Here is a 40773-nt window from a genome sequence, read left to right as displayed (position 1 = left end):
CTTCTTTTACTACTTGTAATTTAAAGTCGTTGGAGTAAACTTGTCGTTTCATTTTCAATCAACCCCTTTGATTCTTAGTGTAACGAAGTTACTTTTCGTTGTCCAAGATCGCTAAGGGGCTTTAGAGCAAGACATTAGATGAATTTTCACTAGAAGAACAGCCGTCATTAAAGCAACAACAATTTAACCAATTAGTAGACTTGGCTTGGCTCGATCAGTTGTATAACCTTATTCTCTTAGGACCTACCGGTGTAGGTAAAACAACACTGGCCATTGGATTAGGGATAAAAGCTATTTACGAGGGATACAAAGTAACTTTTATATCAATGGGAGAACTGGTTCATGTGTTGAAAACAGAAGAAATAACACGGAAATCACAGTTGCGCTTAAAACGGATAAGAAACTCAAATTTAGTGATAATAGACGATCTTATGTTTATGGCGATGGATCAACGAGAAGCCAATTTATTTTTCCATTTTATAAATGAACTGTATAATCAGTCATCAATTATATTAACTTCTAACAAAGGCCCAAGTGATTGGGGTGAGCTATTGGGAGATCCGGCAATTACTGCAGCAATATTAGATAGAATTATTCACCGAGCTGAAGTTATTCAACTATCAGGAGACAGCCTTCGATTAAAGAATCGAAGTACGATATTTAAGAAAGAGACTGTTCAAAATTAATGAGCAAAAAGTGTTCAATTTAACTTGACGGTTACAGGTATATTGTGATGTTTAAACATTGCATGCAAAAAATACTAAAATGAATAAATATATAAGCTAAAAACAGACCACATGATGAATCGAATCCATCTGTGGCCTGTTTTCTATAAAATTATTCAGCTTGCAGGGCTTGTTTTACCGATTCTTTAAGCGGAGTTGGTGTTCCGATTAGATTTTGCAAATCGTTTGTCGTTTTGGAGGTCTCCCCTTCAGATACTGCATGATAAATAACAGCAGATAATTCAGCTATTGGTTCTGACAATCCGATGTTTACAAGATAATCCTTTGTTTCATCATAAGAAACAGTACGATGTACAACATGTTTGCCTGAAAAGTCAGAGAGAACTTGTGCAAGCTCATCGAAGCTCCAAGGTTCTGGATGTACAAGATTGTACGTTTTGTTTTCATGACCTTCCTCCGTAAGAGCTGTTGCAGCAGCGAAAGCTAGATCGTTACGATTTACAGCATTTAGTACTCCTGTTCCTGTATTCGTTATGAGTTCTCCACTCTCTATTGCACCGCCAAGTGCTGGGTTAACAAATACTTCCGTATAGAGGGCATTACGTAAGAAAGTATAAGGTATGCCCGTTGTACGAATGGCATATTCTGTAGCCATATGAACAAGTGCAAGTGGTAATTTAGACTCCTCAGCAAAAGCATACCCCGTATAAGCAATTTGTTTGACACCTGCATCTCTTGCTGCTTGCACAACAGTAGCATGCTGACGAACACGAAGCGTATCATCGACGTCTGGGCTTGAGATAAATAGTACTTTTGATGCTCCATCAAACGATTTTTTCATGGATTCCAAATCCATATAATCCCCATAACGGACTTCCACTCCAACTTTCTCTAATTCTGAAGCCTTTTCTATATTACGAACACTTGCAATTATTTGATTTGCAGGTACTTTTTTAAGTAAGTGTTGAATAACAAGATTTCCTAATAAACCAGTTGCACCAGTTACAACGATTGACATCAATATTTCCTTCCCTTCTTAAAATGATTTCAAGAGGTAATAGTATAACCACACTGGTTACAACAAATTCAAAAAAGGTTGTACTTATAACCATGATGGTTACAACTCATATAAAAAAATTTAGCTTTCTATAGAGTCATTTTTTTGCATATTTCGGCTACCAATTGCTGAAGTGACACTTGAGCTAGTTCTTGTTCTAAAGCTGACTGGGCTTGAAGCATCTTTGTTCTGAAAACGGATTCAATATTAGCACCCACCGGACATTCAGGATTGGGATGTTCATGGAAATGAAAGAGATCATCCTTCTCGACAACTTCTACTGCTCGATACACATCTAGTAACGTAATTTCATCCTGCTCTTTTGTTAAGTACGCTCCGCCAGTTCCCGGTCGTACATGGACTATTCCAGCTTTTTTCAGCTTACCAATAATTCTACGAATAATAACCGGATTAGTCTTGACACTTTCACCAATAAACTCCGATGTACATGGTGATGGACTTAATGCTATAAGAGACAGAATATGAACAGCAATAGAAAAACGACTGCTAATTTTTTTCATACATTTCACCTCTTGATGTAACCAGTGTAGTTCTATCGAAAATGAAAGTCAAGGCAGCAAACTTTTGTTTTTCCAAGAACAAAAGCGCAAGCGCCCTGATCAGCCTCGACAGGTAAATGTTCTTCAGTCATGAAAGACGCTCTTACTTCCACAAGGATGTGGTGACTTCTGCGTTTCACTTTCGTCGCCAAAAACGCCACGTCCTGTGGCATTGGCGACATCAGTACGTCCTGTGCGTCGACGTGTGCGTCTTTAGCAGAAGGGTCCTAAAGGATGTTCGACTAAGAACGTCACGTCCTGTGACAACGTCAAACTGGCTTGCACAGGATGTGCTGACTTTTGCGTTGCGAACACGATGTTCGCGATTCTAGCAAAAGTTCCTTAAACCGTCTTGGGCCTCCGAGAGGCTCGGCGCTGAAGCTAGACGCAGATCAAACAATACGGAGATAGTTATCCACAACTTGTAAAAACATAATTTCCTAAACAATGAAAAAAGCGCTATCCTTATTATAGATAAGCGCCTATTTCTTTAGTAAGACATATTTAATCTTTGTTACTTTTTAAAAAATATCGATTTTAGATGCTGCTTCTTTTGCCTGTTCGCAGGCTGTTTCGACATTCTCTCCTTTGGTTAGAACAACGGCCATACGGCGGCCTATTTTTGTATCTGGCTTCCCAAATAAGCGCATTTGCGTGTTTGGCACAGCTAAAGCTTGTTCGATTCCAGAAATTTGATAATCATTGCTTTCCATCGATGCTTTGATCGCATGGCTTGCTCCTGGTGATACGAGCTGAACGTCGTCTACTGGTAACCCTAAAATCGCCCGGACATGAAGAGCAAATTCAGAAAGTTCCTGGGTAACTAAGGTTACCATTCCGGTATCATGAGGGCGCGGGGACACTTCGCTAAAGTACACACCATCTGCAGTAATAAATATTTCTACACCGAAGACACCGAAACCACCGATCTCATCCGTAACTTTTTTGGCCATTTCCTCTGCTTCTCTTAACTGTTCCGTACTCATCGCATGCGGCTGCCAAGATTGAATGTAATCACCGTCCTGCTGGACATGGCCGATAGGCGGACAGAAAACGGTTCCCGTCATAGAACGTACCGTCAGAAGCGTGATTTCCGAATCGAAATCAATAAGTTCCTCGACAATGACCCGGTTCATGTTACCGCGCCCACTATTTATCGCTGCTTCCCAGGAGTTCTCAATATCTTCTTCTGTACGGCAAAGACTTTGGCCTTTTCCTGAGGAACTCATAAGTGGTTTAATGACACAAGGCATACTGATTATGTTTACTGCTTCTTTCAATTCCTCTAAAGAGTTCGCAAACTCGTATTTCGCTGTCCGGAGTCCTAGTTTCTCACTTGCCAATCGTCTAATACCTTCGCGATCCATGGTTAATTGGGTCGCATAAGCGGTCGGGATGACATTATAGCCTTCCTGCTCCAGTTCTATCAGTGTTGCTGTGGCAATTGCCTCTATTTCAGGGACGATAAAATCAGGTTTTTCCAGCTCTATAACCTCTCGAAGCTTCCCGCCATCAAGCATATCCGCCACATGAAAACGATGGGCAACTTGCATCGCAGGTGCGCCTTCATACCGGTCGACAGCAATAGTTTCAATCCCTAATCGCTGCGCCTCAATCGCCACTTCCTTTCCCAATTCTCCTGATCCTAACAGCATCAGTTTTTTCGAATGTCTTTGATTCGGTGCTCCATACATGCTGCAACCTCCTGAACATTTTCATTTATGGCTATTTTAACTCTTTTTGAGAGATAAAGACAAGGAAATAAGAGCTATTTTACGAATAAATTTATAAAAAACCGCAAAAACGTTCGTAAAATCACCAATTAAAAAGGACGCCTTATTAAATAAGTACGTCCTTGAATAAACTTTTATCCTCTTTTAAATATTTAGATGTCCTTCTATTAATATTATACAATCGTCTCTTCCGTTCAACATATGAAATAAAATCTCAATAACATTCATTTTCGTTTTGTTGAAGCACTCTTATACAAAAGATTCAATGTCTAATTTATTAATAAAGTCTTCAACGGCTTGAGCAACTTCAATGTCTTCATTAACAGAACCTCCACTTACACCTACTGCTCCAACTAAATTATTATTAACATATAAAGGTATGCCTCCGCCGAAGATAACTACTTTGCCATTATTGGTAGAGTTTATACCGAACAACTCCCCGTTGTTTTTACTATTTTCTGATAATTGTGATGTTGACATTTTCAAAGCTGCTGATGTCCAGGCTTTATTTTGAGATATGTCAACACTGGCCAATAATGCCCCATCCATTCTATGAGAAGCAATAAAGTTGGCTTCGTCATTAACAATGGTGATGACCATAGGAACACCAATAGATTTAGCCTTCTCTTCTCCTTGTTCCATTGCTTTTTTTGCGGTATTAAGGTCTATTCGTTCCACTCGTTTACCTCCTTGTTATTTCAGAACCAAGCCTTTCACTAATCGAGCAGCATTTTGCCCCATTTTCCTTCCATCATTCGCTTTACCAGTTAAATATGGTCTTTCATAAGGCAGCTTTTCATGATGAACCATTACATTCCCTTCTTTGCTCACACCTATCCCAACTTTATATATCGATAAGGAAGCAGCAGTATAAGATAAATGGATGGAGTTCCGTTCCTCTTTTCTTACCTGATAAGGAATCCCCTCTTCTTCCAAACCTGTACAAATATCTTTAATGATTGAATGTTCAGGTTCTAAACCAGTTAAAATAAATAAATAATTATTATCATCCGTCATACCGGGACTTCCCCCCGGCTTGAAGATAAAATAAGTCCTGTAGCTACTGCATTCCTTGGCCCCTCCGTACCACGAATGTTTCCAAACCCTGCAACAATTCCATATTTAAACAGTTCCTCTGTAATCATTTGAGGGATTTCAAAATCTAATGCTGATCCACCCAGCATAACGACATAAGATAAATGTTTCAGATTGTTTGTCGGGCTGACCCTTTTTAGAGCTCGAATTGTATTTGTAACGAATACTCTTTTTTTTGCACTCCTGCGAACTTCCCGTACTTTTTCAATGGATGTTATAGAAGCATTTGTTATAGGGGTTAGTTCATTTCCTTCTCTAATGACAACTCGCCCAAAAGTATGAGGTGGATAGGGGGCTTTAGAAAAATGAATGGTCCCATCTTCTAATTGCATATGAAATAGACTCATCACTTTACCTAGAGGAAATTTCTTTATCCTCTCCGCCAATTCCTTATCACCCAAGTCTAATTCGGAGTTGATTAGCATAGTAACCATATCCCCCGCACCAGCTAGATGGGTTGAAGTAATACTTCCATTATTGTGGACAAGGGCTGCATCTGTTGAACCACCACCCATGTCAAGTATTGCAATCGATTTTCCGGTTCCTGGAGTTGTCAAAGCGCCGCGTATCGCCATCTCTGCTTCAATTCCACCCACTTCAACATGCAGTGCCAATTTTTCTTCTAACTCTTTGGCAACTCTCTCAACAGGCAGCTGATCCGTTTTGACCATAGAGGCAAGAGCAACACCGCTTTCCATCGTCACCTCACCTGCCAAAGCCCCTTTAACCGAAGTTGGGATCACTGCATCTACTGCAAGAAAATCAGAGATTTGTATGTTATCTACTCTTTGACTTGTTAAATTGGCTAACTCTTGTCGTAATCCATTCAACATCCCTCCTACATTTGTCCCTTTCTCCCCCTTTAGATCTACTAGATCCTCCAATTGCTCATACTTCTCCATGATTGTACTTGCTCCGTCTGTCACATCTGCCTCCACCGATTGACGCGGACCTATGAGAATCAGCTTACCGGCTTTAATTTTCCGGTCTACCACCTCACCTGCTGGAGTTCGAATCACTACTGCAGAGCGATTCCCAACTACTGCCTTGGCAATGGGAGATATTTTTGTCGTCTCTTCAGCAGATAACTGAAAAACAGTTGCAAGACTATATGGGTTACTTAAACTACGGACAGAATAACCCGGTTGGGCTACTTCTACGGCAGCTATCTTTCCCAATGGAACTTTTTCAATTAACGCAACTTCGTCTACGATAGGGATCTTATTTATTAAACGGTTATAAATTAAAACTCCGTCATCGTTTTGGACAATCGCTCCTTTTATAGAAATATCCTCATTAAAAGATTTATTAATACACATGGATGCCCACTCAAAATCGATGTTTTTAGAAATGATGACTACATAGTCCTTCCTTTTATCCAACTCATCAAAAAGAGATTCTACTAAAACAGTTTCACCGACCCCTAATCCAGATCCTCCAGGAGTATCAGGATTATGACCAATCATGGAAGATTCAGTAATAATCGTTTCACTAATCATATCCATTGCTAAATCTCCAATCACCGGGACCGCATCATTAATTCGTATTTTATCAATTTGCTCTAATTTCAGGTTTGCATGTGCTGCCGCCTTATTTAACGCAAATTGAATACCCTTCACATTTTCTATGGTTCCTTTAATACCTGTTGTTTTTGTTAAATACTGGGAAAGGAATTCTGTATGTTCATTGCTAACTCTTGCTATGGAAACTTCAGTTGTGGAGTTACCGATGTCTACCCCAGCCAATATTAATTCGTGTTTCATCATTGGACCTCTTCAGTCTTTCGTAACAGATCCCTTCTTTCATAAACGCTGGCTGCCTCTTGAACTAATTTGGCATTTTCAAAAGCCTCATACTTCTCCTCAAGTTCCCTGGCAATAGAAAGTAATTCATCTTTAGTCGAAACATTAGGACGAAGGGCATTATAGATTTCTAAAATACGATCATCTGAAATATTAATTAACTCAGCAGCTCTTCTAAAGTTTTTTGCTAGTTGATTTCTTCCCTCGCTTTCTGCAATTTCTGCCTGCATTAAAAGTGTGTTGGATCCTATTCTCAGGTCTTCGGCTTGCACTTCTCCGTTGATCGCTCTTTCAAGCGTCAAACTGTTATATGATTTTCCCGTAGGTGTTTCCAGTAAGTCCTGTCTTATTGATCCAAGGGGATATTGATTTTTTGTTAATTTAGCCATTACCCACACTCACCTCACCTTTTTCTTAAATAGAAAATTCAGCAAAAACGTCCATAGGTTTTATTTTTTTATCTGTAGAATTGCTTTCCTTCAAATATAATAATGCTGACACGGCTTGATATTTGGGACGGGCCATTGGATCGTTTACAACAGGCACAGGATCTGGACTATCATTAGATGCATAAATGGCAGCGTTTCTTCCAATAGATCGATAGGTTTCAAGATTCATGACTGGGGCTTGTGGAAACAATTCAAGATTACTCAACGGAGCCAAATCGCGTTGATGGATCACAGCCGTTCCTCTTGATTGAATAGCTATTCCAATACCTGACCCACTTAGTTTTGCAGCAGTTGAGCCCATAAATGCCAAATCTGCTGTATGCATAGTGCGAATAATACGATATTTACCACCCTGCTCTTCAATGCCAGCCAGTACCTGACGCAACACTTCCGAAAGCTCTACATTTACTATCGTTTGATTCATAGTTTTTGCAAATTCTGGACTTATTGCAACCACTACTTCATGGGGATCCGTTCCTTTCCTTGCTTGTCCTCCTTCTGTCAGCTTCATTTGTATAAAAGAAGGTTTTGGTTTTGTCTCCATTTAAAAACCCCTCACTTTAGATCGTCTTTACTTATTTCCTGACGAATGTTTTTAATTTCTTCCCATCTTTCCCCACTAAGCCGATAACCCGTCCCAGGACCCGTATAATCATTTTCATCATTGATGGCACTTACTGTTTCATTCTCTTCATTTATAATAGCCGAAGTTTGCAAGTAATCTCCTGCAACTCTTTGCTTAAGCATATTAAAAATTCTCTCAGCAATCTCTTCATATCCATGTTTAACTAACGCCAGAGCAGCCTCCAAACCTGTAATCCCTTCATTAAGAATACGTTCAGTCGCTTTAAGATCCTCCACCACATTCCTTGGCGGCATATCATTGCTGTCGTTACCATAAGTGGCAGCTTCAACCTCTTCATCGGTTATCACCGGAAAACCGAGTTCTTCAAAAACAGCTTGTAAGGCTTTAGCGGCCCGATACCGATACTTAATCACTTCCTCTTCATTTACTGGTTTTAATCCACCATCAACTTTCATGTCTCTTTGAATGACTAAGAAGTCATCAACATCGGCGGAATCCATATTAGATCCGGCAAACATGTCCTCATAGTTTGGAACAGCACTGAATCCGGAAAATATAAAATCAGTTCCAGGCAGTAACTGGCACAGCATTTTTGCACTTCTTCTGATTTCAGAATGTGAAAACGTTTGGTCATTCCCAGAAGCTACTTCAAGGTCAAACATAGTGGTTGTAAGATTTTCAGCTAAAACTGCCCGGATTCCACTTGGAACAGAGGCAGGAATTCCAATACAGCTTATAGAACCGTTTTGCAGACCTTGGACGCCTGCACCTTTTGCCATCATGACACATCGGGTTTCTAAGTAAAGCATCGATTTCCCTTCCGTCCCTGCCAGCTGTACTTCAGAGCCAGTTCCGGAAGTGAACCGCATTTTTGCCCCGCGAGAAGCATACGCAGACGCCAAGAATGCCTTGGACCACGGCGTATCGTCTCCATCCATAAAAGTAGATTCTGTACCGTAAATGGAAATAGTTTCCGCGTATGATGTAAGCCCTAACATGGCAAGCCGAAGTTCAGTAGCTTCCTCTAAAGCATCTTGTGTTAAAACCCCTCCTTTAGCTGTTTGTGAACCAATTAACAGCGCTAAAGCGTTAAAAGGGGCGTAACGAACTACGCCAACGGTTGTTTCTTGTTCATCAAATCCAAGAAGTGCCGCTTCTGCAGCGTCAGCTGCCATAAGAACGGGATTGTCCCGAACATTCGTTACATGGCATTGGTTAGAAGGAGTTTTTCTAGCCCGCATTTTTTGAAGGGCCATCATAAGTTCAACTACATTAAGATGATTTAATACTTCAACAACTTTAGCAGGTGACATCCCTTTTGAAATCTCAATAATTTCTTTGCGTGGGACATTAATATCAACAAGTTTACGTGCAATATCTAAACTGTCCATTTTCATAATACTTTCAGCTTTTTTAGGATCAATCGTATGATCTGCGATAAATTGATCCAGCATATCAAATTCTTCTCTTTTTTTTCCATCGAGCTCTATAATTTTACCTTCCCTTACTTTTACTGAAGGAGAGGGATCATTTGGACTCGACATAGCCACAAAACCTACTTCAGGCCACTCTTTAACAAAACCATCATTATTCACAGGTCTTTTTTCGAGAATTTCAAATCTTTTCGATCGACGGGTTGATTCTTCTGCTTTTATAGACATCATAAACCCTCCCTATTCAACATGTTAGAAATGAAAACCAGCTGGCCGGCTTTGGAAGATTATCTTGCAAATGCCGTGCCAACAAATAAGATTATTCCCCTAAGTATGAATGTTGTGCGAATATTCAAACCAATAAGGTAAAAGATCTAATACTTTGAGTGTTTTTAAAACTGTTCCAAGTGTTCAAAAAGAATAACCTTTATGGAACACTTGGAACACAAGGTAATGAAATTTTAATCATAATAACTTGACCCTAGATATCAATATTAATAGAATGACTTTAACAATAGTCTTAATATTGTGTCATTCAAGGAGGTCGGGTATATTGTATTTAAATGGAGATGATGATAACCTTCTTACAATTTCATGGAAGCGCAGCAAAAAATTTGGAGTGGACCCACTTTATGTAGAAAATAATCTCCTGACCGGTGGAGAAATTAAGGATCGAAAAGAACGCCTTCACAACCTATTTCAAGCCTGCTCCTCGATTTTGGAACAGCTTTACCTTCAATTAAAAGACTCATTATTTATGCTTCTTGTTGCCGATAAAGACGGTTATATCATTTTTAATAGAGGAGATTCTCTTTTTATCGACCGTGCCAAAAAAGTATGGTTAGATACCGGAGCGAATTGGAGCGAAAAGGTCAAAGGAACCAATGCCATAGGAACGGCAATAATAGAACAAAAGCCAGTTAGTATTATTGGCAAACAACATTTTTGCAAAGAAAATCAATTTTTAACTTGTTATGCTGCTCCTCTTTACTCACCAACAGGTGATTTGTTAGGTGTCATTAATGTAAGCGGTGACATTCAGCTGCACCACCCCCATACTTTGGGCATGGTTATGGCAGCAGCACAGGCTTGCCAATCCCGTATCCTGCTTCTGGACTCAGAAAAAGAATTAACGTTGTATCTTCGTGAAACAGATACGATTGCAAATAAATCTCACCAACCTCTGATTTCTATTGATCCCAATGGAACAATTACTAGAGTGAACTTTGAAGGGGCACAATTTCTTGAAAAACCGATAGATCAATGCATCGGCCAGCCATTGTCAAAGTGGATTAGTAAAGATGATATGGATAGTATCCTGACAAATAATGAACATAGTCTAGCAAAAATCAGAATGAATTCAGGACTAAAACCTTCTGAAACAAAAATATTAGAAGTTCAACCGATTCAAGATGGACGAAAAAAAATATTTCGCTCTATTTTGAGCTTAAATCCGAAGCATCCCTATGATAACCCCAAAACATTTGAAAAAAACAAAAAGGTATGGGACTGCCCAAAAGCTAAAAAAGTTCTTCAACTTTCTCGTAATGTTGCCCGTACTAGTGCAAACATATTGATACAAGGAGAAACAGGGACAGGAAAAGAAATTATAGCACGGGAAATACACCAGGCCAGCGAAAGACAAGGACCATTAATTGCTATTAACTGTGGTGCAATTCCAGAAGAATTAATAGAATCAGAATTGTTCGGTTACGAAAAAGGAGCTTTTACAGGAGCGAAACAAAATGGGAATATTGGAAAATTTGAAGCTGCAAACAAGGGAACATTATTTCTAGATGAAATCGGCGATATGCCTTTACTCTTACAAACATCTTTACTCCGTGTATTAGAAGAAAAGCGGGTCACGCCCATTGGTTCTCATCAATCCAAACCTATCGATGTACGGATAATAGCTGCTACCAATCGAGATCTCATTCATGAGATCAATAAAAACCAATTTCGAAGCGACCTTTATTACCGTTTATGTGAATTCGAATTAACTCTACCTTCTCTCCGTGAACGAACGGACCTTTTTTATCTTGCGGAACATTTTCTTAACGAGCTGTCTCCTGAAATTAATGTGGATTCGATTGTACTTGACCATCGTGCCCAAAAAAAGATGGCTGATTATTATTTCCCCGGTAATATCAGGGAATTACGGCATGTTCTTCGTCAAGCAGCCTATCACGCGTTTTTTTCACGAAATTCAACTCTTATTACAGACACTGATTTTAATTTTCGTTTTCAAAATAAATGCAGTGATTACCAAGATGCCGAAAATGGGAAGAATGAAGAAGAAAAAATTGCACAAATAATACAAGAATCAAAAGGAAATATGTCCCAAGCAGCCCGTTTACTTGGCATAGGAAGAACTACCCTGTACCGTAAAATCCACCAATCTTCCTACCTGAAAAACATAAGAAAACAGTTTAAAAGCATTTAGAAATAACGTTTCACAAATAGCCATGTTTAGGTCATTTTAATTCACAGGGAGAGCTCCTTGGTGTTCCTGATTTAGAAGTTGATGATTGATCATCAGACACTCTGTATTATACCAAGGGGACTCTTTTTTCAACACCCTCATCTTCCCCTTCCAGGAATAGTCCTTTTTTCTTCTAAAACCTCAGCAGTTAAGTATTCAGTATCTTTGGAAGGTTGTTTTCGAGTTGTCAACGTTGTCATGGAAACTCCTATTAACGCTAATATACCTCCAACAATAGAGATGGTTGCTGGGACTTCCCCAAGCCATAACCAGGCAATGAAAATCGCTAAAGCAGGGGTTAAATAAAGGGAACTGGTTGCTTCAGAAGCCCCATGTTTGGAAGTAGCGTATGCAATCATAAAATACGGGATAATCGTTGGAAATAAGCCTAAATATACGACAGTAAGCGTACTTTCCAGCGAAGCTTGTTGGACAGCTGACCATAACCCGGGAGAAAACAAAAGCATAAAAAGAGTACCAGCCAGGATCGTATAGGTGGTAAATGGCAAAAAGCCATATTTACGCAGATACGAGGTCTGAAATACAAAGTATATACTTTCCCCAAACGCTCCTATCATTATAAGAATTGCTCCGAACTTAAACCCAAATTCTCCACCTGCATCAAAAGAAATAAGCGCTACCCCAAGGAAAGCAGTGATAGAACCAAACCATCCTAACGAATGAAAATGTTCTTTTAAGAAAATACCTGCTAATATGGAAGATAATATAGGGGTTATCGATACTATTAAGCTAGCTGTCCCTGCATCGACTGTTTTCTCTCCAACGCTTAAAAATGTATGATAGACAGAAAAACCAAATAAACCAAGTAGTAAGATAACAGGAATATCTTTTATTTCTGGCAGTCTCATTTTGACAATAACGGCAAATACCAATAATCCTAGAGAACCAATAAGCATCCGCAGTAGCGCAAGATGGAGAGGTCCATATGATTCTAGTCCAACTCGAATACCTGGAAAAGCAGTTGCCCATAAAAGGACAGCTAAGCTATATGCAAACAAAACTTTATATCGCAACTTCATTCTTCCTTTCACCATAAATATTGATTTATAATTTATGGTAAAGAAGCGAGCTGCAAATAGCTCCAACCAATTCTTATCTTTTTGAACCAACCAATGACAGGAGTAAATGATCTTGAATAAAAAAACACAAAAATTAAAACACATTATGGTTCAAGAAAATATAAAAGAAAAAATCAAAAATGGAGAATGGCCTCCTGGGAGCCGTTTACCCTCCCAACGAGCCTTAGCTGGCGCGTATAATGTTAACCGCAGCACTGTGATTACTGCTCTGGACGAATTAAAAGCTCAGGGATTACTGGAAGGGAAAATGGGGAGCTCTATTACTGTTAGGCAAAATGCCTGGGAAACACTAACTACCAGTACACCAGAATGGAAAGAACAGGTACGCTGGTCTGTACATCCATCTAATGACCCGCTGGTTCAAAAAATAAACCAAGCAGAAACGGATCCATCCTTTTTGCCGCTCAGCAAAGGGGAAATCGGGCCTGAGTTTCATCCAGCAACAGCTCTCAAGGACGTTTTTACCAAAGCTGGAAATGCTATTGATTATTTTGGGTATGGAGATGGAAGAGGAAATTATTCTCTGCGCAAAGCCTTAAGCCATTATCTGGCTAACCGCGGAATTTCGGCCACGCCGGACTCCATTCTCATTGTTTCCGGTTCGTTGCAGGCGCTTCAGCTGATTTCCTTAGGCGTCCTCCAGCCCGGTTCAACTGTGTTTTTAGAGCAGCCATCCTACATATATTCCGTTCCTGTCTTCCGTTCAACAGGAATGAAGCTTCAGGGAATACCCATAGACCAGTCAGGTATTCAAACCAAACTTCTCCGGGAGCAGCCCTGGAAAAAAAATAAATCTATTTTATATACTAATCCGACCTTTCATAATCCAACGGGAACTACTATGACGCTAGATAGAAGAAAAGATTTATTGCGGATTTGCAATGAATTTCACCTGCCTGTCATAGAAGATGATATATATCATGACCTTTGGCTTGATTCCCCTCCTCCCCCTGCTCTAAAGGCTTTAGATACACAGGGGCACATTTTATATGTAGGCAGTTTTTCGAAAACGATTGATCCTGGACTTCGAATTGGTTGGATGGTCGGTCCTGAAGCCGTGGTAGAACGGCTGGCAGACATTCGAATGCAAATGGATTACGGCACAAGTGCTGTGTCACAATTGGTGGCTGAGCATCTGTTGAATTCAGGCGCATACGATGAACACATGGAGCAAACCCGCCGGAAACTCATTCAAAAAAGAGACTATTTACTGCAGCTTTTACATTCTTATTTAAAGGATGTGGCCTCCTGGGAGGTCCCTAAAGGCGGTTTTTTCATCTATGTGCATTTTAACGCCATCCCGTCAAAGAAGTTGTTTTCTGCCGCTTTCAAAAAAGGAATACTTATTAATCCAGGGTCTATTTATCAAGATAGAACAGGTACTTCGGTTCGCTTCTCCTTTGCTTACCCAAGCTATACTCAGATGGAACAAGGGATAAAGATCTTAAAAGACATTGTAAAATCTTGAATCTCCCAATAGAAAAGCATGATCCTTGTTAACCTCCTCATTTGGTACATAGGATCATGCTTTGTTGTATTTACACAAGATAGGCGCAGTTTGCTTCTACAAACGTATTGTCAAAACTATTAAAAAAAGCAAATTTACTGTCAAAACCTCCACTTTGTCTGTATACGAAGATTACTTCTTATTGGCTTTGCTATTTTTAGAAAACAAGTAAAACTACAAAACAAGACAATTGTTGCGATCATTCAAGGATAAAGCCTGATAAATATTCTGTAATGTTTGTCAGTTCTTCACTTGGTTTAATTTGAAATTTAACGTGATCATCGGTTTCTGCCAAAGCATAAAGAGTCATGTCAGGACTTTCTACTTCCACCGTGTATAGAAGGGCTAGCTGGTTTACAGTATCCCCGCCATCCTATCAACCAAGGAGGCGTGTTGAAATAAGCGCGCCCAATTTTTACCATGCTATTGTTTTTTCAACACCGGTATCCATATCTCCCTTCTAAAGGCCGGGGAGGTGAAACCCATTTTTTCATTCCAATCATTTACCCACACATCAGCTCTAATCCAGGCTTCAAGTCGGTTTAACCTCTTAGATTTAGCTAGTTCTGCTCTATTTAAAAGCTCCTGGCCAATTCCTTGCTTTCGATAATCAGGATAGATGGCAAGGTGCCAAATCATGCCTCCAAGTCCTGTCCCTCTTGAACAAACGGTACCTTCTTTATCTTTATATTCAACATCCAGTAATCCAACGATTTGACGTGAAGTACTGCCAAAAGTTCGAACTCTCCTAAAATTAGCCTTAATAGATTATTTCTCCTTCGAGTTCTTCTTTAATAAATCGCAAATATCGGTTAATAAACTCATTCGGCCGACTCTGGATAGGCTTCATATCCAAACGCAAAGGTATTTTGCCTGCCATGTAAAATAATCGAAGCGCGGTACCTGCTCTTACATTGTTTTCATGAAGGCCATCCTCCCTATAACCACGTTTTAAGAAAGGCCACCAAACTTTTGATTTTCCTGAAGCAATAAGATGAATTCTTGGGACTCCGATATCGAATTCCTTACAGCTAAAACCACATTCATCGAAGTCTAGTAAATACCATTGATTGTCCATTTCTAGAATATTGCCAAAATGTACATCTCCATGGACAAATAGAGTTGGCCCTAGTTTCACCTTTTTCATAAATCTATCCAGCCTGTCTGCAATGGTGACTGCAAACTCTTTTTCGGTTTTCGATAAAAAAGAAGCTTTTGTTAATTGTTGGAGCGATTGGGCTAAAACCTCTTTTTGCCGGTAATATGGTCTTTGATATCCCGGCCAATCCGTACTGGAATTTTTGAGCACCTGCTCCGAGCCTTCATGAAGACGAGACATGATTTCCCCTAATGTTTCGTAATTAGAACCATCAGGTTGAGATATTTCACTTCCATCAATATATTGAAATGTTACAAAGTAATGATTTGTATTTTCATCGAGGCGAAAAGAAGTAACAAGGCTGCCATTTTTATTTGGAAGTACTTCAGGTACATTTATAAATTTCAACATGGCATTCATCCAGCTGATTTCCCCATGGATTTCTCTTAAGGAAAACCTGTTGCGATAATGTCGAATAACAAGCTTCTGATTAGGAGTATGTACGACATAGGTGCGATTTTCTCCAGCATGTAATAAAGAAAAAGCAGCATTGGATTCTAAGCCATAAGATTCCTTGATAAAACGCTGCCACTCTACTCTCACATTTTCATCTCCCTAAGTGTCCAGTTACTTGCATTTCTATAAAAGTTTTGCCATGTAATACTCATCAATGAAACTACCCTTAATCAAAAGAGAACGCTTTTTCAAGCCTTCTATCTCAAAACCGTGATTTTTGTATAAAGAAACAGCTGCTTCATTATGGGTAATGGTTGTTAACTCGATACGCTTCACCCCTGTTTCTACTGCCCATTTTTCCATACTGCGAAGTAATGTTGTCCCTATTCCTTTGCCAGAATAATCTCTTAATATGCCTAGAACAATGCTTGCACAATGCTTATTCTTGTTTACTTTTCCTCCAATCACCATTCCATAGCCGACCAAGTTATGTTCCATTTCGGCTATGAGGATATTCGAGTTAACAGCTTCTAAGAAGGAACTAATTAATTTTTCTGTTGTTCTGCGGTTTGTTACTCTTTCTCCTGCTCCATAAAGCATAAAATCGGTTTCTCCATCGACTTGTTTTAAGAGAGATTGAAACTCATTACAATCTTCTATTCTTATTGATCTAATAAATAATTCATTCATGAAGTACCATCTGCCTTTTTAATTATTTCTTAGAATAAATCTTCTTTAAATGGATAATAATTACCTTTTCTTTTGTTGACATACTATACTTCAATATTTTTAATTTCCTTTTTTAACCTGAAAAAGACGCAATTCTTTTTTTAGATTGCGCCCGTTTATTGGAATTAGCGTTTCTCTTGCTTTATGTTCATCTTCTATTTTCACTGAAAGCTTGGAAAAGAAAAAACTACTTGTATGGTCTTGAAATATCCCAGACAACGTCTTCTACATTTTTGTTTCTAAATGCTGCCGTGCCTTTAGGAGTCTTTACTTTTACTTTCCTGTTCACTCGATCTTTCCCCTATTTTTTTCGGTTGTGTGCATGCTGGAATAACTGTTGCAATTATCTTTCATACATTGCTAGCTTCTCTTGGCGAAAACGAGCGGATTATTTTATTACGAAGGTACTCGGCTTTTCTTAGCTCTTTCGTACTTAAATAATCAGCAGAGGTGAATGTTCCCTGGGAAGCCACCTTTTCTCACCTCCTAGAACCATACTTTATTTGACTGCATTGTATCTTTGTTCCCTTCTGCATCATATGCCCGTAAGAGGTAGTTTAGGCAAACTAAATAATAAGTTTTACTGTAAAGTAACCTGACCTGTTTTCCATGTCCTAATCCAACAATAATAAATTTTTTTCAGAGCTGAAAGATATGTCTCATTAAACTCCATGTAGTATCATATAAATAGAAAGAAGGCTATAAAGAAAATCGCAACCCTTGATTACAGGTTTGCGCCCGTTAACTTCATAATTGATTGTTATATAGACGTTTTAAATACAAAACTTACTTTGTCATAAGCCATTCTATTTTCGTAAAAACGATGGGCATCTGTTCGCTGTAATCCTGATGATAATGCTACACTTTCATAGTTATTTTCTTTTTGCCATTTGTGAACATATGTAAGCAGTTTTTCCCCATATCCTTGAGAACGCACCGTGTAATCTGTGACTAAATCACACACCCATACAAACCTTCCATAGTAAAGCGTGATCATCGGTTTAAAACCAGTTACTGCAACGATCTGATCTTCATCAACTAACGCAAACATTTGGTATCTATCTTTCTCTTTTGCATCTATCACTAATTTAAGATATGTATTTTCATCAAGATGAGTTCGCAACTGCCTCAGAATTGGAAATGCTTCAAGTATTTCGTCTGGTGATTGAAGTTCTTTAATTTCTAAAGTATTCATGAAATTATCCCCTTTTCGATGTGTGTATAAAGCTTACGTATCCCGAATACCCCAAGAAGTATTTAGAGGATGTTATTCATTTAAAATCAAATAATCCCCGCATCACTTCCAGGTATAGGGGGAGTTCTTCCGGCCGTTGATCTTCAGAGAAACCGGGACTTCATCAAAACCTCGGTGACGCTGCGCTGCCATAAACAACAGCGAATTAAATAGGATTCCTGGTGATCAAAGGTGAACTGCTCCAGATCTTGAAGCGCTTGCGAAGAGGCTTTCAAGTATAAGAAATTCCAATCAAACCCACTTTTGGAAAAAACTTCAAATAAACGTGTTTGAAGCTTATTTGGCATGCGCAATTTTAACATGACTTTTTCAACTTTTTAGCCCTGCCTATTGGCCTCCTATCAGCAGGTATTATAGAAGAACGGTGTTTAACATATCCCCCTTTTGCTATGGTTTGAAGCACAAGCAATCACTTCCTGTTATCTTTATGGCTCGAATCCTGGCTGGCTAACATAAATTTGATTTTCCGGAAAGATTCCTATAAATCTCTTATATACTTTTTTAATAGCTTGCGGTCCATGCCATTCTTCAAAACCAAGTTCGGCATATTTTTTTTCAATTCCTAGGTTTTTTGTCCGTTTGCCTCCACTGCCATCGCCCATAAAGAAGTCATCAATACATATCCGACTGACGAATGGCTTCAATTTTTCAGGAAAATATTCCCCACTCGGTAATATGGGCGCTATCGCTACTTGGGTCGGTATTCCCGACTCTGCTAATTTTTGCAACGTATTAAAGCGTGCCTGAATTGGAGGTGCCTCTGGAGTAAAATGTTTACGTATCATTTCCGAGTCCGTTTCAATTGTCATACTTACCCGGACTCTGTCTTTTAATTGCTGCAATAAATCGATATCCCGACCTACAAGCGGGCTTCTTGTTTGTACTAATAAGAAGTGGGGAGGATTATCCACCATTACCTCTAGTAACAATCGCGTTACTTTTTCCTTATGCTCAACGGGCTGATATGGATCCGTGCTGGAGGACATAAAAATGGTTACATTTCCCTTAGCTTTAGCGCGACGGAGCTCCTTCTTTAGTAAATTCGCAGCTCCGTTTTTAACATCAACCCAGTTCCCCCATTCCCCCTCTCGATAGAGGGATACAGGCATTTGGCGCACATAACAATATGAACACCCAAATGAACAACCTGTATAAGGATTTAGTGAATGGGTATATCCGGAAAGAAAGCCTTTACCTTTATTAAGAATGGTTTTTGGGTTTTTGTAGAACAACTTACTTTTCATGCCGGAACCTCTCTTCCATTCATACGGCTATTATTATCACTCACTGCCCTTGATCACACTGTCTTTCAAGTTCCATAAGCTGTGTCTTCGGCCACTATAGCCGGTTAACGATCCATCCTTTCCTACTATACCACGGTACAGTGATTAAAAGCCGATAATTTATCTAACATTTGTCGATAGAAACGTGGATAATTGGCTTTCTTACCTGTTTCGCTATCGACAAATAACCCATCCATCGCAAAATCCAATCCAACAACGTTTTGAATATCTTTGGTTTTAATAATCTCCTTTTCATATTCTGTAAGAAGAAAAATATAGTTTTTTCCTGATGAAGTCATCGAAATGGTACAAGATTTTATAGTACATTTAGAAGGGATTTCTCGATGTTGTTTCATCTTTACCGTTTTAATTTGATTTGATCATCCAACATAACAATATTTCCGTTCACGACATTCGTTGTATATCTTGGAAACTTAGCGTTCCCTTTGAAATAAGCCATGTACGCTTTATCTAAATTTAGTTAAGCATTTGCCAAAGCCAAAGAGTCTACCTCTTTTAACCATGGGAACTCTTTTTTATATTTGGCAGGAGTAGGATGTTTCATCTTTTTCAAAGCCTCTTTATCGTCTTTCAGGGTTTCATAGGTTTCTTTTCGTTCTGCTAATATTTTGTTATAGACAAAACGAACGCAACCAAAGGTTCTGTGGGATACAGTCGTATATGCTTTGTTTTGTTTAGACATATCAAATCATTTCACTTTATCCCTTGATTTTCTATATATTTTTTCACCACTTCAATTGGTGAACCACCAGTGGTCAACAAGCAAAAACTTCTTGACCAAAACATTTCTTTCCATAATTTTTTACGAACGTGGGGAAAATCCTTTTTGATAAGCCTTGAACTTGCACTTTTGTATGCGTTGATAAACTTTGATAATTCACTGTTAGGATGAGCTTTGAACAAAATATGAACATGGTCTATATCATGGTTCCACTCTACCAATGTAATATTGTATTTTTCACCCAACGACACAAACTTTTCTTTTGCAAAATCAGAAATTATATCGTCAATAACTTTTCTTCGGTATTTTACAACGAATACAAGATGGTAGTACAACAAGAATACTGAATGATTATTTCTATCTAATTTCATTGTTATATCAATCTTTATATCTTATAAGACTGATTATAACATATTGGAGAAGAGAAAAAGAAAAGTCTTTGGGCTACCGCCCAACCGAAATTCATCTCCCCCTTACCGTTGGGCTATCGCCCTTCACATTCATGAAGAGGGAGACTTCTTTCGGAAAAACGTTAAAATTTATTTAGAATCGTGAAAAATGATCCCAAGACCGTACCGTTCTCCAGAAGTAACTGTACTTACTCCATGACGAACCGTATTTTTGTAATATCCTTTTTTACCAAGAACAGGTCTATGATTAGTAGGAAAGATAAGCGCACTCCCTTGATCCAGAGTAATCACATGCCCCCTACTCTGGGCACGAGGAATTTGTTCCACTAATAGGGTTTCACCGCCCGTATAGTCTTTATCTCGTTGATTTAATAAAAATACTACTTGAAACGGGAAAAATACGTCTCCATATAAATCTTGGTGCAAGCAGTTAAACCCATTTTTTTCATACTTTAGAATTAAGGGTGTTGGTCTAGTTTGTTCATACTCTTCACATGTTTTCAAAAAATTTTGAAGGTTTTTCGGGAACTGTTCTGGTTTCTTTAAATAACCCAACCATCGATTTGCTGTTTTTGCCAACTCCGGATAAAAGGATTCTCTTAAACTTTGGATGATTTCAGGTAATGGATAGGAAAAATATTTGTACTCTCCATTCCCAAAGCGATATCTTTTCATATTAATTGTGGTTCTGTATGACTCTTCCTTGCTATATAGTTCCATGAAGGCCTCACATTCATCTTTTGTTAAAATGGAGGGAAGCTTTGCAAATCCTTGCTCATCTAATTCGTTTTGAATGGAATCCCAATTTAGGCTTTTTACACGTGTTTGTATAGCTTGCACCATTTTTATATCCTCCAAATTAGCATGGTTTGATACTGCTCTTATTTTAAACTTTACTCCACTTGCAAAAGAAAAGGACTCCCACCATTAACTCCTTATTCTGCAATGGCACCCGTTACTTTAATAAGAAGATTTTCCAACTTCAGGGAATGAAAAAAGGCTGCAAAACAGCCTTTTCTCATTTAAACTGTGATAAGTGAGTTAAAATTTCTTCTGATACTAATAAAGGATTATCAATCATAGAATAGTGGCTGCATTCTGGTAATACTTTAAAAATTGAGTTAGGTACGGTTTCCTGCAATCGTAGACCCCAGTAAGGAGGTAAATATCTATCATATTGGCCATATAAAAACGTGGCAGGCATTTGTAGCTCCTTCAACTTAGGGACGACTTCCTCCGTCTGGTGATGTTCTAAGGCAAGTGATGCTTCCTGTAACTCTTTACCACCGTTAGGATGGTTAAACGGAGTAAGAAAAGCTGCCAACACTTCTGGAGTGAGAAGTTTTTGATGAAGTATACCTTCCCTTAACATTCTTTCAATAAAATAGATGGAAGGCTCAAACTCTGGTGCGGTTGGATACCTTAAAGAGACAACTTTTGGTAATGGCCAATTACTGAGGGTAACCCCATCAATAACAACAAAACTAGAGATTCTTTCAGTGTAATTTGCTGCTAGTATTTGGGCAACTCCCCCACCCAAATCATGCCCAACGACGTGTACTCGTTGTATTCCAAGTGAATCAATAAGAGCCATAACATGCTGGGCTTGCATTGGCAATGTTAAGTTTTCATGAGTTGATCGATCAGATTCCCCATACCCTAACATATCTGGAACTATAACCCTATAATGTTGGGCGAGTTGGGGAATAACGTGAATCCATAAAAAGGAATTGGTAGGAATACCATGCAATAATATAATTGATTCGCTTCCAATACCGGCACTCCTATAAAACATATTAAAGTTCCCTATTTGTACTTTTTCCTCTAAGATTTCCATGCCTGAACACCCCAAAATATAATCAATAACTAACGGTTCTATTATTTGTTCCTAGAACATTTTTTATTCAAACAGATAAGCTAACATAGTAGTACAGCCTAAGTAATGTAGAAGCACGATATTTTTATAATGGTCAAATGAATGAGGATCCTACATTTATCCTGCTTCTTCCTTTCTTTATGAAACAAACAGATTATGTAATAATGGAATAGTTAAACGTAGTTTGTTTGTAGAATGAATCCATAAAGTAAAAAAAAACAGCATAACAACATGAGAGGAGATTGGTCATGATTTTAGCTTTGATTTTGGCTACGATTATTTGTATTATTGCAGCTGTTATTACGTTTAAGCTGACCCAAGTAGAAGACAAAAATTATAGTAGTGATTCAAGCCTTGCCAACATGATGAATATTTATTTAATCTGGCTTCCCGGAGGACTCATTGTAATTGGAATCATTGGACTTATCTGGTTTTTTATTTAAGTATTAAAGAAATTGATAAGGGAATAGCTTGTTCTGAAACAGGGTTGAATGACTCAAGAGCAAATTTTCCACCATAACTAAGGTCCTGACTAGGTCAATTTAGCAACCAGAAAGGACTTATAATATGAGAAAAAAGTTAACACTACTATTCATTTCGGCTACTATTGCTATTTTTGCTTTTATTTTAGTTGTTCATACTCTTCAATCCAATCCACAAACTGAGGAAACATATAAAAATACTATTAATAATCAACACATAAGCTCAAAAAAACGGGGTAAAATTGGTTGTTAGACTATGAATTAAAAAATAATTCTCCTGGGATCAAACTTTCTTTACTTGTTATTGACGCCAATTTTCCAGATCCCATTACCGGTGGATGAAACCATAAATCATCTTCTCCGATACCAAGAAATGGAAAGACATGTCGATGACATAACTACATTATCAAATACTGATAATATGGATTTAGAAGAAATTCGCAAAATAATGGAAAGGTACAATCATCGAAATAGGATGGGAAAATGAAACGGGCAAAAAAAATAATGAAACCTTTAAGATTAAATAAGTGTGTCTCTACATGATATAAAAAAACACCTCCAAGTTGTTTGAAACAATATCAACTTATTTGGAGGTGTTTTTCTAATCTAGAAAAAGAGTTTCTAATTAGAAAAAACAATCACAACCGTCTAAATATAGTAAATAGAATTTTTCTTATAAATATTCAATTATGATCAGTACTACCTTTGGTAGAAACAAATATGGATTAGTTGGTTACTTTACTAAGAAAAGAATCGGTTGTCTCAATCGTTCCATATAAGCTTCCAATCGCTGCCATAAATGCATAATGGACATTTTCTGCCTCAATGTTTTTATTGTTAAAGGTGAGATCAGGACATGTGCACGCATCCTCAATAACCGTGCAACTGAAGCCAAGGTCAACAGCTGCACGACTTGTTGCATCTATACACATATGACTCATCATGCCAACGATAACTACATGTTCGATACCTTTACTTTTTAATTCGGCTTCTAAAGGAGTATGTAAAAAACTGTTTGGGAAATGTTTTTCAATCACAGTTTCACTTTCTAATGGTGCAACACTTTGATGAATACGAACTCCTTCTGTGCCTGATACGAAAAATGGTGCTTGCTTATCTTCGAAAATGTGCTGAATGTGAAAAAGTGGAAGATTTTTTATACGAAAGTAATCTAAGATTAAACGTGCATTTTTCGCAGCTTTCACTGTTTCATGGAGTGTCATTTTACCTCCTGGAAAATAATCATTTTGTATATCAACTAGTATTAATGCAGTTTTGTCCATCCTATGTGCCCCTTTCTCTATGAAAATATGAGATTATCACCATTTTAAGTAATATTCGCCACCAATAAAAACATTTCCTTTTTTTAATAACCTATACTTTAAGTTTAAAAAAACTTTACCATCTCTTTTAAACTTTAACCTATATGCCTAGATGTTGTTCAACAAAATGGCCTTTTCTTGAATTACCTAAGGGTTTGAGCAAGGAAAATTCATGTTTTATATCACTGTCCATTCACATAAATTCTTGCCCTTTTAAGGTAAACGCAGCTTGCATTACGGTTCCTTCTTCTCCAGCTTCATTAGCTCCATACCTAACCACACTTGTAATTTCTGAATCTTCAATAAACATTATGTAAATATTAATTGTCATATTGTTAATATACATTTCCATTTTTAGACCCTCTGCCTCGATCTTCTTTAATTGGTGGATATTTTTCTTTTTTGCATCAAAACACCCCCTTAGACATCCCATCCTGGGTAATCCCGTACAGGGTTTTGTTTGGGCGATTTTCTTCCTGAATGGTTTCAACAGGTTCAATAATAAGTCCTTTTTTCTGCAGGGCCTCATTTATTATATACTCTTTAAAGATTACTTTGATTAGAGTAAAGTAATTTCCGAAAGCAGAAAATAAGCCATTCACTTCTATTAGCGAACATTCCTGCAGGTTGTGAATATCCTATTGAAGGAGGAAACAATATACTATGGCTAAAGAAGTCAATCCAATTAATGAAATCACAAATTTCCAATCACGTGCAGAATATTTTTTCCTATGGATTGGTATAAAGAAATGCTTCATCATTATTTTCATGAAAAAACGAATACGTGGAATGTGTTTAAATATGAAGATGTTAAACAAGTGTTAAGCAACCATGAATTCTTTTCAAGTGAAGGATCTAGAACAACTATATTTGTTAAAACGCATCTCAACCAAGAAAAACCTGCTCCCATAAACCTTACAAATTTGAACCCGCCTCAACATAAAAAAAGCCGCTCCTTGTTGCACTCCCCGTAGTTTGAAGAACTGGGAACCTCGTATTATAGCATCCGAACTTGTAGAAAACATACAAGAATTAGGAGCTTGCGTGTTTTTTTAAGCCTGCATTTATACCCTAACAAATAGAGCCTAAAAAAGAACCTTCAATCCTAAAATAGATTAAAGGTTCTATGTTTTAGTTTTTACGATATTTCCTAAGAATTAACTAAAGACCAGCTCTTTTGCTTCTTTTTCTTCTTTTTCGCTTAGACCAAGCGCTTGCTCGTTTGAAGAATGAATGTCACGAAGAAGCTCTGGGTTTTCCATTAGGGATAACCCATAAGAAGGAATCATTTCTTTGATTTTCGGTTCCCACTCTGTCATACGCTCTGGGAAGCATTTTTGGATGAGCTCAAGCATGACGTGAACGGCAGTAGAAGCACCTGGAGAAGCACCTAGTAATGCAGCAATCGAGCCATCCTCGTCAGTAATCATTTCCGTGCCAAATTGAAGCGTTCCTTTGCCGCCCGCTTCCGTATCTTTGATAACTTGTACACGCTGTCCAGCTACTACTAAATCCCAATCCTCACTTTTTGCGTTCGGGATAAACTCACGCAACTCTTCCATGCGCTGTTCTTTTGATAACATAACTTGCTGTATCAGGTATTTTGTCAATGACATCTCTTTGGCGCCGGCCGCCATCATCGTTAAGACATTATTCGGTTTTACGGAAGTTACTAAATCGAACATGGAACCAGTTTTTAAGAACTTTGGTGAAAAGCCGGCAAATGGTCCAAATAGCAGCGATTTTTCATTGTCAATATATCTTGTGTCAAGATGCGGAACAGACATTGGCGGAGCACCCACCTTGGCTTTGCCGTACACTTTTGCATTATGCTGCTCTATAATCTCCGGATTGTTGCATACCATAAATAATCCGCTTACCGGGAATCCTCCAATATGATGTCCTTCAGGAATACCGGATTTTTGCAGTAAATGCAGGCTTCCGCCCCCGCCACCTATAAAGACGAATGTTGCTCTATGGCGTTCGACCGTACCGGTGTTGAGATTACGTACTTTCAATTCCCACAAGCCGTCGCTCGTACGTTTAATGTCATTGACACTATGGTTGTAGTTTACATCGACATTTTTACTTTTTAAGTTGTCTATCAACATGCGCGTTAAAGCACCAAAGTTGACATCTGTACCCTTGTTGATTTTTGTGGCCGCTATCGCTTCATCCGGTGCACGCTCTTGCATAATAAGCGGAATCCATTCTTTCATCGTTTCCGGATCATCGGAAATTTCCATCCCCTGGAAAAGGGGGTTGTTGGTCATCGCTTCAAAACGTTTCTTTAGAAACTCTATGTTTTGTTCTCCTTGAACTAAACTGATATGAGGCAATTTCATAATAAAGTCCTGTGGATTATGTATCAGGTTGCTCTTTACAAGATAAGACCAGAACTGCATGGAAACCTGAAATTGTTCATTAATTTTTATAGCTTTACTAATATCTACAGAGCCATCCGGTTTTTCGTTTGTGTAGTTCAGCTCGCACAATGCAGCATGTCCGGTTCCCGCATTGTTCCATTCGTTGGAGCTTTCCTCTCCTGCGTTATCTAGCTTTTCAAACACTTTAATATTCCATTCAGGTGCTAATTCTTTCAAGATTGTTCCCAACGTCGCGCTCATGATTCCGGCACCAATTAAAATGACGTCTGTTTTCGCTTCACTGTTACCCATTGTCACCATCCTTTTCCGCCTAAAATCAACATTTACTATTATATAATAGATTTAATTGTTTTAAAAGCTGTTATAAAATGATAAGTTCATCCCAAAATTCTAGAAAACTCAAAAACCAAAAGCCTTCAACCGGATTCTTGCAACGGTCAGACTTGAATATGCCGTTACCAGTGAACCACTCTCTACTTTTTTGCCTTTCTTTATTATAGCCCGCCATAACATCTCTCATTCACAAGCTCCATACAAAATGTAAAACCTACATATTAGCCAAATACATAAAAAAAGAGCGTAATCCTTTACTACAGAAATGCACCTTAAAGCTGAATGAAAATAATTAAGGCATAGATTTTACTGTAAAGTGAATCAGGGCTGCAACTAATAATAAAAAAATCATAAAGAAACTTGAACCTATGATCAGTTTTTTTACGATGGCCGTCTCTTTTATTTGTTTATAAGCAACTAATCCTAAAGCAATCGATACTATCCATACAGGCACCCCAAAAAATGAAAATAAATATCCTGAGTTTGCTATCCAAAATATAAGAATTACAAGATGAAATAATAACAAACTCCAAGCCAAAAACTTCATATTTACCATTCCCAATTTAAAAGCAAGTCACGCTGGTATTCAATAACCCTGCCCGGTAGCCTCTTTAATCTTTTCTATATAACCAAAATATAATCAGTTGGTGCGCCTCGTTCACCTTGTTGACGAAGCATCACTGTGATGTTTCCGCGATGGCAGGTTCCATTATTCACTACATGGTGAATAAGGTCGGCAAGTGTGAACTCACTGCGACCATATTGAGGGTGCTCCGCAATATGATTCGTTCTAGATAAACCGCCGCTTTTCATTTCGTATTGTTCCCGATCAATTTCCACAGCGCTCTCAGGTATTGATGGTGGAAATTTTTCTTGATTGGTATTGGAGCTTTCTGGAGAGCTGCATCCATAAACCATTATAGCAAAAAGTAAAGAATATAATATTTATATTTTTATTTTGATTCCCCCCCTTTGTACATTAAGACGATCTCATTTAACCGTTTCATAAATATTTAAAGTGCAATCCTTACTCTAGAATTGCGCCCGTTTGAAGCACAACGACATAACTCAAAGTGATTTTTTGAAGAAAACGATTTATACAATTCTCTCATTAAAAATACAATCTTTTTATATGTTCCTTTCAAGAGTCAATGCTCAACGTTCCAGAGAAGCAGCTGGCGCTGAAATATTGACGATTCCTAGTTTCCCTAAAGAGATCGACGATCATGCACCCAGTTTTTTTCATGAAGCCGATGAATATTATCGTACTGCCAGAGGCAAGCATGAAAACGCCCCAAATTGAATTACTTTGACAAGCTTTAATAAATTAATGGGCTACAATTCATTTGATCAAGTGAATATGACTAGTCCTCGACCGGTCTTATTTATAGCGGGTATTGAGGCGGAGACGCTCTACTTCAGTGAACGTGCCTACTCTAAAGCTAATGAACCAAAAGAATTATTTACCGTAGAGAATGCGACTCATTTTGATCTTTACGACAAAGAAGAATATATAAATCCTGCACTTGAAAAGCTAAACTCATTTTTTAAAGAATCATTATAAAAATACGATGTGATCAAAAAAGGAATCGTTCGTATCAATAATGTTAAAGAGGCGCAAACTAGGATTCTCCAAGTATGCACCTCTTATTTAATATTTAAATTTTTCCAAAATCCCATATACTTTTAATGGTATTCTCTTTTTTGGCTGATAATTAATAACAATAATTAATAAATTATTATTAATCACTGAAATGGTGCAAGAAGATATATTTTAAGAGCAGTTGCTGGATAATGTGCTAGAAGGCGGATGTTCTAGTAGTTCAGTTTGGTGAAAATGAAAAGGTCAAAAAGTAACAATGAACCCTCTACTGGCAACGGGGCATTTTTTTATACATTAAGTCCGGCAGCCCATAAAGACACCTTTTATGAAATAACCTAATGGGCCGTTGCTTTTAATCGATCACTGTGCTTTCCCGGAATTAAATGGTTCAGGGATATGCGGACGATCAGCATCAAAGGGTATGGCAGGTACATCACTAGGCTGACCAAGTTGGGACCACATACGTAATTTGGAGCCGTCAAATGTTCCTGTTGAGACAGAACCCATTGGTATTCCCTTCAACTCTGTTTGTGAATCAATCCAATAAGTGCTGTCCGGTCCATCTTGATCTTCTGAAAGTTTAATTAAAGTTCTGGCATCAATACTACCAAAATTTTGGTCGATTAAGCCGGTTGCACGAGATAAACGCTCTTTTGTTGACACATACCAACTCCATGGGTTTTCTTGAAGGTTATTAAAATCTAATGCATCGTACTTTTCCATTCCATCCAGAATAAAATGGTTTGTATGTGCCATCACTTCATCTTCTATCCATTTTACAGCAGCAGCAGAATGTGTTGCCTCTACGAAAGCAGCATCTTCATTATCAGCAATACCATAACTTGAACCCGATTGTCGCGGGACTTCTTGTATAAAGTCTACTGCACTTTCTGCATCAGCAGCCTCTTCTAAGGTCATACGAATAACATCCAAATTTCCATACCCGGGTCCGATATCCCATGTTGATAACACATTATTTCCAACCGAAACTCCTTTTTCGTTAATACCCATGGCCATCCCAGAGTACCCGGCACTCGTTATGCCAATATATTTTTGCCCATCTTCAGGCTCCATTTGAACTACTACCTGTTTCGATCCGATCCTAGCGTCCCTGTTTTTATGATAGTAGGCATTCCCAGATTTAGTAGCATCACCAGCGGCTAATACTGTGGTGCACCCTTCACCAAGAAATTCCTCACCTAAAGCATTAAGGGCGAGTAAATCTTGATAGTTTACACCTGCACTTTCTGCCATTGCCCTTAGCCGTTCTAAAATCTCTGGACTTTTTTCTTCAAGAAAACTTTCATATTCATGAGCTGCCTGTGAAAGTTTGGAATGCGATTGATTTGCTGCTTTTTTAAAAAGTGAAATGTTATGTTTAATTTCTTCTTTCGCTTGTTCACCATACTGTTCACCAATGTCAATAGAACTTCCTTTTAAATAAAGGATAGGCTCTTCCTCTGCATTGACAAAAGGTAAACCCAGAGAGCTAATAGTTATAACCGCTACTAATACAACTGATAGAAGCCTAATGATAAATTTCAATTCATCACTTCCTTTTCATTTTATTTTTCACCACCGTATGTATTTCTTTGGTAATAACAGGTAATCCTTCCAAAATTTTTGATAATTGTTTTTTCTTTTTCTTTCTGCTAAATTTCTCTATTCACCTACACAATCTGAACCTTTACATATAATAAAAGCGGACCCCTGACTAACTCGGTTGTTTTTTAATTAGATAGTAATTAAGTGTTACAGCCCTCTAATTCTTTTGGCAAACACACCAGGATTCTTCAACTGTAAATTGATCTTTTGTAAGCCCATTAACATCTTTCTGCAGCTTTTATTAAACTAGGAAAATATTCAGCCATGTATTTTTTATGAGCCTTTTCATTTTTCCACCCCGTTAGTATAAGAAAATTTTGATAGGCTTTTTGAGCGGGTAAATTCACCACGAAGCATGCCTTCAACTTTTTGCATTTTTGGTTTCCATACCTCTTCGTGCATTTCAACAAAATGATGGATTCTTTGTTCTTTTACATGGGATTTGTAGTACGAATAAAATTGGCTTCCCTTAGGAAGGCTGCTATGTCAGGCTCTAAGCCTGGAATTCGAAATTCTTCCTTCAGCAAATCAACCTATATGGAATCATAGGTATGCTCTTGTCCAGAATTTAAGAAAACCTGGTCATGTATCTCATCCTTAAAAAATTGATATGCCGATTAACTTTCCCAACATGACAAAATACAAGCTGTTAGTGGTGCCTTATTATCCCAACCACCAGTTTGTCCTAAGAACCCCCTTCGTATCATTTATAGATTGCCATTGAGTTTGGCATATGGAAAATTTATCTACCTGATCTTCTTTTACCTTGCATTTAATTCTTTTAATTATCATTACTGTATTCTTCTCCTCTACTTTTCCCAAACTATCATTAACTTTTATATAAAAAACGAGAAGTCCTTTTTACTTCTAAAATAGCCGGATTGCTGAGTCAATAAATATCAGCAGTGAAAAAATGAAACCGGCTCCTTTCGTGAGGAGCCGGTCTTCTTTGCTATGACTTTATATCAATGATAGGTTGGTCTTTCCCCTTAGCGTCGGAGGTCAGGAAGATTAGTTAGTTACATCAAATTATTTTGGGCTTATATGGATACCGTCGCTGGTTCGCCAATCGGCGTAAAAGATATCCTTTATACTGGTATATCCATTGGCACTTAATTCATTATTTAATAACTGCTTATCATATCCGATTCCATGTACATTATCCCACAAAACTTCGCCATCAATGATTAACGTGGCAGGAAGATCTACTGAATCTTCCGGAAGGTTAAGATCTTGTTTTTCCGGTGTTTGGTACTTGGATTTTTTAAGTACACTGATTTGACCATTGGCTTCTAGTATCCCGTATTTAACTTCGCGTATCGAAAAAACATTATGTTGGCGCAGCAAACTTAATAATTGATTCATATCTAATTTGTTCTTTTCAAGCATCTTTCGGTTAACAACACCGTCTCGGATAATAATTGAAGGATCTCCCACCAAATAGGAACGAGTCCATTTCTTTTTGAGGGTTAAAAACTCTATTCCAAGCATAAACAGTGTCCACAATCCGAGCGCGTATAAAAAAGTTAAAATCCCTACTTTATCTTCATAATACATATTTCCTACTAACTCCCCAAGCACTAATACAAAAACAAAATGAAATGGAGTTAATTGAGTGATGGATGTTCTGCCTGTGACAAAGATAATAAAAAATAAAGTGATAAAACTGATAATGAGTTTAAGGGTTAATATGACAATATTTACATCTTCCATATAAACATTTACTCCCCTCTGAAAATTTTCAAAGTGTGCGATAGTCTCCAGTGTTAATGATTATAGACTTTGCTTTTTGGGGGGGAAGAATGGATTTATAAAAATTCAGTTTAAACCCTGCCTTCCCCTTTCCTTCATTCTCTAAAGCCTTTGCCCTCTATTTTTTCTCCAACAATTTTTTCTAGAAAATATAGATAATCAACCCTATTTTTCGTTGTTATTTGTATGGATGCTAATATTGCTGTGTAAACAGTTGTTAAAAGTATTGCAGCGAGTCCCACTCTTAATAAATTATTATTGTTATACAAATTTAGTCGCCTCCTTGATTTATGAATACGCCACTATTATTTTCTGCTAAGAAATTAGACTTATACAAAATTGTTAATGAACGGTACGATAAATATTTTTATCTTTAGCACTTTTAGTGTTTAAGTGAATACGGTTGTTACAGTTCGCACATGTTATAGGTTAACAAGGGGGTAATTTCAGATGATTTGGATTCTTATACTTTTCCTATTTAATGCGTTGTTTATGTTGATCATTGCGATACGAGAGGTCCGCCGACCGGCCAAGGCTTTAAATTGGCTGGCCATCAGCCTTATTTTGCCTATCATTGGTTTCGTTTTCTATCTCAGTTCAACGAACCCTGTGGGTATTCGTAGTAAAAACTTAACTTCTTCGAATAAGGAGCCAGATCAACTTCCTGATTCATTCAGCCGCTCGGCCTCCGTCATCTCTCAGGCTTTAAGCCACTTAAGCGTTCATGGACTTCGTACAAGCAAAGTCCAACCCCTCATAAATGGCATGGAGACCTATGAAAAACTTATTGAATCCCTGCAAAGCGCACAAAACACGATTGATCTGGAATATTTTATATACAGGGATGATCAAGTTGGCAGGCGCATAACGAATGAGCTAGTAGAACGGGCCAAAGCAGGTGTTCGTGTCCGTTTTATAAGAGACGGTTTAGGGAGTTCGAAATTCCCGCGACATCAAATCACGCGTATGACGGAGGCGGGGATTAAATGTCGGACGATCTTTCCCTTGCGTTTTCCCTGGATCCTGTCCAATTGGAATTACCGGGATCATTGTAAGATTGTTACGATTGATGGGGAAAAAGCTTTTACTGGTGGAATCAATGTCGGGTACGAGTATACTGGATTGAAGCCGGATGTAGGGTATTGGCGCGACACCCATTTGTACATTGATGGCGAAGCTTCGGCAGATTTACAAAAAATTTTCGAGGTTCATTGGCAACTCGCCTTACCGGAACGGATAAAAGCACGTAATGGGAGAAAGACTGAACAAACTCATTCTAAAAACCATTCCTCCTCTAACATGAAAGCTCTCTCCCATTTATCAACAGAATGGAGTGCTGAGTTAGGAGATACAAATGATATACACACCACCCAAAGTACAGATTCTTTGAACAAAGCTTATATTCAGACGCTGGAAGGAAATCCTGGAATCCCTACGCCGGTAATTCGAGAGGCCTACTTTATTTGCTTATCTCAAGCGAGCCGTTCTATTGATATAACAACTCCCTATTTTATACCCGATGAGGACATCCTTATGGCGTTAAAGACAGCAGTTGCCCGAGGAGTACGGGTAAGATTGCTGGTACCCCTTAATGTGGATAAAAAAATCGTGGAGGCTGCCAGCAGGACTTATTTTGGAGAATTGTTAGAAGCAGGGGTTAAAATTTATCAGTACAATAAAGGCATGCTGCATGCAAAACAGATGACCATCGATGGGGAAATCGCTGAAATTGGCGCAGCAAACTGGGATTTAAGAAGTTTTCGTCTAAGTTATGAGACGTGTGAATTCATTTACAGTTCTGACGTGGCAGAGGACCTTACAAAACAATTCGAGCGAGACCTTAACGATTCTGTACCGTTGCGTATCGAAGATTTGACACGACGCTCTTTGTCACAACGCGTAATGGAGCAAGGAGCACGTTTGTTTTCCCCTTTATTGTAAATTTTGCAGCTTATTCTCTTTTTTTTAAAATCTGACTTAAAACTCTTTGCTCTTGCTGCAAATGCAGAAAAAGCAAAGATCATGTATAGAAAAAACAGTAAAAACTCGAAAAGCCATAAATAAAGCGACTCTTCTTCATAAGATAATCGTTAAATGGATTATGAAGAGGAGTCGTTCTTCTGTCATTATGAGTTCTAGAAATTAAGCAAATGCTGCCGTACATTGTAGTGCTATTCCCTTCTTCGCCGGAGGTCCCTCATTGCACTAGTTAGCAGTAAAATCGCTGTAATCGTGTGCAGAATCCAGCCAACCACGGGAAGTGCTGATATAATCGAGGTAATAATCCCAACAATACTGGGCGTTTTTGGTGTCCGATACAAAAACGTGATAATTAGCGTAATAATATGAAGTACCACGGCCGTTCCCAACGCCGAATAACCACTCAAAATGACGATACTTCCTCCAATGAAAGGGATTGCTAACAGGGCTTCAAATCCACCCGAAATAAACTTCGCAGCTGCAGACAGTTTCATGATTTGCCTCCTTTTCTCGACATTTTTCTATCTGTTCCTGCTCTTTCATTCTTTCTTGTCACTCACCGGATTTCGAAACCTTATTGTGTTATTTAGTCTTTAAACAAAAAACACATGTACCCTCAGTATTTCCATCACTCCTTCTCCTATTCAATAATAAGGCTTGATTGCTAAACAAAAAAATAAAAATAAGTTGAATGATCTCTATATAATAAAAACTACCCTTCGCTTTGTGGAAGGATAGCTTTCTAATGTTATGCCGCATGCGTGGCTGGCTTGTCTTGTTTTTTCTTCTTGTACTTTATGATTTGAACTGCATACCAGATAACAACCAGCGATGTCAGCAAGAATCCGATGATCATAGATAATTGATAGTCCATGTCTAAGCCTTCTGGTGCGTAAAAGATGTAGGTGCAAACGACACCTGTCATAAAGATCGCCGGCACTCCGCAAATCCAGTGCAGCTTTTGATGTTTTAACAAAAATACGGCGGCCGTCCAAAGCATGAACGTGGCAACAACCTGGTTGGTCCATCCGACATATCTCCATAAGAAAGTGTAATCGATCGTTGCTAAGAAAAAGGTCGGGATGGCAACGGGTATGCTTACAAGCAGCACTTTTAGTTTGCTTTCCATATTGATAAACTTCGCAAGCACATCGGCCAGGATCATTCGAGACGAACGAAGTGCTGTATCCCCTGTCGTGATCGGCAAAATAACAACAGTTAAAATCGCAAGGATTCCTCCGATCGTTCCAAGAAGCGAGGTTGAAATGTCGTTTACGACCCCGGATGGTCCTCCTGCATCCAATGCTCCCTGCAGCCCGGCCGTTCCATTAAAGAACGTCATTCCAGCGGCAGCCCATACAAGAGCAATCACGCCTTCTGTAATCATCGCACCGTAAAAAATCTTCCGGCCGTCGGATTCCTTTTTCATCGTCCGTGCGATAATCGGACTTTGCGTACAATGAAACCCGGAAATCGCGCCACAAGAAATCGTGACCATCAAGAGCGGCCAAATCGGCAGCTCGCCAGGATGTAAATTTTCAACGGTTACATTCGGGATCGGCTGTTCAGAGAAAAGCAGTGCCACCGCGACAGCTGCGGCCATGATGAGAAGGATCGCTCCAAACAACGGATAAATGCGCCCAATAATGCGATTCACCGGTAAAATGGTGGCTATAACAAAATAAGCAAAAATAAGAGCTAATGCCATCATAAAGCTAAGCGATGTAATCTGAGAAATTAATTGGGCTGGCCCCGCTGTGAATGCCGCAGCCACTAAAATCATTAAAACGAGCGATACCCCATTAATGACAGCTTTCGCATACTTCCCTAAATACCGTCCGACAAGCGTTGGAAATTGTGCTCCGTTATGCCGAAGCGACATCATTCCGGAAAAATAATCATGAACCGCTCCGGCGAAAATACAGCCAACCACGATCCAAATAAATGCCGCCGGACCGTATAAAGCGCCGGCCACCGCCCCGTAGATCGGGCCAAGACCGGCAATATTTAGTAATTGAATCAAGTTGCCTTTCCACCAGCTCATCGGCACAAAATCTAAATTATCCCGCTTCGTATAAGCGGGAGTAGCGGCTTGATCATCTATGACAAAAACACGTTCCACGAATTTGGCATAAAACATATAACCAACAATAAGTAGAATAATTGCTCCCAAAAATGTGACCATGGTCCTATCTCCTCCTGCTGTTCTTTCTCTATCAAATATGAATATACTAACACTTCTTCCTAGTCGAATCAATCTGATTAGTCAATCTTTTTGAAAAAGTAAAACGCACCTGGATTTCGAAAGTGAAGTCCTGAACAATTACGTTTCAACCGTTCGTTATACAGATGAAGCGCTTGACAGATTCATAGAAAAGAAGAAATAAACGACAATACGATTTTGTCATTTACGGCGATGATTATGGCATTTCAGACAGTCACAATGAACTGTTAGGAGATTTTTTAAATAAAGACATTGATGCGTACGAAAGCACAAAATTACAAAAAGTTCCGCTTCTCATCCACATTCCGGGTATGGAAGGAAAGACACTTAACAGTGTTTCCGGGCAGGTCGATGTGATGCCGGCTCTTTTAAACCTGCTGGGTATCTTAACGGACCATTACACGATGTTTGGTAGAGATATTCTGAGGAACGCGAGGACTTAAGAAAATTTCCCGGTATGGCTTTATTTCGATAAGAATAAGCAAAATAAACATCGGCGTGCCGTAGTAAAGCAGCACATTCATAGAATCAAAAAGCAGATACGCAACATCGGCAACGAAACTCGTGTTATTTTTTAATAAAATCTACAAAATTATTTATTTCACATTTCCATATCCCACTCAAGTGAAACTACAAAGGCCTTTTTTTGAAAAAAATAGGAATCTTCCCCGCACTAACTCTATTTCAGAAAATAAAATACATAGATATGATAAAACTTTTACAAGGAGGAGAACCTATTGGCATCTAAGATTCCGAAAATCCCTATCATTGGAGTGACAGGGAGTGCTGGAAAATCCACTTCCACTGCACTTATTCATTCTATTTTTAAAACCAAATGGAACCATGTGTTAAAAACTCCAGGGAATCGTAATCTACCTAAGCATACAAGAAGAATTGCACAAAAAATCAAGCCTTCTCATCAAGCAGCTATATTAGAAATGGGGCTGGGCAGAGAAGCAGGGAAAAATCATTTTCGTTATATTAAACCTAATTTTGGGGTTATCACAAACGTGGGGACAGCCCATTTTGGAAAGCTGGGAAACAATATAAAAGCAACTGCTAAAGCTAAATCGGCGATGATTAAGTATATGAATCCCAAAGGAACATTACTGATAAATAAAGATGACAAGAATTCTAAACTTCTAAAAACGAAGAAGTTTAAAGGCAGGCTCGTGACGGTCGGGATTAAAAAACGAGCTCATTACCAAGCCAAAAACATTCGTTATACAAAACATGGCATGACATTTAAAGTTCGTTTAAACAGGAAGTGGGAACATTTCTTTATTCCGACATTCGGGACACACAACGTCATAAACGCGTTGTTTGCTATTGCTATAGCGGATAAACTGCGGTTTTCCCCTCGGCAGATAAGATTGGGTTTAAAAAGATTCAAACCCCCTGTCCGAAGATTAAATGCTATTCCATTACCTTTTAACTCCCTATTAATAGATGACACGTTTAATGCAAACCCTCAATCCGTCAAAGCTGCATCAGATGTCCTCATAAAACTCGGTAAACGCAAGAAAAAAATAGCCGTAATCGGAAGTATGCTCGAACTAGGAAGGTACTCTAATAAAGGACATCGGGAAGTAGGAAAATATTTAGCTAGAAAAGGCATTCATAGGATATTCGTATTCGGTGAACAAGCGAAGGAGATAAAGAGAGCGGCTGTTCGTAAAGGATATCCCTCCAAAAAGATCTATGCCTTTACTAATCGGAAACAATTGCACCATTTGTTAAAAAACTATGTCTCTCCTAAAAGTATTATTTTAGTAAAAGGCTCGCACCGGATGCGAATGAAAAACACATCCGAATTTGTAGCAAGACATAGCCTTGACACCTATTATCGAAAGCAAAAGAATTCTAAGAGAAAGGTTTGTTAAAATCATTTCCTTTAAACGCTATATCCTTTTAGATCAAAGGATATAGCGTATACATTATTGGAACCCATCCTATTAAAATAGATATTACACAGATTCCTGCTGCAGCTTGAACAGAAGGTCGTGCAGCGTTATACATAAAATATGCTTAGGCCTAAAAAAGGTGCAGCTCCAGTTGCCGCACCTTCACCTATTTTTTTGGTCATAAGGCAAGATAACATCCACCTTCGTTCCTTGATTGACGCTACTTTCAAAGGTTATGGTGCCTCCATGTTCTTCGACAATTTTTTCACTGATCATTAACCCGATTCCGATCCCTTTTTCTTTTGTACTGTAAAACGGCTCGGCCATTTTTTTCAGTCGTTCTTCAGGGATGCCGCATCCCTGATCTATGAATCGAAACCGAACCCTTTTGGTATCATGTCTGCTTACTTCAATACGAATAACTCCTCCATCCGCCATCGCTTCGAGCGAATTTTGGAGAATGTTCAGAAATACCTGTTTTATTTGATCCTCATCGCAATGGATAAGAGGTAAGGTGGGTTCTATGTCTTCCAAAATATGGACGTTATTCATGATGGTTTGTGTTTTAAATAAGGTAACGACATCCTCTACAAGATCCACAATAGGAACAGCCGACACACTATTTACTTGCGGGGCAGCAAGTGATAAAAACTCTTTTATGATTTTTTCTACCCCATTGATTTCGGTTAACATCATTTCCGTATACTTGGGATCGATTTCACGTTGTAATATTTGAAGAAAACCCTTAATGGAAGTAATAGGGTTTCTAATTTCATGAGCAACACCTGCGGCTAACTGCCCTACCACGGAGAGTTTTTCCTTTTTTCTAATAAATTCATCGATCTTCTTACGTTCCGATATATCACGACTTACAACAATGACGTGTTCTACTTCACCATCCGCCCCAAGTACAGGAGTTCCTTTGGTTTCCAGATAAACCCACTTACCATGAACATCTTTGTACCGACACTCCCCCTGACTTGGTTTTTTAGTCGAAACCATGTAATAAAACTGTTCTTGAATATCCTGAATATCGTCTGGATGTACGAAATCAAAAGCGGCCTTTCCTTCATATTCCTGTGGGGATAATCCCAATACCATATAATGAGAGGGGGAAGCGTATTGGATTATACCATTTTTATCCAACACTCCAATCAAATCCATCATATTTTCTGTTATAAAACGATATTTCGCTTCACTTACTTTTAATTTCTCTTCTATTTGTTTTCTTTCGGTAATATCGATACACGAAGCGATGACTTCAACTACTTGCCCTCTCCTCTTAACAGGGCGTAAGGAAGCCAGGTAATACACACCATTTGCGGCCCCTTCATATGTGACACGGTCCTCGCCTTCCCATGCTCTTTGATAATATTTCATTTTACTTTCAGCATCCTGGGCTGGGAGAAAATCGCTTAATTCTTTACCGAGAATTTGTTCTGGAATAAACCCTATTCGATACAATAATTCACCGTCACATAAAGTATGTATAAATTTCCCATTCACTTTCGTGTATTTTAAAATCATCCCTTGCTGTTGTCTTACGGTATCCACTAATTCCTGACGAGCGGTTCGGAAAGCTTCTTCTCTCCATTGTTGATTGGAAAGTTCTTTAGGAATGCCGCTCTGCGTTACAATTTGTTCGATTTCTCCATACTTTTGTGTGAATTCCTTTGGAGGCAATGGCTTGCTAAAAAGACATCCTTGGGCTTCATTACAAAGATTTCGCTGCAGAAAAATTAAATGTTCCTTAGATTCGACCCCTTCCGCAACCACGTCGAGCTTCAGCTGATGAGCCATCGCTATAATGGTCTTTACAATAGTCCCCTCCTTAGAATCATTCGTGCAGTTACGTACAAAAGATTGATCAATTTTCAATTTATCGACAGGAAATTCATTTAAGTAATAAAGGGAGCTGTATCCAGTTCCAAAGTCGTCCATGCTAATGTGGATGCCGCAACTTTTTAATTCTCTCATAACATCAAGAGCATGATGGATATCCATCATCATACTTTCCGTAATCTCCAGCTCAAGATATTCAGGGGCAAGGTCCGTTTCCTCTAATATCTGTTTCACCATCTCCACCAAATTGGGCTGATAAAGCTGGCGTATAGAAAGATTTACAGACATCACTATAGGGGGGATACCTTCTTTTTGCCAGGTTTTGTTTTGCTCACAAGCTGTCCGTAAAACCCATTCCCCAATAGGCAATATTAATCCTGTTTCTTCAGCAGCAGGTATAAACTCCGCGGGAGATACGAGACCTCTCTCTGGATGTTCCCACCGAATCAAAGCTTCTCCTCCTTTCACTTTGCCTGAATCTAAATCAAGTTTAGGCTGGTAAAAGAGTCGAAATTCTTCCTTCTCCAAAGCCTGTTTAAGGTCGTTACCTAACATGTAGAACTCACTTCCCTCCAATCCCTGGCTTTAGTGCTAATAGATATGGAAATTAAGGCATGGGCAGAAACCCATGAAGGACCCTGGATACAACTGAAAAACTTCTTTATCCCTTTCTTCGTATACAAATTTTTACTAGTATTCTTGATATACTTTACCACATTATCCAATTAAATTGGGGCCGTTTCCTTATTTTCAAAGTTTAAGTCTAAGAACAAATTCGCTAACGCAATTACTTCCGTCCCAAGAGATGATTAATCTCTTGGGATTGTGCCATCACAGTACGGGCACACTGTTTCTACTTTTTCTCCTTTCGAGACCCATCTGAAATTCTTCCACTACAAAATCAGGGACCTCATCTTTCTTCCCACAGTCCCGGCATTCAAAATTAATAGTAATAATATCTTCGGATCATCCAAATGGATCTTCCTCGTCCAACCAACT

General features: G+C 38.6%; 36 protein-coding genes and 5 pseudogenes. 8 read left to right on the top strand and 33 right to left on the bottom strand.

Annotation, left to right across the window (positions count from 1 at the left end):
- Positions 1-128: 128 nt before the first annotated feature.
- Positions 129-686: pseudogene (locus ACE1TI_RS17420) on the top strand (ATP-binding protein); the annotation flags it as partial.
- A gap of 151 nt (positions 687-837) precedes the next feature.
- Here ACE1TI_RS17420 and ACE1TI_RS17415 read toward each other — a convergent pair.
- From ACE1TI_RS17415 to ACE1TI_RS17370, 10 genes are all read right to left on the bottom strand, one after another.
- On the bottom strand, positions 838-1704 hold the full coding sequence (locus ACE1TI_RS17415; protein WP_375008825.1) for an SDR family oxidoreductase: 867 nt from the start codon (positions 1702-1704) through the stop codon (positions 838-840).
- 128 nt (positions 1705-1832) lie between these two features.
- A complete protein-coding gene (locus tag ACE1TI_RS17410) occupies positions 1833-2264 on the bottom strand; it encodes an Rrf2 family transcriptional regulator (RefSeq protein WP_375008824.1) in 432 nt (143 codons plus the stop codon).
- 32 nt (positions 2265-2296) lie between these two features.
- A complete protein-coding gene (locus tag ACE1TI_RS17405) occupies positions 2297-2455 on the bottom strand; it encodes a hypothetical protein (protein WP_375008823.1) in 159 nt (52 codons plus the stop codon).
- 369 nt (positions 2456-2824) lie between these two features.
- The gene (gene purT, locus ACE1TI_RS17400) at positions 2825-3997 is read right to left on the bottom strand and encodes a formate-dependent phosphoribosylglycinamide formyltransferase (protein ID WP_375008822.1); all 1173 of its coding nucleotides are present in this window, start codon (positions 3995-3997) and stop codon (positions 2825-2827) included.
- Positions 3998-4285: 288 nt separating this feature from the next.
- On the bottom strand, positions 4286-4714 hold the full coding sequence (locus tag ACE1TI_RS17395; RefSeq protein ID WP_375008821.1) for a GlcG/HbpS family heme-binding protein: 429 nt from the start codon (positions 4712-4714) through the stop codon (positions 4286-4288).
- Between the two features lie 15 nt (positions 4715-4729).
- Positions 4730-5053, bottom strand: coding sequence for a glycerol dehydratase reactivase beta/small subunit family protein (locus ACE1TI_RS17390; protein WP_375008820.1), 324 nt, complete (start codon positions 5051-5053; stop codon positions 4730-4732).
- Positions 5050-6894 (bottom strand): diol dehydratase reactivase subunit alpha, encoded by a 1845-nt coding sequence (locus ACE1TI_RS17385; protein ID WP_375008819.1) that lies wholly within the window; start codon positions 6892-6894, stop codon positions 5050-5052. The genes ACE1TI_RS17390 and ACE1TI_RS17385 overlap by 4 nt, the downstream gene beginning before the upstream one ends.
- On the bottom strand, positions 6894-7322 hold the full coding sequence (locus ACE1TI_RS17380) for a diol dehydratase small subunit (protein ID WP_375008818.1): 429 nt from the start codon (positions 7320-7322) through the stop codon (positions 6894-6896). The genes ACE1TI_RS17385 and ACE1TI_RS17380 overlap by 1 nt, the downstream gene beginning before the upstream one ends.
- Before the next feature lie 25 nt (positions 7323-7347).
- Positions 7348-7926: a propanediol/glycerol family dehydratase medium subunit gene (locus ACE1TI_RS17375; RefSeq protein WP_375008817.1), complete on the bottom strand. Its 579-nt coding sequence runs from the start codon at positions 7924-7926 to the stop codon at positions 7348-7350.
- Positions 7927-7937: 11 nt separating this feature from the next.
- On the bottom strand, positions 7938-9629 hold the full coding sequence (locus ACE1TI_RS17370; protein WP_375008816.1) for a propanediol/glycerol family dehydratase large subunit: 1692 nt from the start codon (positions 9627-9629) through the stop codon (positions 7938-7940).
- Between the two features lie 325 nt (positions 9630-9954).
- Between ACE1TI_RS17370 and ACE1TI_RS17365 the strand changes: the two genes are divergently transcribed.
- Positions 9955-11844 (top strand): sigma-54-dependent Fis family transcriptional regulator, encoded by a 1890-nt coding sequence (locus ACE1TI_RS17365; protein ID WP_375008815.1) that lies wholly within the window; start codon positions 9955-9957, stop codon positions 11842-11844.
- Between the two features lie 137 nt (positions 11845-11981).
- Here the strand turns inward: ACE1TI_RS17365 and ACE1TI_RS17360 are convergent, their stop codons facing one another.
- Positions 11982-12923 carry a DMT family transporter gene (locus ACE1TI_RS17360; protein ID WP_375008814.1) on the bottom strand — a complete coding sequence of 314 codons (942 nt, stop codon included), beginning with the start codon at positions 12921-12923 and terminating at the stop codon, positions 11982-11984.
- A 112-nt stretch (positions 12924-13035) separates the two neighbouring features.
- On the opposite strand from ACE1TI_RS17360, the gene ACE1TI_RS17355 reads away from it, so the two are divergent.
- Positions 13036-14451: an aminotransferase-like domain-containing protein gene (locus tag ACE1TI_RS17355; protein ID WP_483860655.1), complete on the top strand. Its 1416-nt coding sequence runs from the start codon at positions 13036-13038 to the stop codon at positions 14449-14451.
- A gap of 510 nt (positions 14452-14961) precedes the next feature.
- On the opposite strand, the pseudogene ACE1TI_RS17350 reads toward ACE1TI_RS17355, so the two are convergent.
- From ACE1TI_RS17350 to ACE1TI_RS17310, 9 genes and pseudogenes are all read right to left on the bottom strand, one after another.
- Positions 14962-15207: pseudogene (locus ACE1TI_RS17350) on the bottom strand (GNAT family N-acetyltransferase); the annotation flags it as partial.
- A gap of 43 nt (positions 15208-15250) precedes the next feature.
- Positions 15251-16192, bottom strand: coding sequence for a phosphotransferase enzyme family protein (locus ACE1TI_RS17345; protein ID WP_375008812.1), 942 nt, complete (start codon positions 16190-16192; stop codon positions 15251-15253).
- Positions 16193-16228: 36 nt separating this feature from the next.
- The gene (locus tag ACE1TI_RS17340) at positions 16229-16735 is read right to left on the bottom strand and encodes a GNAT family N-acetyltransferase (RefSeq protein WP_375008811.1); all 507 of its coding nucleotides are present in this window, start codon (positions 16733-16735) and stop codon (positions 16229-16231) included.
- A gap of 799 nt (positions 16736-17534) precedes the next feature.
- The gene (locus ACE1TI_RS17335; RefSeq protein ID WP_375008810.1) at positions 17535-17969 is read right to left on the bottom strand and encodes a GNAT family N-acetyltransferase; all 435 of its coding nucleotides are present in this window, start codon (positions 17967-17969) and stop codon (positions 17535-17537) included.
- A gap of 485 nt (positions 17970-18454) precedes the next feature.
- Positions 18455-19273, bottom strand: coding sequence for an SPL family radical SAM protein (locus ACE1TI_RS17330; protein WP_375008809.1), 819 nt, complete (start codon positions 19271-19273; stop codon positions 18455-18457).
- Positions 19274-19425: 152 nt separating this feature from the next.
- Positions 19426-20015: pseudogene (locus tag ACE1TI_RS17325) on the bottom strand (helix-turn-helix domain-containing protein); the annotation flags it as partial.
- A gap of 11 nt (positions 20016-20026) precedes the next feature.
- Positions 20027-20425: an IS200/IS605 family transposase gene (gene tnpA / locus ACE1TI_RS17320; RefSeq protein ID WP_375008808.1), complete on the bottom strand. Its 399-nt coding sequence runs from the start codon at positions 20423-20425 to the stop codon at positions 20027-20029.
- A 168-nt stretch (positions 20426-20593) separates the two neighbouring features.
- Positions 20594-21307 carry a 2OG-Fe(II) oxygenase gene (locus ACE1TI_RS17315; RefSeq protein WP_375008807.1) on the bottom strand — a complete coding sequence of 238 codons (714 nt, stop codon included), beginning with the start codon at positions 21305-21307 and terminating at the stop codon, positions 20594-20596.
- A 175-nt stretch (positions 21308-21482) separates the two neighbouring features.
- On the bottom strand, positions 21483-22301 hold the full coding sequence (locus ACE1TI_RS17310) for an alpha/beta fold hydrolase (RefSeq protein ID WP_375008806.1): 819 nt from the start codon (positions 22299-22301) through the stop codon (positions 21483-21485).
- A gap of 287 nt (positions 22302-22588) precedes the next feature.
- On the opposite strand from ACE1TI_RS17310, the gene ACE1TI_RS17305 reads away from it, so the two are divergent.
- Positions 22589-22783 carry a hypothetical protein gene (locus ACE1TI_RS17305; RefSeq protein WP_375008805.1) on the top strand — a complete coding sequence of 65 codons (195 nt, stop codon included), beginning with the start codon at positions 22589-22591 and terminating at the stop codon, positions 22781-22783.
- A 764-nt stretch (positions 22784-23547) separates the two neighbouring features.
- Here the strand turns inward: ACE1TI_RS17305 and ACE1TI_RS17300 are convergent.
- The 6 genes and pseudogenes from ACE1TI_RS17300 to ACE1TI_RS17275 all read right to left on the bottom strand — a co-directional run.
- The gene (locus tag ACE1TI_RS17300) at positions 23548-24105 is read right to left on the bottom strand and encodes a cysteine hydrolase family protein (protein ID WP_375008804.1); all 558 of its coding nucleotides are present in this window, start codon (positions 24103-24105) and stop codon (positions 23548-23550) included.
- Between the two features lie 235 nt (positions 24106-24340).
- Positions 24341-24496: pseudogene (locus ACE1TI_RS17295) on the bottom strand (VOC family protein); the annotation flags it as partial.
- A gap of 805 nt (positions 24497-25301) precedes the next feature.
- Positions 25302-26822, bottom strand: a complete 1521-nt coding sequence (locus ACE1TI_RS17290; protein ID WP_375008827.1) for a malate:quinone oxidoreductase — start codon at positions 26820-26822, stop codon at positions 25302-25304.
- Positions 26823-26892: 70 nt separating this feature from the next.
- Positions 26893-27051 (bottom strand): hypothetical protein, encoded by a 159-nt coding sequence (locus tag ACE1TI_RS17285; RefSeq protein ID WP_375008803.1) that lies wholly within the window; start codon positions 27049-27051, stop codon positions 26893-26895.
- Between the two features lie 105 nt (positions 27052-27156).
- Positions 27157-27411: a hypothetical protein gene (locus ACE1TI_RS17280; protein WP_375008802.1), complete on the bottom strand. Its 255-nt coding sequence runs from the start codon at positions 27409-27411 to the stop codon at positions 27157-27159.
- Positions 27412-27485: 74 nt separating this feature from the next.
- Positions 27486-27644, bottom strand: a pseudogene (locus ACE1TI_RS17275) (DinB family protein); the annotation flags it as partial.
- A gap of 268 nt (positions 27645-27912) precedes the next feature.
- Between ACE1TI_RS17275 and ACE1TI_RS17270 the strand changes: the two are divergent.
- Together ACE1TI_RS17270 and ACE1TI_RS17265 are read left to right on the top strand one after the other, a co-directional pair.
- Positions 27913-28167, top strand: a complete 255-nt coding sequence (locus ACE1TI_RS17270; RefSeq protein WP_375008801.1) for a hypothetical protein — start codon at positions 27913-27915, stop codon at positions 28165-28167.
- A 57-nt stretch (positions 28168-28224) separates the two neighbouring features.
- Positions 28225-28428 carry an alpha/beta hydrolase gene (locus ACE1TI_RS17265; RefSeq protein ID WP_375008800.1) on the top strand — a complete coding sequence of 68 codons (204 nt, stop codon included), beginning with the start codon at positions 28225-28227 and terminating at the stop codon, positions 28426-28428.
- 399 nt (positions 28429-28827) lie between these two features.
- On the opposite strand, the gene ACE1TI_RS17260 is transcribed toward ACE1TI_RS17265, so the two are convergent.
- The 4 genes from ACE1TI_RS17260 to ACE1TI_RS17245 all read right to left on the bottom strand — a co-directional run bounded on the left by ACE1TI_RS17260 (position 28828) and on the right by ACE1TI_RS17245 (position 32093).
- Entirely contained in the window at positions 28828-30012 is a 1185-nt protein-coding gene (locus ACE1TI_RS17260) for a C45 family autoproteolytic acyltransferase/hydrolase (protein WP_375008799.1), read from the bottom strand.
- Between the two features lie 677 nt (positions 30013-30689).
- Positions 30690-30779, bottom strand: a complete 90-nt coding sequence (locus ACE1TI_RS17255; protein ID WP_375008798.1) for a DUF4937 domain-containing protein — start codon at positions 30777-30779, stop codon at positions 30690-30692.
- Positions 30780-31101: 322 nt separating this feature from the next.
- Positions 31102-31785 carry a DUF421 domain-containing protein gene (locus tag ACE1TI_RS17250; protein WP_375008797.1) on the bottom strand — a complete coding sequence of 228 codons (684 nt, stop codon included), beginning with the start codon at positions 31783-31785 and terminating at the stop codon, positions 31102-31104.
- A 134-nt stretch (positions 31786-31919) separates the two neighbouring features.
- Positions 31920-32093, bottom strand: a complete 174-nt coding sequence (locus ACE1TI_RS17245; protein ID WP_375008796.1) for a hypothetical protein — start codon at positions 32091-32093, stop codon at positions 31920-31922.
- Between the two features lie 181 nt (positions 32094-32274).
- Here ACE1TI_RS17245 and ACE1TI_RS17240 point away from each other — a divergent pair, with 181 nt between their 5' ends.
- Positions 32275-33765, top strand: a complete 1491-nt coding sequence (locus ACE1TI_RS17240) for a phospholipase D-like domain-containing protein (RefSeq protein WP_375008795.1) — start codon at positions 32275-32277, stop codon at positions 33763-33765.
- Between the two features lie 230 nt (positions 33766-33995).
- Here ACE1TI_RS17240 and ACE1TI_RS17235 read toward each other — a convergent pair whose 3' ends face one another.
- Both ACE1TI_RS17235 and ACE1TI_RS17230 read right to left on the bottom strand, forming a co-directional pair.
- Entirely contained in the window at positions 33996-34298 is a 303-nt protein-coding gene (locus ACE1TI_RS17235; RefSeq protein ID WP_375008794.1) for a hypothetical protein, read from the bottom strand.
- Between the two features lie 254 nt (positions 34299-34552).
- A complete protein-coding gene (locus ACE1TI_RS17230) occupies positions 34553-35989 on the bottom strand; it encodes a carbon starvation CstA family protein (protein ID WP_375008826.1) in 1437 nt (478 codons plus the stop codon).
- Between the two features lie 776 nt (positions 35990-36765).
- Between ACE1TI_RS17230 and ACE1TI_RS17225 the strand changes: the two genes are divergently transcribed.
- The gene (locus tag ACE1TI_RS17225) at positions 36766-37911 is read left to right on the top strand and encodes a UDP-N-acetylmuramoyl-tripeptide--D-alanyl-D-alanine ligase (RefSeq protein WP_375008793.1); all 1146 of its coding nucleotides are present in this window, start codon (positions 36766-36768) and stop codon (positions 37909-37911) included.
- 183 nt (positions 37912-38094) lie between these two features.
- Here the strand turns inward: ACE1TI_RS17225 and ACE1TI_RS17220 are convergent, their stop codons facing one another.
- Positions 38095-40329, bottom strand: a complete 2235-nt coding sequence (locus ACE1TI_RS17220) for an EAL domain-containing protein (RefSeq protein ID WP_375008792.1) — start codon at positions 40327-40329, stop codon at positions 38095-38097.
- Positions 40330-40773 lie beyond the last annotated feature (444 nt).

The organism is Alteribacillus sp. JSM 102045 (assembly GCF_041949975.1).
In the GTDB taxonomy this organism is placed as follows: Bacteria; Bacillota; Bacilli; order Bacillales; family Marinococcaceae; genus Alteribacillus.
This window is presented reverse-complemented; position numbering and strand designations above follow the sequence as displayed.

Coding starts and splice junctions, on each gene's coding strand:
- ACE1TI_RS17280 (WP_375008802.1), bottom strand. CDS start 27,411: ATGAAGTTTTTGGCTTGGAGTTTGTTATTATTTCATCTTGTAATTCTT.
- ACE1TI_RS17370 (WP_375008816.1), bottom strand. CDS start 9,629: ATGTCTATAAAAGCAGAAGAATCAACCCGTCGATCGAAAAGATTTGAA.
- ACE1TI_RS17285 (WP_375008803.1), bottom strand. CDS start 27,051: ATGAGAGATGTTATGGCGGGCTATAATAAAGAAAGGCAAAAAAGTAGA.
- ACE1TI_RS17230 (WP_375008826.1), bottom strand. CDS start 35,989: ATGGTCACATTTTTGGGAGCAATTATTCTACTTATTGTTGGTTATATG.
- ACE1TI_RS17340 (WP_375008811.1), bottom strand. CDS start 16,735: ATGAATGAATTATTTATTAGATCAATAAGAATAGAAGATTGTAATGAG.
- ACE1TI_RS17290 (WP_375008827.1), bottom strand. CDS start 26,822: ATGGGTAACAGTGAAGCGAAAACAGACGTCATTTTAATTGGTGCCGGA.
- ACE1TI_RS17360 (WP_375008814.1), bottom strand. CDS start 12,923: ATGAAGTTGCGATATAAAGTTTTGTTTGCATATAGCTTAGCTGTCCTT.
- ACE1TI_RS17375 (WP_375008817.1), bottom strand. CDS start 7,926: ATGGAGACAAAACCAAAACCTTCTTTTATACAAATGAAGCTGACAGAA.
- ACE1TI_RS17310 (WP_375008806.1), bottom strand. CDS start 22,301: ATGGAAATCTTAGAGGAAAAAGTACAAATAGGGAACTTTAATATGTTT.
- ACE1TI_RS17265 (WP_375008800.1), top strand. CDS start 28,225: ATGACTAGTCCTCGACCGGTCTTATTTATAGCGGGTATTGAGGCGGAG.
- ACE1TI_RS17255 (WP_375008798.1), bottom strand. CDS start 30,779: ATGATACGAAGGGGGTTCTTAGGACAAACTGGTGGTTGGGATAATAAG.
- ACE1TI_RS17250 (WP_375008797.1), bottom strand. CDS start 31,785: ATGGAAGATGTAAATATTGTCATATTAACCCTTAAACTCATTATCAGT.
- ACE1TI_RS17385 (WP_375008819.1), bottom strand. CDS start 6,894: ATGAAACACGAATTAATATTGGCTGGGGTAGACATCGGTAACTCCACA.
- tnpA (WP_375008808.1), bottom strand. CDS start 20,425: ATGAAATTAGATAGAAATAATCATTCAGTATTCTTGTTGTACTACCAT.
- ACE1TI_RS17305 (WP_375008805.1), top strand. CDS start 22,589: ATGATTTTAGCTTTGATTTTGGCTACGATTATTTGTATTATTGCAGCT.
- ACE1TI_RS17220 (WP_375008792.1), bottom strand. CDS start 40,329: ATGTTAGGTAACGACCTTAAACAGGCTTTGGAGAAGGAAGAATTTCGA.
- ACE1TI_RS17235 (WP_375008794.1), bottom strand. CDS start 34,298: ATGAAACTGTCTGCAGCTGCGAAGTTTATTTCGGGTGGATTTGAAGCC.
- ACE1TI_RS17410 (WP_375008824.1), bottom strand. CDS start 2,264: ATGAAAAAAATTAGCAGTCGTTTTTCTATTGCTGTTCATATTCTGTCT.
- ACE1TI_RS17315 (WP_375008807.1), bottom strand. CDS start 21,307: ATGGTGCAAGCTATACAAACACGTGTAAAAAGCCTAAATTGGGATTCC.
- purT (WP_375008822.1), bottom strand. CDS start 3,997: ATGTATGGAGCACCGAATCAAAGACATTCGAAAAAACTGATGCTGTTA.
- ACE1TI_RS17380 (WP_375008818.1), bottom strand. CDS start 7,322: ATGGCTAAATTAACAAAAAATCAATATCCCCTTGGATCAATAAGACAG.
- ACE1TI_RS17335 (WP_375008810.1), bottom strand. CDS start 17,969: ATGAATACTTTAGAAATTAAAGAACTTCAATCACCAGACGAAATACTT.
- ACE1TI_RS17415 (WP_375008825.1), bottom strand. CDS start 1,704: ATGTCAATCGTTGTAACTGGTGCAACTGGTTTATTAGGAAATCTTGTT.
- ACE1TI_RS17240 (WP_375008795.1), top strand. CDS start 32,275: ATGATTTGGATTCTTATACTTTTCCTATTTAATGCGTTGTTTATGTTG.
- ACE1TI_RS17300 (WP_375008804.1), bottom strand. CDS start 24,105: ATGGACAAAACTGCATTAATACTAGTTGATATACAAAATGATTATTTT.
- ACE1TI_RS17330 (WP_375008809.1), bottom strand. CDS start 19,273: ATGAAAAGTAAGTTGTTCTACAAAAACCCAAAAACCATTCTTAATAAA.
- ACE1TI_RS17390 (WP_375008820.1), bottom strand. CDS start 5,053: ATGACGGATGATAATAATTATTTATTTATTTTAACTGGTTTAGAACCT.